Origin of the sequence: Bradyrhizobium sp. Cp5.3 (assembly GCF_000426265.1) — a bacterium.
GTDB lineage: Bacteria > Pseudomonadota > Alphaproteobacteria > Rhizobiales > Xanthobacteraceae > Bradyrhizobium > Bradyrhizobium neotropicale.
The window spans coordinates 1-45140 of record NZ_AUFA01000049.1 but is presented as its reverse complement, the minus strand read 5'-3'; the positions used below and the strand labels follow the sequence as shown (position 1 = coordinate 45140).

The 45140-nt window shown below is 63.2% G+C and carries 33 protein-coding genes and 1 pseudogene; 11 read left to right on the top strand and 23 right to left on the bottom strand.

Features of this window, described 5'->3' with window-relative positions; all coding sequences use genetic code 11:
* A partial coding sequence (locus tag K289_RS0135845; protein WP_198024833.1) for a transposase occupies nucleotides 1–275 on the bottom strand: 275 nt, incomplete at its 3' end.
* 61 nt (nucleotides 276–336) lie between these two features.
* A complete protein-coding gene (locus K289_RS48315) occupies nucleotides 337–1098 on the bottom strand; it encodes an IS5 family transposase (RefSeq protein WP_027555847.1) in 762 nt (253 codons plus the stop codon).
* 340 nt (nucleotides 1099–1438) lie between these two features.
* Here K289_RS48315 and K289_RS0135835 point away from each other — a divergent pair, with 340 nt between their 5' ends.
* Together K289_RS0135835 and K289_RS0135830 are read left to right on the top strand one after the other, a co-directional pair.
* Nucleotides 1439–2923, top strand: coding sequence for a DUF1254 domain-containing protein (locus K289_RS0135835; protein ID WP_027555846.1), 1485 nt, complete (start codon nucleotides 1439–1441; stop codon nucleotides 2921–2923).
* 16 nt (nucleotides 2924–2939) lie between these two features.
* A complete protein-coding gene (locus K289_RS0135830) occupies nucleotides 2940–4424 on the top strand; it encodes a DUF1254 domain-containing protein (protein ID WP_051311146.1) in 1485 nt (494 codons plus the stop codon).
* Nucleotides 4425–4546: 122 nt separating this feature from the next.
* Here K289_RS0135830 and K289_RS0135825 read toward each other — a convergent pair whose 3' ends face one another.
* The 3 genes from K289_RS0135825 to K289_RS0135810 all read right to left on the bottom strand — a co-directional run bounded on the left by K289_RS0135825 (nucleotide 4547) and on the right by K289_RS0135810 (nucleotide 9027).
* Nucleotides 4547–4924, bottom strand: coding sequence for a hypothetical protein (locus K289_RS0135825; protein ID WP_027555844.1), 378 nt, complete (start codon nucleotides 4922–4924; stop codon nucleotides 4547–4549).
* Nucleotides 4925–5026: 102 nt separating this feature from the next.
* Nucleotides 5027–8392, bottom strand: coding sequence for an adenylate/guanylate cyclase domain-containing protein (locus K289_RS46310; RefSeq protein WP_084788849.1), 3366 nt, complete (start codon nucleotides 8390–8392; stop codon nucleotides 5027–5029).
* Between the two features lie 431 nt (nucleotides 8393–8823).
* Complete coding sequence (locus K289_RS0135810; protein ID WP_027555843.1) at nucleotides 8824–9027, bottom strand: hypothetical protein; 204 nt, start codon at nucleotides 9025–9027, stop codon at nucleotides 8824–8826.
* 205 nt (nucleotides 9028–9232) lie between these two features.
* On the opposite strand from K289_RS0135810, the gene K289_RS0135805 reads away from it, so the two are divergent.
* Both K289_RS0135805 and K289_RS0135800 read left to right on the top strand, forming a co-directional pair.
* Nucleotides 9233–10609 carry a M17 family metallopeptidase gene (locus K289_RS0135805; RefSeq protein ID WP_027555842.1) on the top strand — a complete coding sequence of 459 codons (1377 nt, stop codon included), beginning with the start codon at nucleotides 9233–9235 and terminating at the stop codon, nucleotides 10607–10609.
* Nucleotides 10602–11444, top strand: coding sequence for a C40 family peptidase (locus K289_RS0135800; RefSeq protein ID WP_027555841.1), 843 nt, complete (start codon nucleotides 10602–10604; stop codon nucleotides 11442–11444). The genes K289_RS0135805 and K289_RS0135800 overlap by 8 nt, the downstream gene beginning before the upstream one ends.
* A 127-nt stretch (nucleotides 11445–11571) precedes the next feature.
* On the opposite strand, the gene K289_RS46305 is transcribed toward K289_RS0135800, so the two are convergent.
* From K289_RS46305 to K289_RS0135760, 8 genes are all read right to left on the bottom strand, one after another.
* On the bottom strand, nucleotides 11572–13743 hold the full coding sequence (locus K289_RS46305; protein ID WP_051311142.1) for a peroxidase family protein: 2172 nt from the start codon (nucleotides 13741–13743) through the stop codon (nucleotides 11572–11574).
* A gap of 318 nt (nucleotides 13744–14061) precedes the next feature.
* Nucleotides 14062–14883 carry a hypothetical protein gene (locus tag K289_RS0135790; protein WP_027555840.1) on the bottom strand — a complete coding sequence of 274 codons (822 nt, stop codon included), beginning with the start codon at nucleotides 14881–14883 and terminating at the stop codon, nucleotides 14062–14064.
* 283 nt (nucleotides 14884–15166) lie between these two features.
* Nucleotides 15167–16804 (bottom strand): ABC transporter ATP-binding protein, encoded by a 1638-nt coding sequence (locus K289_RS0135785; protein WP_027555839.1) that lies wholly within the window; start codon nucleotides 16802–16804, stop codon nucleotides 15167–15169.
* Nucleotides 16805–16826: 22 nt separating this feature from the next.
* On the bottom strand, nucleotides 16827–18005 hold the full coding sequence (locus K289_RS0135780; RefSeq protein ID WP_027555838.1) for an ABC transporter permease: 1179 nt from the start codon (nucleotides 18003–18005) through the stop codon (nucleotides 16827–16829).
* Nucleotides 18005–19114, bottom strand: coding sequence for a microcin C ABC transporter permease YejB (locus tag K289_RS0135775; RefSeq protein WP_027555837.1), 1110 nt, complete (start codon nucleotides 19112–19114; stop codon nucleotides 18005–18007). Before K289_RS0135775 ends, K289_RS0135780 begins: the two co-directional genes overlap by 1 nt.
* Complete coding sequence (locus tag K289_RS0135770) at nucleotides 19111–21003, bottom strand: extracellular solute-binding protein (protein ID WP_027555836.1); 1893 nt, start codon at nucleotides 21001–21003, stop codon at nucleotides 19111–19113. Before K289_RS0135770 ends, K289_RS0135775 begins: the two co-directional genes overlap by 4 nt.
* A gap of 14 nt (nucleotides 21004–21017) precedes the next feature.
* The gene (locus tag K289_RS0135765; RefSeq protein ID WP_027555835.1) at nucleotides 21018–22928 is read right to left on the bottom strand and encodes an extracellular solute-binding protein; all 1911 of its coding nucleotides are present in this window, start codon (nucleotides 22926–22928) and stop codon (nucleotides 21018–21020) included.
* Nucleotides 22929–23140: 212 nt separating this feature from the next.
* On the bottom strand, nucleotides 23141–23692 hold the full coding sequence (locus K289_RS0135760) for a cytochrome c family protein (protein WP_027555834.1): 552 nt from the start codon (nucleotides 23690–23692) through the stop codon (nucleotides 23141–23143).
* Nucleotides 23693–23912: 220 nt separating this feature from the next.
* Between K289_RS0135760 and K289_RS0135755 the strand changes: the two genes are divergently transcribed.
* Both K289_RS0135755 and K289_RS0135750 read left to right on the top strand, forming a co-directional pair.
* Entirely contained in the window at nucleotides 23913–24653 is a 741-nt protein-coding gene (locus K289_RS0135755) for a 3-deoxy-manno-octulosonate cytidylyltransferase (protein ID WP_027555833.1), read from the top strand.
* 21 nt (nucleotides 24654–24674) lie between these two features.
* Nucleotides 24675–25532 carry a prephenate dehydratase gene (locus K289_RS0135750; RefSeq protein ID WP_027555832.1) on the top strand — a complete coding sequence of 286 codons (858 nt, stop codon included), beginning with the start codon at nucleotides 24675–24677 and terminating at the stop codon, nucleotides 25530–25532.
* A 167-nt stretch (nucleotides 25533–25699) separates the two neighbouring features.
* Here the strand turns inward: K289_RS0135750 and K289_RS0135745 are convergent, their stop codons facing one another.
* The gene (locus K289_RS0135745) at nucleotides 25700–26716 is read right to left on the bottom strand and encodes an LLM class flavin-dependent oxidoreductase (RefSeq protein WP_027555831.1); all 1017 of its coding nucleotides are present in this window, start codon (nucleotides 26714–26716) and stop codon (nucleotides 25700–25702) included.
* A gap of 387 nt (nucleotides 26717–27103) precedes the next feature.
* Between K289_RS0135745 and metF the strand changes: the two genes are divergently transcribed.
* The 3 genes from metF (at nucleotide 27104) to K289_RS0135725 (ending at nucleotide 32652) form a co-directional block, all read left to right on the top strand.
* Nucleotides 27104–28027: a methylenetetrahydrofolate reductase [NAD(P)H] gene (gene metF / locus K289_RS0135740; protein ID WP_027555830.1), complete on the top strand. Its 924-nt coding sequence runs from the start codon at nucleotides 27104–27106 to the stop codon at nucleotides 28025–28027.
* Nucleotides 28028–28033: 6 nt separating this feature from the next.
* Nucleotides 28034–31891, top strand: coding sequence for a methionine synthase (metH, locus tag K289_RS0135735; protein WP_027555829.1), 3858 nt, complete (start codon nucleotides 28034–28036; stop codon nucleotides 31889–31891).
* A 344-nt stretch (nucleotides 31892–32235) separates the two neighbouring features.
* Nucleotides 32236–32652, top strand: coding sequence for a PaaI family thioesterase (locus K289_RS0135725; protein ID WP_027555828.1), 417 nt, complete (start codon nucleotides 32236–32238; stop codon nucleotides 32650–32652).
* 117 nt (nucleotides 32653–32769) lie between these two features.
* Here the strand turns inward: K289_RS0135725 and K289_RS0135720 are convergent, their stop codons facing one another.
* Nucleotides 32770–33654 (bottom strand): LysR family transcriptional regulator, encoded by an 885-nt coding sequence (locus K289_RS0135720; RefSeq protein WP_027555827.1) that lies wholly within the window; start codon nucleotides 33652–33654, stop codon nucleotides 32770–32772.
* 120 nt (nucleotides 33655–33774) lie between these two features.
* Between K289_RS0135720 and K289_RS0135715 the strand changes: the two genes are divergently transcribed.
* The gene (locus K289_RS0135715; RefSeq protein WP_027555826.1) at nucleotides 33775–34410 is read left to right on the top strand and encodes a pyridoxamine 5'-phosphate oxidase family protein; all 636 of its coding nucleotides are present in this window, start codon (nucleotides 33775–33777) and stop codon (nucleotides 34408–34410) included.
* A gap of 200 nt (nucleotides 34411–34610) precedes the next feature.
* Here the strand turns inward: K289_RS0135715 and K289_RS0135710 are convergent, their stop codons facing one another.
* From K289_RS0135710 to K289_RS0135700, 3 genes are read right to left on the bottom strand one after another with little or no spacing between them, the layout of a single operon-like run.
* Entirely contained in the window at nucleotides 34611–35342 is a 732-nt protein-coding gene (locus tag K289_RS0135710; RefSeq protein ID WP_027555825.1) for an ABC transporter ATP-binding protein, read from the bottom strand.
* Nucleotides 35339–37108 (bottom strand): ATP-binding cassette domain-containing protein, encoded by a 1770-nt coding sequence (locus K289_RS46295; RefSeq protein WP_051311140.1) that lies wholly within the window; start codon nucleotides 37106–37108, stop codon nucleotides 35339–35341. Before K289_RS46295 ends, K289_RS0135710 begins: the two co-directional genes overlap by 4 nt.
* 6 nt (nucleotides 37109–37114) lie before the next feature.
* On the bottom strand, nucleotides 37115–38155 hold the full coding sequence (locus K289_RS0135700; protein WP_027555824.1) for a branched-chain amino acid ABC transporter permease: 1041 nt from the start codon (nucleotides 38153–38155) through the stop codon (nucleotides 37115–37117).
* 178 nt (nucleotides 38156–38333) lie between these two features.
* Between K289_RS0135700 and K289_RS0135695 the strand changes: the two genes are divergently transcribed.
* Nucleotides 38334–38855, top strand: a complete 522-nt coding sequence (locus tag K289_RS0135695) for a MarR family winged helix-turn-helix transcriptional regulator (protein WP_027555823.1) — start codon at nucleotides 38334–38336, stop codon at nucleotides 38853–38855.
* A 218-nt stretch (nucleotides 38856–39073) separates the two neighbouring features.
* Here the strand turns inward: K289_RS0135695 and K289_RS0135690 are convergent, their stop codons facing one another.
* The 5 genes and pseudogenes from K289_RS0135690 to K289_RS0135665 form a co-directional block, all read right to left on the bottom strand.
* Nucleotides 39074–40357 carry a glycerate kinase gene (locus tag K289_RS0135690; RefSeq protein WP_027555822.1) on the bottom strand — a complete coding sequence of 428 codons (1284 nt, stop codon included), beginning with the start codon at nucleotides 40355–40357 and terminating at the stop codon, nucleotides 39074–39076.
* A 202-nt stretch (nucleotides 40358–40559) separates the two neighbouring features.
* On the bottom strand, nucleotides 40560–41789 hold the full coding sequence (locus K289_RS0135685; protein WP_027555821.1) for an ABC transporter substrate-binding protein: 1230 nt from the start codon (nucleotides 41787–41789) through the stop codon (nucleotides 40560–40562).
* Between the two features lie 264 nt (nucleotides 41790–42053).
* Nucleotides 42054–43280: an ABC transporter substrate-binding protein gene (locus K289_RS0135675; RefSeq protein ID WP_027555820.1), complete on the bottom strand. Its 1227-nt coding sequence runs from the start codon at nucleotides 43278–43280 to the stop codon at nucleotides 42054–42056.
* A gap of 118 nt (nucleotides 43281–43398) precedes the next feature.
* Complete coding sequence (locus K289_RS0135670; RefSeq protein ID WP_035687051.1) at nucleotides 43399–44649, bottom strand: ABC transporter substrate-binding protein; 1251 nt, start codon at nucleotides 44647–44649, stop codon at nucleotides 43399–43401.
* 9 nt (nucleotides 44650–44658) lie between these two features.
* Nucleotides 44659–45140, bottom strand: a pseudogene (locus K289_RS0135665) (branched-chain amino acid ABC transporter permease); the annotation flags it as partial.

The window sequence follows — 45140 nt, the reverse complement described above, 5'->3', positions numbered from 1 at the left end:
TGGTTGAGCAGCTCAGATTCCAGCGGTGATGCGTCCCAGACACCATCGGCGATGAAATGGTGCAGCTGATCGTAGTTGCCCGTGACAAGGCGTTCTGCCATCGGCTGAACGCTCTTGCGATCGCCAGGACCGATCAATCCCGCAACGTACAGTGGACACATCCGCTGCCGGGTCTTGTGACCCAACCGGTCCAAGAACGGCTTCAGCCAGCGTTCGAGTTCGTCTTCCCATTGCGCCATGGTCAGCCCTCCAAGAGCCGACCACCCATGAATCATTGAAGAATCGATTCGGGAATCCTAAAAACTCACGGAAATCAAATAATCTGCCAAAGTAGTGCTAGGGCGTGGACTCATTAGCACGCAGCCAAATTCGGATTGATGCGAGCTTGAAGAACGCCAGATAATTGGCTGCGAGTTTGTCATATCGTGTCGCGACACGCCGACATTGCTTGATCTTGAAGAACCGTTCGATCAAGTTGCGCGCGCGATACAGATACGGGCTGAAGCAGATCGGGTCTTTGCGATTTCGTTTCGGCGGAATGTTCGCCCATGCTCCTTGCTGGCGGGCAAGGTCCCTGACCCAGCCCGCGTCGTATCCACGGTCCGCGAGCAACATCGTTTGTGGAAGCAAGGCGCTGAGGAGAACCGAACACAGCCGATTGTCATGCGCCTCACCGGGCGTGAGAGCGAGATGGACCGGCATGCCATTGGTGTCCACCACCGCGTGAATCTTGCTGGTCAGGCCCCCTCGCGAGCGACCCATATCTTGGTGATTGTTGTCCGCGATGCAGGCTCCGTGCTGGTGCACGCGCACGATGGTGGTATCGATCATCTGCACCGCCGCGTCATGACCGGTGGCCAGCGCTTCCATGATCTGGTCCCAGACGCCAGCCCGCCGCCAACGAACGAAGCGGTTGTAACAGGTGGTGCGGGGACCATAGGTCTCAGGCAGGTCGCGCCATGGCGCACCTGAACGCAGGACCCAAAAGATGCCATTGAGCACGCGCCGATCATTTACACGCGGAACGCCGCGCGGCTTATTCGGCAGCATCGGTTTGATGGCGGTCCATTCATAATCGCTGAGTTCGTAGCGCACGATTCGAGGCTCCAGTTTCGGAACTTGAATCACGCGCCCGACCGTATCAGCAACCCGGCACGGCCCGTAGAGAGGCCACCAATGCTCTGAATCTACTTCGCTTTCGGCGGAATAGCGGACACGGTCGGACCTGCTGCTGGCTCGGCCCGGTCGCGAATGACTCATTAGACGAACATGGGTCAGCACATGACCTATTCAACTCGTCCCATCGCTCACGATCGCGAACATGGTTCGAAATTTGCCGAAAGCGCATAGCGCATTTTGTGCGCCTCGATCAGCCTCCTCTCCACGAAACGCTTTCTGACTTGCCGCAAGTCGCCTGTTCAGTTTCCAGGGGGGAGTGATGCAGACAACGCTCGCATCGTTGACACTTACGCTTATCATCACGACAACAGCGGTCGCCGAAACTGCGCGCTACGACGAGCTCGCCAATCAACCGTTCACCAACGGCTTCCTCTCGAAGGACGCCATTGCGGCGTTGAAGGACGAGCAGGTATTCGAGCGCGCCGTGCAAACCTATACCTGGATGTTGCCGGCGCTCAACATGTACGGCATGAAGGAGGGTTCGGAGAAGGTTTTCGGCAAGGGCTACAACGTCCTTCCGATCTGGAAGGATCGGCTTAGCGCGAAGACGCTGGTTACGACACCCAACTCCGATGTCATCTACGCCATGGGCTATGTCGATCTCAAGGACGACGGGCCGCTGGTCATCGAAGTCCCGCCGGGCTTGCAAGGCATCCTCGACGACTTCTTTCAGCGCCCGATCTGCTCGGTCGGCGAGATCGAGGGCCGCGTCTGGTGCGGCGACGTGGGTCTCCCCGGACCCGACAAGGGTAAGGGCGGCAAATATCTTCTGCTGCCGCCGGATTACACGGGAACGGTGCCATCAGGGTACTTCACCTATCGCTCGCTCACCTATGGGGTGTTCGTGTTCTGGCGCGGCTTCTTCAGAGACCCCAAGCAGCTTGCGGAACCCGTTCGCGTAATGGAACAGACCCGCATCTATCCGCTCGGCAAAGAAGCCGAAGCCAAGCCGATGCAGTTTCCGAACGCATCGGGCGTACCCGTCAACATGCTCTACCCGGCCGACCGCACGGCATTCGACATGATCAACCGGTACATCCAGCATGAATATGTGGACCCCGCCGACATGGAACTGCGCGGGATGCTCGCGGCGCTCGGCATCGTCAAGGGACAGCCGTTTGAGCCCGATGCACACTTGAGCGCGCTGCTCGACAAGGGCGCAAAGACCGCATACCGCATCAATCACACGATCGTTTATTCGCCGTTCAAAATGTCCGGCTCACTGTTTTATCCGGACCGCCGCTGGATGAACGTCTTTCCGGGCAACGCATCGTTCACCGCCCCCACGTTCGCCTACATTGATCCGCGTGCCGGATACTTCACGGTGGCCTACGCGACGAGCCCGGGAATGGCGGTCAGCATGGTCGATGTCGGCGCGAAATATCCAGCGACGTTTGTCGACAAGAATGGAGACTTTTTGGAGGGTGCAAACAGCTACAAGCTGAACTTGCCAAGAGATATTCCAGCACATTTGTTTTGGTCAGTGACGGTCTACGATTCGGTTACCGGATCCGGGCTCGACAACGGCCAACCGTTCCCATCGATCAACCGGATGGACAAACCGGCGGTCAACGCGGACGGCTCGACCGACATTTATTTCGGTCCCAATTCTCCCGGCAACAACAAGAATTGGCTGCGAACGGTGCCCGGCCAAGGCTTTTTCGTAATCCTGCGGATTTACGGCCCGACACAGGCGTTCTTCGACAAAACCTGGGTGCCGAGCGACGTGGAAAAGATGAACTGAAGTACGGGAGGACGCGATGTCTGCAGCTTTTCGGAACACCATCTTGAGCACCAAAACAGTAGCCCTGGCCGTTGGCATAGCGGCACTGTGCGCCGGCTCGATTACAAGCGCGCAAACAGAACCCCTCGGCGGGCAGCCCCCTGCCGATGCCAAACAGTCGGTGAGCGATCTCGATGCGCAGGTAGCCTATCAGCGTGCATTTGAGGCTGTCCTATGGGCGATGCCTGCCTCTGCGATCTATCGGCTCCGGGTCGGGATGCTGGAGGCGCCTGGGATGGCCGACAATGTCATCGCGGCCTCGTTCGCACCATTGGCGACCAAGCAGGAATTTATTACGCCAAACCAGACGACGCCGTATACAGCTGCCTTCTCCGACCTGCGAAATGGCCCCGTCGTGTTGGAGGTTCCAGCCAAAACCGACAAGGCAGTTCTGTATGGCCAGATCGTCGATGCGTGGCAGGCAACGATTGCCGGTGTCGGCCCCGTGGGCGAGGACAAAGGCGCAGGCGGCAAGTATCTGTTGCTCCCGCCCGGCTATAAAGAGGCGATCCCCGCCGGGTACTTCGTGATCCGATCGAGCAGTTTTCGCATCACTTTCGCGTTTCGTGCAATTCAGCTCGGAGGCGCGACGGTCGCTGACGCCAATGCCTATACCAAATTGCTGAAGATGTATCCCTTGTCCGAGGCGGCCGATCCAAAGCCTACTCGCTTTGTCGATATCCGACCCCACACCCTACATACGTTGCCGTTCTACGACATCCGAGCCTTGCAGGACATCCACGACGTCATCAGCGTCGAGCCGGTGCAACCGCGCGACAAGGTGATGATGGGCATGCTGGCAACGATCGGGATTGAGCCCGGCAAGCCGTTCAACCCGCCTGAGAAGCTCAAGGCCGCCATGGAGAAGGGGGTCGCCGATGCGTATTACTACATGCAGAACCTCGACACGAAACTCTTCGCGTCTCATCTCTACTGGCCGGATCGTCACTGGAGCTTTGTGATGGTCACCGACGCGAATCACGGGTTCGAGTTCGTGACGGACGATGCTGTGCAGATCGACAAGCGCGCAGCAGCGTGGTTTTTCTTTACGTTCTATCCGAAAGTGCTGACCGAGCAGCAAGCTGGAACTGTCTATCTCGCTCCGGTCGCGGATACCGCAGGGCAGCCCTTGCAAGCTGGCAAGACATACAAGCTGAGGGTTCCGAAAGACGTGCCAGCCAAGGAGTTCTGGTCGCTGACAGTCTACGACCGCGCGACCTGGGCCTTCATCAATAACCCCCTGGACCGGGCGGGGTTGGATTCATTCAAGAAGGACACGATGAAGGTGAATGCCGATGGCAGTGTTGACCTATATTTCGGGCCCAACGCGCCGGCCGGTCTTGAATCCAACTGGATTCCCACAATGGACAAGGAGCCCTACGTCTGGCTCCGGCTCTACGGACCAGAGGAGGCCTTCTGGAGCAAGGCGTTCAAGATGCCTGATGTAGAGATGGTGAACTGACAGCGAACCGCGTGGACGGACGGGTGTCAGCTTCTGGCCATCGCGTCATTTCGCTGTGATGAGGGATTTGTGTATAGCGGACTTTGGCAAGCCCTCGCCCGTTAGATTTATGGGTTCACGGCCTAGTTGATCGTCGCGTTCACATTAATTACCGATGCGCCGGAAGCCTTCGGGCCCTGCCCCGTAGCCTTGATAATGAATGTATCGCTCCCCTTATACTTACCCTTGGACTTGTATTCGTAAGTGGTCGCATTGAGCTTTTTCAGTTTGCCGTGTGCCGGCTTCTGCATAATGTCGGAGCTACTCACAGTGCCACGCATGGGGATCGAAAACTGACAACTTCCCCCCGATGCGACGCTAATATCGGCAGTGGAGTTCTCCCCCCAATCGGCCAGCCCTACCAGCTTTGAGCATTCAGGAGCGGCAAGCGCTAATGGCACCGTCGTTGAGTTTGTTGCACCAACGATGAGCGCGAGGGTCACGATCTTGAACAGCCGCATGGTGCTTCCTCATTTCGGCCAAGAGTACCTAATCGCCGCCGGTGCGCCCTGGGAGGACCTGATCCTGGCAATGTCGACCTCGCCATCCCGCACGCGCACGCCCTAGCTGCCACAGGCGGCATGCTCCTCCAGCGAAAACTGCATCCCGAGCTGCGAGAACAGGGCTGCGGCGATGTTGAGGTGCTGTTCGGCACTCGTCTGCTGGCCGATCGATCGGAAACGTTTTCCGAGCCCGAGGTGACATTGAGCCACGAGAGGTCGCAGACCGAGCTCCTCGGCCCTGCGCAGCGCCTCGAGAAAATTTGTCTGACATTCATCAAGGTGCGCAGGGCCTGTCGCGCCAAGCTCAGCAAGCAATCGCAGTGCGTAAGCTTCGTGGCCGCGCTCGCCATGTTTGCGCGAAAGCATCAGCGCCCGTTGGCCACACCGCTCAGCGTCGACCGCCCGGAGCTTTCGAAGGTAAGCCTCACCCAACCGGACCAAGGTCATGGCGAGCCCGCCCATGCGATGCATTGCGGTCGATTCCCGTTCGGTTTCCTCCAACAGCACGATGGCCTCGTCGAGGCGATCGGAGAGGCAATAGGCATATCCGAGGGACGTGCCGATGAGTGGTATCATCAGTGGCAGAATCCATGAGCGGCAGAGCTCGAGGCCCTGCTCAAGGACGCTGATGCCGCGCGGCGCCTCGCCCCGAAGGGCGAGAACGTTGCCGGCTCCGTAACAGGAGAACGCAAGGCTGTAGACGTGGTTGGCGAGTCGGGCAATTTCCATGGCCTCTTCCGCCAGGCGCAAGGCCTGGTCGAACTCGCCGAGCTCGGCAAGCGAACACATCAGATAGACCCGCCTGAACACGCCCTGAACCCCGGTCGTTCCCATCGTGTCGGAGGCGAGATCACCTCGAAGGCGCTCAACGGCCGCAGACAATATTTGCACCGCGCGATGATGATCTCCCCGTGCCGCCAGAGCCGCTCCCAAATGTCCACTGACGATCGTCCGAAGCGACTGGTCATCCAATTCGTCCGCTATGGCCATCGCCCGTTCGCCTGCCTCGATCGCCGGGCCCAACTCGCCCAGCAAACGGTAGTATTGGCATATGAACGATGATGCCTGACCAAGCCTTCGCTTGTCCGCGAGTTGTATCGCCTGCGCCTCCACGCTCTGCAGTTGGCCCAGGCATTTCTCGAGGTGGCCCAAGGGGTGAAGTGCGTTTCGAAGGTCGAAGCGAATATCGATGGCAAGTTCGATATTGTCCTTGGTTTCGGGCAACTTCTCGATGATCGCGAGCGCCTGCTCGAACCAGACGCGCCCGTTCTCGAGCGCCGACCGCGAGAGCGCCTTCAGTCCGGCCTGCCGCAAATATCGAACAGCCTTGTCCGGCAACTCTCCTCGAACCGCATGTTGCGCAAGGCGCTCGATGTGCTCGCCGATCCGGTCCCGGTACAGATTCTCAATCGTGCCGACCAGTCGCGCATGCAGCGCGCGCCGTCGCGTCCGCAGCAGGCCGTCATATGTGACCTCGTGGGTGAGCGCGTGTACAAACGAATACTCTACGTCCGGAAAGAATCCGGACTCGTAGAGAAAGCCGGCCGCCAGCAGCCGGCCCAGCGCGTCTTCCAGCGCGCCTTCCGTGAGGTCCGCCATCGGTCGAAGGACCGCCAACGGAGTCTCGCGGCCTGCAACTGAAGCGATTTGCAGAAGATTCTTGTCACCGGGAAGCAGCCGATCTATTCGCGCCGCCAGAATGGCCTGGACGGTAGGAGGAACCTGAACATTTCCGGTCGGACGCAACAATCGATAGTGACCGCGTTCTCCGGCGAGGTATTGGGTCTCCACCAGGGAGCGGACTGTTTCCTCAATGAAGAAGGGATTGCCGCCCCGCGCGATCAGAAGCTGCTTGAGTGAAGCGAGTTCAGGATCTTCACCCAGGAGTGCCTCCAGCAGATAGCGCGTGTCACGGGTCGGCAACGCGCTCAGCCGGATCTGATGGTAGTTTTCCTTGCTCCCCCAGTTGTGCTGGTAGTCGGGGCGATAACTGACAAGCAGCATGAGGCGGGCCGAGCCCAGGACGGTGACCAGGGCATCGAGCAATTCCTGCGTTTCGTTATCCACCCAATGGAGGTCCTCGAAGATCAAGAGGACCGGTTGCTTGCAAGCCTCCCGCAGCAACAAGCTCTTCACGGCATCGATATTGCGACGCCTGCGCTGAATTGGATCGAGCGTATGCCAGCTTTGGTCATCGACCGGGATATCGAGCAGCGCCAGGAGCGCGGGAAGCGTCGGCTCCAGCCTTTCGTCGAGAGCGAAGATTCTCTCGACCACCTTTCGGCGCATCTCATGAAGCTCATCCCGGTCCTGGATGCCAAAGTAGCTCTTGAGCAGTGCGATGACCGGCAGGTAGCTGGTCGCTCTTCCATGCGAGATCGACGTGCTATCGAGTACCAGCCAGCCGAGCAGACCGAGCAGCCGGTTGGCGTGGGTAAACTCATAGACGAGACGTGACTTGCCCACGCCCGCCTCACCAATGATCGCCACCGATTGGCCCGATCCCGTGTCGGCCAGCTCCTGTGCGCGACGCAGCTCATCGAGCTCGGCCTCGCGGCCGATAAACTGGGTCAGGCCGCGAATCGTTGCGGCCTGCAAACGCGTGCGTGCGGGCCCCGCGCCGATCAGCTCGTAGACCTCCTCGGGCTCGGCAAGTCCCTTGATCGGCAGCGGCCCCAGCGACCGCGCCATGACATATCCCTCAGCCAGTCGCATGGTCTTCTTCGTCGTCAGGATCGAGCCGGGCTGCGCCATCTGCTCCATGCGAGAAGCCACGTGCACGGCCTCACCGACAACGGTGTATTCCATGTCAAGCTCGTTGCTGATGGCGCAGATGACGACTTCGCCCGAGTTGAGTCCAACGCGAATCCTGAGGGGTTTATGATCAGACTGATCGGTACCGTCCGCCAGTTTGGCCTGGGAGTCCTGCATCATCAGCGCGGCGTAACAGGCCCGCACGGCATGATCCTCATGGGCGAGCGGCGCGCCAAAAATCGCCATGATACCGTCGCCAAGGATCCTATTGACCGTACCCTCATAACGGCGGACGGCCTCGCACATCCGCTCGAGCACCGGGTTGAGGATCGCCTGCGCACTCTCCGGATCCTGGCCGGAGATCAGCGCCAGTGAGCCCGTGATGTCCGCGAACAGCACGCTCACCTGCTTTCGTTCACCGGCGAGTTCGGCGGTCGAGGTGAGACTGTCGTCAGGGATGAGTTGGGCGGTCTGTGGTTTCACCGCCTGAGAGCGCGCAGACAGATAGTTTGCGGCGCCCTGCCCCGTCGAATGGCCGCAATGAGAACAGAACTTGGCCGTCGGCGAAACTTGAGTGCCGCAGTTCGCGCAAACGCGTACCAGAGCCAAAGCACATTCTTCGCAGAACTTCGCCGCTGCGCCGTTTACGTGCTGGCACCTCGGACAAATCATCTAGGTCCCTGAGCAAAGTCATGCCCACGGTACCGTCGAACTCCTTGGTCAACAAGCTGGTTTTCTGCCCAGGGGCCAAGCCGACGGCCCGAAAACACCTGCATTTGATGCAATTGAAGCTTCGCTGGCTTTGTAACGGTGCCGCGTCCGCAAGGCATTTGGCATTCAGACTGGCAGAGAGCCCACCCCCTCCCTGACCGCTACCTTACAACCTCGCACGAACGAAGTCATTGGGCCGTTGGAGAGCCGACAGGCTTTGGAGGCGATCCAGTCGAGTTTCGGTATCGGAGAATTTCGAGACTGGGAGACTTGCTCATCCCGACCGCCTTTGGCCCTTCGCGACATATTGCGCAGCCCCGCGAGCTCGTTCGCCAACGGGACAAGGCGGACGTAGCCGCCAACGGGTTCATGCGTATACGGCCGCGGTCCGATCAATATTCGATGGCGAGACGCTTGCGGATTTCATCGAGCCGCTTGTCGAGCGCGTCGAACCGCGCATGGACGGATCGATCGTGAAGATAGAAGACGTAGCCGCCGGCCAGGAACGCGAAGATCCAGTGGTGGTGCTCGACATAGCCAAAAATTGCCTCGATGGCCTGGCCGATGAAGGTGACCATACTCCACACGACGTCCATTGCATTTCCTCCCGGCACGTCTTTCCTTCGGTCGCCGACGTTCTCCGCCGCCCGCGACCGCTGGTGCGGAACCTAGCATGGCGCCCCCGATGCGAGTAGCGTCTCGCCAAGCGGTAATCGCAAAGCCGATTGCAGGCGCCGCAAAACTCTGCGAAGTCTGTCGGCCGCTACATCACCCGTTTGATCCGACGATCCGGACCTGCCAATGCCCTCCGTCTTCGAGACGTCCCCGACCGCCATCCCGATCACCTTCGTCACCAAAGCGAGCTGGGATGCGGTCCGCGAGACACTGCCGCCGGCGCAGCGGCAGTTCGCCTCAGCCAATGCCTTTACCGCCAAGCCGGGCGCCTATCTTGCCCTGCCCGCGCCGGACGGCGCGATCGCGCACATCCTGTTCGGGCTCGAGGACAACGGCGCAAAATCGCGCGACCTGTTCCGACCGGGTGCGTTGCCGGGCCTTTTGCCGCCGGGCACCTATCGCTTTGCCAATGCGCCGCACGATGCGCGGCTGGCGGCGCTGGCCTTTGCCCTCGGCAGCTACCGCTTCGCCCGCTATCGCAAGGCGGACCGTCCCGACGTCCGGCTGACACCGCCGGACGGCGTCGATGCGGTCGAGATCGGCCGGATCGCCGATGCGGCGATGCTGGCGCGCGACCTCATCAACACGCCGGCCAACGACATGGGCCCGGAGGAATTGGCCAAGGCGGCCGAGAGGCTCGCTGCCGAGTTCGGTGCCAGCTTTGCCTGCACCATCGGCGAGGATCTGAAGGCCGGCAATTTTCCGCTGATCCATGCGGTCGGCATGGCCTCGGATCGAGCGCCGCGGCTGATCGACATCGGCTGGGGCGATCCCGCCCATCCCAAGGTGACACTGGTCGGCAAGGGCGTCTGCTTCGATACCGGCGGGCTCGACCTGAAGCCGTCGAGCGGCATGCTGATCATGAAGAAGGACATGGGCGGTGCCGCCAACGTGCTGGCGCTGGCGCGCATGGTGATGGATGCGAAGCTGAAGGTCCGCCTCCGCGTGCTGATCCCGGCCGTGGAGAATGCGGTCGCCGGCAACGCCTTCCGTCCGCTCGACATCTTCCCCTCGCGCAAGGGCATCACGGTCGAGATCGGCAACACCGACGCGGAAGGCCGCCTGGTGCTTGCCGACGCGCTGGCGCTCGCCGACGAGGAGAAGCCGGATCTGCTGATCGATCTCGGCACGCTCACGGGGGCGGCGCGCGTGGCGCTGGGGCCGGACCTTCCGCCCTTCTACACCAACGACGAGGCGCTTGCCGCCGACGTCGCGCGCTGCGCCGTGAAGGAGAACGATCCGTTGTGGCGCATGCCGCTGTGGCCGGCTTACGATGCGTGGCTGGACTCCAAGACGGCCACCATCACCAACGCGCCATCGGGCACCTTTGCCGGCTCGATCACCTGCGCTCTGTTCCTGCAGCGCTTCGTCGAGCATGCCAGGAGCTGGCTGCATGTCGACATCTACGGCTGGACGCCGTCGGCGAAGCCCGCGCGTCCCGAAGGCGGCGAATGCCAGGCCGCACGTGCCCTCTACACATTGCTGAGCGAGCGCTATGCATGATCCGCGGCTGACACCGGCGCGAGGCGACCTCGCCGCGAAATATCTCGAAGGCAGGGTTCAGGCGGATCGCTTCGTCACCGGCGAGGAATTCGAGGTGGTTGAGGCGATCGCACCGATGCGTGAGCGGCCGTCTTCGGACGCCATGCTGATGACGGAGGCGCTGCGCGGCGAGCGCGTCACGATCTACGATCGCAACGGAGAAGGCTGGGCCTGGGGCCAGCTCACTGGCGACGGCTATGTCGGCTGGCTGCCGGACGCCGCGCTGGCGCGGCCCGCAGGCGCGCCGACGCACAAGGTTAGCGCGCTCCGGACCTTCGCCTTTCCCGGTCCCTCGATCAAGCTGCCACCGACGGGCACGCTCGTGCTGGGATCGAGGATCGCTGTGGCGCGCGAGGACGGCAGCTTCGCCGTGACGCGCGAGGGAACGTATCTGCCGAAGGCACATCTTGCGGCGCTGGATCATCGCGAGCCGGATTTCGTCACCGTCGCCGAGCGCTTCGTCGGCACGCCGTATCTCTGGGGTGGCAAGAGCAGCCTCGGCATCGATTGCTCTGGTCTCGTGCAAGTCTCGCTGACATCAGCGGGCATCGGCTGCCCGCGCGACAGCGACATGCAGCAGGCGGGCCTCGGCCGCGCGCTCGCGCCAAGCGAGGCTGGCAAGCTGCAACGCGGCGATTTGATCTTCTGGAAGGGGCATGTCGCGATCGTGCGCGACGGCAGCACCATGGTTCACGCCAACGCGCATCACATGGCGACCGTGATCGAGCCGATCGAGCCCGCGATCGCGCGGATCAAGCAGGCCGGCAGCGAGGTCGCCGCGATCAAGCGGCTGTAGGCAGAGCGAGTGCTTTTCACTCAGACGGCTGGATAGGTCATCGCGCAAATTGCGAAAATGCTGCGCCGCTCATCCTGGAGCGGCGCAGCACTTTAGTTGATGCCCAATCGTGATGGTCGAAAGCGGATCAATGTCGTCGCGGTCCGGTCAGGAAGGACTCCTGGCTCAAGTTGGCGCCGTTCGACACCGCCGCAACGATCTGACCGGGATCGACCCGGCCGATGTTGCCGGCCTGATACTGGTTCAGCAGCGCAAAGCTCTGGCTTGCCAGGGCCGATGCGGTCGAGCCGGTTGCATGCGAAGGATCCGACGCGGTGATCGGGGGCGACGCGGAGGTCGCCCCGATGCCGGTGACCGAGTCCTGATATTGCCCCCACGATCCAGAGCCATGATGCCGACTCCACGATACAAGGCCAGGATACGGTAATTCACTCGGCTTCACGCCGACCAGGTCGATGGTCTCGTTGCCGACCTGCAGCAATGTTCCGCCGTGATGGTCGGATGATTTCCTGACGTAGTGGTCCGTCCCGAGTTGCAGCTTGTCCTCCTTCGGGTCGTAGTCAGTGATTGTTACGGTGTTGTGTAGACCCCCGATGTCGTCGGGGTTGATCACGAAGGTGTCGGCCCCACCACCGCCGGTCATTGTCATGTGGCCGCGCGCCGCCACCAGCGTGTCATCGAGATCCCCGCCGGTCAGGGTATCGTTGCCGGCCGATCCGACCACGAGTTGCGCCATGCCGACGGCGGCCTCTGCTCCAGTCGGGTCTATGCCTCCCACGGTGCCGCTGTGCCGCTCGGTGGCGACGAAGGCATCACTCTGCATCGCCGTCGTATCGGTGTCGCGCAGGATCAGATCCGACAGGGTGGTGCTCTCGATCTCCTTCAGGGTTGCCTTGTCGAAATTCTGGTTCTCGAAATAGTACCGATCGCCGTCGCGCAGGGCCGCGAACTGATCGCCGATGATCTTGGCGAAGGTCGGTCCGACGATGGCTCCTTCAGCGTGATCCTCTGCCAATCCACCAGCCCACAAATCGACGGCATCGATAGAACCATAGGCTTTCTCGAACGCCGCTGCAGTCGCCGGATCGGAGCTGAGCTGATCGAAGCTGGTGTAGGGCGCAAGCCCCAGCGCCTCCCGCGTCTGGTTCAGTGTGCCCAATCCAAGATCATGGCCGCGCTGGATGTTGATCGCCGCCAGATCCATGCCGTCAGGAGGATCGGCCAGGAAATTCCGCAAGCCGTCGACGATGTGGGCGTCCAGCGGGTTGGCCAGGTCTCCCGACAGATGCCGAAGTAAACCATCGGCACCTGTCGCCGCGAAGGTTGCCGGATCTTCAAAGAACGATTGCGCCAGCGTCTGCTCCGACGTGACGGCACCCAGATTGCTGGTGGCGCTGATCTCGTCGGAGACGATCGAGTGACCAAAGCGAAACGCGGCGCCCGCAAATTCTTCGGTAATCCGCGGGTCCACCGTGGGATCATAGCCCTGGTAGGGCTTGATCGCGTCCTTGCCCAGCAGATGCGGCAGGAATTCGCTATAGGTGATGTTGACCATCTCGGCCGTGGTGATGGCCTTGGCCGTCTCATACAGCTTGTCGCCACTCCAGTCCGGATGCTCCGCGTGCAGACGATCGACCTGATAATTGTGCTCGCGCACGAACAACACCTGCAAGGCCGTCAGGTCGGGGTTCTCCTGTGCTCGCACATCACCCGCCAGAAAGGCCTTGCCCTGGGGGGTGTCGACAATGGGAAGATTATCGCCCGCCGAAACTTTCATATGCCCGTCGGCTGTACGCAGGCTTGCTGCGGTAGCGGCGTCGGATCCGTATATCTGCGATCCGTCCAGCCAACCCGTGATCGTGTTGATCGCGGTTGCCGGATGGCCGGGGACACCGGTTGCAGGATCGATCGCCACCCGCGTCAGCGGGATGGTGCTGCCGGGTGGCAGAAACGCGTCATCCGCCGGGACCGTGATCGAGATGTCCGTGGTTGTGGCTGACTTTTCCAGATCGAGATCGTGATCGATGAACTGGCCCCACGCATACATCATGCCCGATAGCGCGACGCCGTTGTCATCGGTCAAATGCGGGGCGTCCTCTCCGGTGTCCTCCTGCGCCGCGACAATGTTGCTGATCTCGCGCGGGTTTGGCCCCGGCGTCATTTCATCGAACCCATCGGCGAAATTCGCCGGACCCACCCGGCCAAAGTCGGTGTTGGCCTGGTTCAAGGTGGAATCGGCGAGATTGTTGTTGGAGCCGTCGATGGTACGGAAATCGAGGGTACTGAAACGCAGTGCCATGGCTCACCCTCCCTGTAGAGTCTATGGCCCCAGCTCCTACGCCATCGACCTCCCCTCAAATGGCATTTTCATTGGCACTTTGTGACGATCGCGTGTTTATTGAGAGACGACATGCGAGCTTTCGGCGCCATCGTGCTCCGCAATTTGGCGGATTGCGTTGAAAAATCGAGCCGAGCGCGAACGCTGATTGAATCGATGATGGATCAGCGGAGATTGAGCAGGCGGCGCTGTTCTACGAGCTCGAACGCCCGGCGAAAGCTTGTTGCGTACCTGATCGCAGAAGCTGCCCGAAATACAAATCCCGCCAGGCTGTGCGGATCAACGCGCTGACCATGGCCATGCCAATAACGGTTGCGGTTTCTTGGCTTGCGCCCGCTCCGCGGTTCGAGCCGGCTTTTGCGTCTGGGCGACAGTGGCCGGCTGCCGCGGACGCGGCAGTGGTACTTCCGGCATCACCTTCGGCGCCTCGAGGCTCACCGTTGGTGGCGCTTCGGGCATCGCCTTTGGCTCCGAAGCGCTGGCGACGACTTGGGCGAGTTGTTCCTGGCTCGCGTTGAGCCGGTCGGTAAGCACCTGGCTTTCGCGCGCCATCTCGATCTGGTCCGTCTTGATCCGGTCGATCATACTGCTGTTGCGTGCGCTTTCATCCCGGCTCGCCTTGAGTTGGCTCGCGAGATTTTCATTGTCGCTGGCCAATTGTTCTTGCCTCACCTTGAGCTGTTCGACCGTTCGGCTCAACGCGGCGATGTCGCGCGCGATCGGTTGAAGCTGCTGCGCCAGCTCGGAATGCTGGGTAACGACCGTCGGCGGGGCGTCCTTCGGCGCGGCGACGTCCGGCGCGGCCTGCGCCAGACTTGCTGGGGCTGCGGGGGCCGTTATCGCCGTATCAACGGAGGATGACCTCCACGAGGCGGCGACACCAATCGATGCGACCAACAGAGAACCGAAAGCCACATAGCGCCAATCCGCCAATCGATGAATCGCCGCGAAGGGGACGCGAGACGTCTTCATGCTTGTCCAACGGATGCTGCTCGGCGGGGCCGAAGGTCTGACTCCCGCTTCGCGCGCCAGGTTCGAAAGCTGCTCCTCCAAGCTCGCGATCTGTCCTTCGGCGAGGTGGTCGTCCAGCGTGGAATTCATTTGGTGCCCCGTATCAAATGCATTGGCATCCGCCTGAGAGCGATCCGCGCATCTGCGCTACAGCGAGCTGCAATCAACGAAGAGCAGATGGTTCTTGAGCCTGCGACGCTTCTCAGGGATGAGCATGCAACTGCACGTCAACCGACTTTCTACCAGCCAGGTACTGGCGTTTTTAACGCAGCCGAGAAGGCGGAACTATGTTCACCGGCCGGAGAATTATGGAAGGAACCCTGACCCGTCGGGAGAAGGTTGCTTTGTTCCTTACCCTCTGGTCTGGCGGTAGCTACGTTGCCACCGAGCCGTTCCCCGCCGTTTCCAGCCGGAACGCGGCAGCAAACAGCGCGCGCGTGTAATCCGTCTTCGGATTCTTGAAGAGATCCGCCGCCTGGCCTTCCTCGACCACCTTGCCGCCGCGCATCACGATGAGATGGCTGGCGAGCGAGGCAACCACGCGCAAATCGTGCGAGATGAACATGTAGGTGAGGTCGCGCTTGCGCTGCAGCTCGCGCAGGAGATCGACCATCTGCGCCTGGAACAGCATGTCGAGCGCGCTGGTCGGCTCGTCCAGCACGACGAAATCGGGCTCGAGCACGATCGCGCGCGCAATGCTGATGCGCTGGCGCTGGCCGCCGGAGAACTCGTGCGGATAGCGAAAGCGTGTCTCCGGATTGAGCCCGACATCCTCCAGCGCCTTGACGACCTTCGCCTCGCGTTCCGCGCGCGAGAGTTTTGGCTGATGCACGGAGAGACCTTCGGCGATGATGTCCGCGATCGACATGCGCGGGCTGAGCGAGCCGAATGGATCCTGGAACACGATCTGCATGTCGCGCCGGAACGGGCGCATCTCCTTGAAACGCAGGCCCTGGATGTCCTTGCCCAGGAAAACGATCCGCCCGTTCGATGAGATCAGCCGCAGCAGCGCCAGCCCGAGCGTGGTCTTGCCCGAGCCGGATTCGCCGACGACGCCGAGCGTCTCGCCCTTGCGCACAGCGACGCTGACGCCGTCGACCGCCTTGATGTGGCCGACCGTCTTGCGCATCAGCCCGCGCTTGATCGGAAACCAGACCTTGAGCTCGTTGGCCGACATCACCACCGGCGCACCCGGCTGCGGCGGCGCCGGGTCAGGCTTCGGCTCGGCCGCGAGCAGGTCGCGCGTGTAGGGATGTTTGGGGCTCTTGAAGACCTGCTCGACCGGCCCCTGCTCGACGATCTTGCCGCCGTTCATGACGCAGACGTGGTCGGCGATGCGGCGCACGATGCCGAGGTCGTGGGTGATGAAGAGCAGGCTCATGCCGAGCCGCGCGCGGATCTCGGCAAGCAGTGCCAGGATCTGCGCCTGCACGGTGACGTCGAGCGCTGTGGTCGGCTCGTCCGCAATCAACAGATCCGGCTCGTTGGCGAGCGCCATCGCGATCATCACGCGCTGGCGTTGACCGCCGGAGAGCTGGTGCGGATAGCTCTTGAGCCGCGTCTCGGGCTCGGGGATGCCGACCTGCGTCAGCAATTCCAGGGTACGCCGGCGCGCCTCTGCGTTGCTGGTCGGATTGTGCAGCTGGATGATCTCGCCGATCTGCGCCTCGATCGTGTGCAGCGGGTTGAGCGAGGTCATCGGCTCCTGGAAGATGATGGAGATGTCGCTGCCTCTGATCTCCCGCATCTGCTGCTCGGACTGGTCGATCAGCTCCTGTCCCTTGAAGCGGATGCTGCCCGAGGGATGCGAGGCGTTCGGGTAGGGCAAGAGCTTCAGGATCGAGAGCGCGCTGACCGATTTGCCGGAACCGGATTCGCCGACCAGCGCGACGCATTCGCCGCGCTTGATCTGGAACGAGACCCTGTCGACCGCAAGCGTGGTGGCGCCGCCCTGATGGAAGGCCACCGAGAGGTTCCGCACGGCAAGCAGGGGCTGGTTGATCGCGTCCATTGTCTACCTGCAAGTCTTCCTTTTACTTAAACGTCTTGCGCGGATCGAAGGCGTCGCGCACGGCTTCGCCGATGAAGATCAGCAGCGACAGCATGATCGCGACCGAGAAGAAGCCGGTGAAGCCGAGCCATGGCGCCTGCACGTTCGACTTGCCCTGCGACAGGAGCTCACCGAGCGAGGGGGAGCCGGGCGGCAGGCCGAAGCCGAGGAAGTCCAGCGCGGTCAGCGTCATCACCGAGGACGACACGATGAACGGGAGGAACGTCATGGTCGCCACCATCGCGTTCGGCAGGAGATGCCGGAACATGATCACCTTGTTCGATACGCCGAGGGCCCGCGCGGCCTGGATGTATTCGAAGTTGCGCCCGCGCAAAAATTCCGCACGCACGAGACCGACCAGAGACACCCAGGAGAACAGCAAGAGGATTCCGAGCAGCACGAAGAAGCCGGGCACCAACACCGATGACAGGATCAGGAGGAGATACAGCGATGGGATCGCGGTCCAGATCTCGATGAAGCGCTGGAAAGTGAGATCGATCCAGCCGCCGAAATAGCCCTGGATACCGCCGGCCGCGACGCCGACGATCGAGGATACGATGGTGAGACACAGGCCGAACAGGACCGAGATGCGGAAGCCATAGATCAGGCGCGCGACGACGTCGCGGCCCTGATCGTCGGTGCCGAGCCAGTTGTATTCGAGGTCGCGGCAGCTCTTCAGGCCCTTCTTCTCGACGACCGGCTTGCACTGCGCTTCCGTCAGCATCCAGGTCGGCGGCGACGGCGCGGGAGTCGGCAGATCGAGATTATGGGTGTCGTAGGAGTAGCGGATCAACGGCCAGACGATGGTGCCGCCCTTCTCCTTGATCAACTTCTGCAAATAGGGATCGCGGTAGTCGGCCGCGGTCTCGAAGTCACCGCCGAACGTCGTCTCCGAATAGGTGACGAAGGCCGGCCAGTAGAGATGGCCGTCATACTTGATCAGGAACGGCCGGTCGTTGGCGATCAGCTCGGCGAACAGCGACACCACGAACAGGACCATGAAGATCCAGAACGACCAGTAGCCGCGCCGGTTCGCCTTGAAGTTCTCCCAGCGCCGCTTGTTGAGCGGCGACGGCACGAACGACTTGCGGGTGACCGGTACGGCTTCGCCAAACGGCGATTTCGACGTGGTCTCGATCGGGGTTGGTGCGGTCAGCGTCATCAGACCTCCCGCGCCTCGAAGTCGATCCGCGGGTCGATCCACATATAGGTCAGATCGGAGATCAGATTGACCACGAGGCCGACGAGCGAAAAGATGTAGAGCGTGCCGAACACCACGGGATAGTCGCGGTTGAGCACGCTCTCGAAACTGAGCAGGCCGAGCCCGTCCAGCGAGAAGATGGTCTCGATCAGGAGCGAGCCGGAGAAGAAGGCGTGGATGAACGCGCCCGGGAAGCCCGCGATCACGATCAGCATCGCGTTGCGGAAGATGTGGCCGTAGAGCACCTGGCGCTCGCTGCAGCCCTTGGCGCGCGCGGTCATGACGTATTGCTTGCGGATCTCGTCCAGGAACGAGTTCTTGGTGAGCAGCGTCATGGTCGCAAACGCGCTCAGCCCCATCGAGATCAGCGGCAGGACCAGGTGCCAGAAATAGTCGATGATCTTCCAGTACCAGGGAAACAGCGACCAGCCGTCCGAGGTCAGCCCGCGCAACGGGAACAGGTTGAAGAACGAGCCGCCCGCGAACAGGATGATCAGGAGGATCGCGAACAGGAAGCCTGGGATGGCAAAGCCGATGATGATCACGGCTGACGTCCAGGTGTCGAAGCGCGTGCCGTCCTTCACCGCCTTGCGGATGCCGAGCGGAATCGAGATCAGATAGGTGATCAGCGTCAGCCAGATTCCGAGCGAGATCGAGACCGGCAGCTTCTCCTTGATGAGCTGAATGACGCTGACGTCGCGGAAATAGCTCTTGCCGAAATCGAAGCGGGCGAAATTCCACACCATCAGCGCGAAGCGTTCGGGCGCCGGCTTGTCGAAGCCGAACTGCGCCTCGAGCTTCTTGATGAAATCGGGATCGAGCCCCTGCGCGCCGCGATATTTCGAGTTGATGGCATCGCCGCCGGCCCCTAACTGTCCCGGCGCGCGCTGCGCGAAGTCGCCGCCGCCCGAGATGCGCGAGCTGCCGCCGGTGTCGGCGCCGGAGAGCTGCGCGATCACGCGCTCGACCGGACCGCCCGGCGCGAATTGCACGACGATGAAGGACACGAAGAGGATCCCGAGCAATGTCGGGATCATCAGGAGGATGCGGCGGGCGATATAGGCGCTCATTGTGATTTCGCCTGCTCGAGCTTGGCCGCCTTGGCGCGGTCGTACCACCACAGGGTCCGTTCACCCACGCCGCTCGCATAGTCGGAGATCGCGTAGCGCGGCAGGTTGGCGGGATGATCGAACTGGTCCCAATAGGCCAGTCGGTGCGTCTTGTTATACCATTGCGGCACCCAATAGCGACCGGCACGGAACACCCGGTCGAGCGCGCGGCAGGCAATGGTCAGCTCATTGCGCGTCTCGGCCGCCATGGCCTTCTCGACCAGTGCGTCCAGCGCGGGACTGGAGGCGCCGGCCAGATTGTACGAGCCCTTCGTCGCCGCAGCCTGCGAGGTGAAGTAAGTTCGCAAGCTGTCGCCAGGCGTTGCCGACATGGTCAGGCGGTTTATGGCCACGTCGAAATCGAAGGCTTCGACCCGGGTGCGATACTGGACGGCATCGATGAGACGCAGATTCGCATCGATACCCAGCATGTTCAGGTTCTTGAGGAACGAAGCGTGGTGCGGCTGGAATGAGGCCTCGTCGGTCAGGAATTCGATCTTGAAGACTTCGCCGTTCGGCAGGAACCGCTTGCCGTCCTTGATCGGGAGCTGCGCCTCCTGGAGCAATTGCTGCGCCTTGCGCAGCAGCGCGCGATCCTGGCCCGAGCCGTCCGACACCGGCGGCACGAATGGCTCGCCGAACACCTCATCCGGCACTTGACCGCGGAACGGCTCGAGCAATTTCAGCTCTTCAGGCGACGGCAGCCCCTCGGCAACGAGGTTCGAATTCTGGAACGGCGAGCGCGTGCGCGCATAGGCGCCGTACATGATGGTCTTGTTGGTCCATTCGAAGTCGAACGCATAGTTGATGGCTTCGCGAACCTTGGCGTCCTTGAACTTGTCGCGCCGCGTGTTGAGGAACCAGCCTTGGCCGCCCGACGGCGTCTGGTCCGGCACTTCCTCGCGCTTGACGCGGCCGTCCTTGATAGCCGGGAAGTCGTAGCGCGTCGCCCAGATGCGCGAGGTGAATTCCTCGCGGTAGAGGTAGTTCTTGCCGGTGAAGCCTTCGAAGGCAACGTCGCGATCGCGGTAGAATTCGTAGCGGATCACATCGAAATTGTTGCTGCCGCGGCAGACCGGCAGGTCGGCGCCCCACCAATCCTTGACCCGCTCGAACTCGATGAAGCGATTGATCTCGAACTTGCCGACCTTGTAGGGACCCGATCCCAGCGGCGTGTCGGTCGTCGTCTCCTCGAAGGAGCGGGTCGCGTAATAGGCCTTCGAGAAGATCGGCAGGCCCGCCACGTAGAGCGGCACGTCGCGCGCACGCTTCTCGGCAAAGGTCACGACCACGGTGGCATCGTCGAGCGCCTCGGCGCCCTTGACGTCGCGCATCTGGAGCTGGATCAGCGGATGACCCTTCTCCTTCAGCGCGTTGATCGAGAACGCGACGTCATGCGCGGTCAGCTTCGTGCCGTCGTGGAATTTGGCCTCGGGCCGCACGGTGTAGCGGTAGCTGAGCTTGTCGGGCGAGATCTGCACCGACTTCGCGGCGAAGCCGTACATGGCATCAGGCTCGTCGCCGGCACGCGCCATCAGCGAGACGAAGGTCAGGTCCATGCCCTGCGCCCCCTCGCCCTTCAGGACGAAGGCGTTGAGCGAGTTGAACGTGAAATAGGACTGGTTGTAGGCACGCACCGACGGAATGAGCGAGAACGCGCCGCCCTTCGGGGCGTCGAGATTGACGTAGTCGAAATGATGGAAGTCGGCGGGGTATTTGAGATCGCCGAACGCCGAGATGCCATGGACTTCGGCCGGCCCCTCCGACGCCGCCGCGCCGCGCCGGGAGGCGACGCTGAGCGCGCCGCCAACACCCAGAGCCAGCACGTGCCGGCGTGAAAGCTGCGCCATGCGCAAATGCTTCCTCAAGAGCGTTTTCCGTTGCGGGCGGCCTTCTCGGCATCCCACCACCACAGCGTCGGCAAGCCGGACCGGCCAAATTTCGGCAGCGGCTCGGCATGGCTGAAGCGATCCCAGCGGGCGTAGCGCGAGAAGCCGTAGGTGAATTGCGGCACGAGGTAGAAATTCCACAGCAGCACGCGATCGAGCGCGCGGGTCGCGGCGACCAGCTCGCCGCGATTCCTGGCGTAGATCACCTTCTCGATCAGCGCGTCGACCGCGGGATTCTTGATGCCGATGGTGTTGCGCGCGCCCGGCATGTCGGCGGCCTGCGAGCCCCAGAACTCGCGCTGCTCGTTTCCGGGCGACAGCGACTCGCCCCACTGGTCGATGATCATGTCGAAGTCGAAGCTGCGCAACCGGTTCTGGTATTGCGCGTCGTCGACGACGCGGATCGAGGCGCCGACGCCGATGCGCTCCAGCGACGGCTTGTAGAACAGCGCAATGCGCTCCGACGAAGGGTCCTGCACCAGGATCTCGACCGTGAGCGGCTTGCCGGAGGCATCGACCAGCTTGTGGTCCCGCACCTCGAACCCGGCCTCCTTCAAAAGCTTTGCCGCCTCGCGCAGGTTGGCGCGCACGGCTTCCGGATTGCCACCGACGGGATTCTGATAGGCCGTGGTGAAGACCTCCGGAGGCACCTTGTCCTTCACCGTCTCGAGGATCTGCAGCTCCTGCCCTTCCGGCAGGCCGGAGGAAGCGAGCTCCGAGCCTTCGAAATAGCTGTTGATGCGCTTGTACTGACCGTAGAAGAGCTGCTTGTTCATCTCCTCGAAGTCGAAGGCGTAGTTGAAGGCCCGGCGCAGCCGCGCATCCCTGAACTGAGGCCGCCGGATGTTGAAGACGAAGGCCTGCATGCGGCCGGAATCGTTGATCGGAAACTCTTCCTTGATCACCCGCTTCTCGGCCACCGCCGGGAAGTCGTAGGCGGTTGCCCACTGCTTGGCGGAATTTTCCGCGATCCAGTCGGCCTGGTCGGCCTTGAACGCTTCCAGCGCGACGAGGTTGTCACGGAAGAACTCGAAACGCAGCTCGTCGAAATTGTTGGTGCCGATCTGACTCGGGACGTTGGCGCCCCAATAATCCTTGACGCGTTCGAGCTTGATCGAGCGCCCGGCGACGAATTCCTTGATCTTGTAGGGGCCGGAGCCGAGCGGCGGCTCGAGCGTGGTCACGCTGATGTCGCGCTTGCGCCCCTGCGAATCGGTGCCTTCCCACCAGTGCTTCGGCAGCACGGTCAGCTCGCCGACGATGGTCGGCAATTCGCGATTGCCCGGCGCGTCGAAGGTGAACTTGACGTCGCGCTCGCCGACCTTCTCCGCCTTCGCGACGTGACGATAATAGGACGCGTACATCGGTGACTGCTTCTTCAGCGTCTCCAGCGAGAAGATCACATCCTCCGGCGTCACCGGCTTGCCGTCATGCCAGCGGGCTTCCTTGCGCAGGCGATAGGTCACCCAGGAATAATCGTCCGGATGCTGGGCGACCTCGGCGAGTTCGCCATATTCGGTGGCGACCTCGTCCTGCGCGCGGGTCATCAGGGTTTCGTAGATCAGCGCCGCGGCCGGCGCGAGCGAGCCTTTGATGCCGGCGACCGCAATGTTGAAATTGTCGAAGGTGCCGAGCGAGATCAGGCGCGCGACGCCGCCCTTCGGCGCATCGGGATTGACGTAGTCGAAGCGCTTGAAATCGGCGGGGTACTTGATGTCGCCGAACAGCGACAGCGCATGGCGCCAGGGCAGAGCACTTGAAGGCAGCTCACCAGCCGATTGCGCCCCGGCCGCACCGATGACGGGAACACCCGCAAGGGAACCGAGGGCGGGAATCGCCGCGGCCGCGGCGCTGATGAGCAAAAGATCGCGTCGGGTAATGGCCAAATCAACATCCCTGTCTGGAAGGAGGGTCCCTCTTTAAGGTCCCAATATACGGCAAGGTTTCGACCGAATATGTTGCTTTTTCCTCATCTTGGAAGCCCTCCCGGGCGGTATCCTGCGGCGAAACGCCCCGATAAACATGCCGCGAGCCCCCCGATATGGAAACGGCCAGGCTTTGGGCCTGGCCGCATATCCAAGATCGATGCCGAGAAGCCTTACTTCGACGCGGTCGGCAGCGGCTTCGGGTTGTCGGAGAGGCTGTTCAGATAGGCGATGACGTCGGCGCGCTCGCTATCCTTTGGAATGCCGGCGAAGCCCATCGCGGTGCCGGGGATGTCGGCCTTCGGATTGGCGATGAACTTGTTCAGCTCGTCGATGGTCCAGGTGCCGCCCTTGGCCTTCATCGCCGCCGAGAAGTTGAAGCCGTTGCGGCCTTCGCCGCGGTGGTCGTCAACGATGCCGAACAGGTTCGGGCCGACGCGGTTCGGGCCACCCTTCTCGAAGGTGTGGCAGGCCGCGCACTTCTTGGCGGCGGCCGCGCCCTTCTCGACGGAGGCGGTCTGGAGCAGCTTTTCGATCGGCTCGGACGGCGCAGCGGCCGCGCCGCCACCCTTGTCGCCGGCCTCTTCCTTCACGGCGATTTCGAAACCCGGCTTTGCCGGCATCTTGGGCGTGAACACCGCCTGGGCGGCGAAGCTCGTCACCAGCAGAAGGAGACAGGTGCCGAGCACGGCACCGAGGATCTTATTGAGTTCGAAGGAGTCCATTTCCGGCCAGGCCCCACACCGCAAGAATGACACGGCGGCCCCAAACGGCCGCCAGGACGAGCCTCGGGAGAATCAATCGTTCCTTTTTATCCCCCCGAGTTTCCGATTGAGATATCGGTTTGCCCGGGGTCTGGCAACCCGTATAAACGGCTCCGCTTTCACCCCATCCCCACCCCATTTCTCGGCGCGGAAAACGCCCCGTTTCCAGGCCCTTGAACCGATGACCGATCCCCGCATCCTGGTGTTGATCCCGGCCCGCATGGCGGCCACCCGCCTGCCCGGCAAGCCGCTGGCCGATATCGCCGGAATGCCGATGATCGTGCACGTGCTGCGGCGGGCCGAAGCCGCCGGGATCGGCCGGGTGGCGGTTGCAACCGACACGGAGGAAATCGCCTCCATCGTGACCGCCCATGGCGGCGAGGCCGTGATGACCCGCCCCACACACCCCTCCGGCTCCGACCGCATCCACGAGGCGATGCAGAAGCTCGATCCAGAGGGGGAAGCCGAGATCGTGATCAATCTGCAGGGCGATTTCCCGACGATTGCGCCCGAGAGCATCCGCGAGGTGCTGCCGCCTTTCACTGACCCCGCGGTCGACATCGTGACGCTGGCCTCAGAGATCCACACCGAAGAGGAACACCTCGCCCCAAGCGTCGTGAAGGCCGTCGGCTCCCACATCGGTCCGCGACGCATGCGAGCGCTCTATTTTACCCGCGCCACCGCCCCCTACGGCGACGGACCGCGCTACCACCATATCGGCCTCTACGCCTATCGCCGCGCCGCGCTGGAACGGTTCGTATCGCTGCCGCGCTCCCCCCTGGAAGTTCAGGAAAGTCTGGAGCAGCTCCGGGCTCTCGAGGCCGGCATGCGGATCGACATCGTGATCGTCGACAGCGTGCCTCGCGGCGTGGACACGCCGCCGGACCTCGAAACCGCCCGCAGCATCCTTTCCAAATCCTGAGCCGCTGTTAGAAGACCAGTTATGAGCAAGCTGAAAATCGCGTTCCAGGGCGAGCCTGGGGCCAATTCCCACATCGCCATCGTCGAGGCCTATCCCGACGCCGAGCCGATGCCCTGCGCGACCTTCGAGGACGCGCTGTCGGCGATTTCGTCGGGCGAAGCCGATCTCGGCATGATCCCGATCGAGAATTCGGTGGCGGGGCGCGTCGCCGACATCCATCACCTCCTGCCGGCCTCCGGCCTGTTCATCATCGGCGAATGGTTCCTGCCGGTCCGCCACCAGCTGATGGCGGTGAAGGGGACCAAGCTCGAAGACATCAAGAGCGTCGAGAGCCATGTCCATGCGCTCGGCCAGTGCCGGCGCGTCATCCGCAAGCTCGGCATCAGGCCGATCGTGGCCGCCGACACCGCCGGCAGCGCCCGCGACATCTCCGAGCGCAAGGACAAGAGCGTTGCCGCGATCGCCTCGCGCCTGGCCGCTGAGATCTACGGCCTCGACATCCTCGCCGAGGACATCGAGGACGAGGCGCACAACACCACGCGCTTCGTCGTGCTGGCGCGCGAGCCGAAATGGGCCGCGCAAGGGTCCGGCCCGCTGGTCACCACTTTTGTATTCCGGGTGCGCAACCTGCCGGCCGCGCTCTACAAGGCGCTCGGCGGCTTTGCCACCAACGGCGTCAACATGACCAAGCTCGAAAGCTACATGGTCGACGGCAATTTCTTCGCCACGCAGTTCTATGCCGACGTCGACGGCCATCCCGACGATAGGGGCCTCGCCTTCGCGCTGGAGGAGCTGAAATTCTTCTCGCGCGAATTCCGCATCGTCGGCGTGTATCCGGGAAATCCGTTCCGGGCGACGTTCAGCGAGAAGATGGAGTGATGTGCCACCCTCCCCTGGAGGGGGAGGGTCGGCTCACATTGAGCGCAGCGAAATGTGAGACGGGGCGGGGTGACGGTCGCTCCGCAACGAACACTGCCCGAGTGGAGAGATCACCCCACCCCGCTCGCGCTGCGCGCGATCGACCCTCCCCTCCAGGGGAGGGTAAGCTAAACCGCCTGCTTCCCCAGCCCGAACGCATCCGCCAGCAGCGAATACGACTTCTTCCGTGCGTCGTGGTCATAGACCGCGGTGATCACCATCAGCTCGTCCGGCTTGCTGGCGTCGATCAGCGGCTTCAGCTTGTGCTGGACGGTTGCGGGATTGCCGACGAACAGGCGCGAGCGGTTACGGGCGATCGAGGCGCGATCGGCGTCCGTATAGGGATAGGCCAGCGCTTCCTCGACGCTCGGTAGCGGCAGATATTGACCGCGATCACGCCGCAAACGGTTGAGGTCGAAGGAGGTGGCGAGTTTCTCGGCCTCTTCATCGGTGTCCGCCGTGATGACGGCGACCGCAAGGATCGCATGCGGCGTCGGGCGCCAGGCCGAGGGCTGGAAACGGTTACGGTAATGCACCATCGCGTCGATCGCATCATGCGACGCGAAGTGGTGGGCGAAGGCGAAGCCCATGCCGACCTGCGCGGCCAATTCCGAGGAATAGTCGCTGGAGCCGAGCAGCCAGATCGGCGGCAGGTGGGTGTCGTCGGGCATCGCGACGACGTTGTTGTAGGGATGACCTGAGGGGAATTCGCGGGTCTCCCACAGGATCAATTCGTGCAGCCGTTCCAGGAAATCGTCGCCCTCGCGCCGGTCGAGCCGGCTGCGCAGGGCGTAGGCCGTGGCACCGTCGGTGCCGGGGGCGCGGCCGAGGCCGAGATCGATGCGCCCGGGGAACAGCGCCTCCAGCATCTTGAAGCGTTCGGCGACCACCAGCGGCGCGTGGTTGGGCAGCATCACACCGCCGGAGCCGACGCGGATGTGTTTTGTCACCGCAGCGATCTGCCCGATCATGACGTCGGGCGCCGGGCTGGCGACGGACGCGAGGTTATGGTGCTCGGCAAGCCAGCAGCGGACGTAGCCGAGCCCATCGACATGGCGCGCCAGATCAATGCTGTTGCGCAGCGCTACAGCAGGTTTTGTGCCCGTGGTGACGACGGACAGGTCGAGAACGGAAAGCGGCATCATGGCCGGGTGAAAGTAGTGCGCTGCGCAGAGGCGGCAATGGCCCGTTGCAGCAGAGCTGAATTGTGCGGGTCGCGAGACGGGGATGTCCGGTCGAAGGGCTGGTGGGATTTAGGTAAGCAACATCACCCAACTTTCAAACTGCCCACCCTTTTCGCTCGAGCTGATTCGCCCTGTAAATACAATCATCATATTGATTTACAATGCATTTATTTTATACAACCACTGTCCCACTGAAAATCAAATCAGGCACTAAAGTACGCTATATTATGCATACAGTGGGCCATTTCCCATCCACGATGGGCTGTCGAGTGACACTCGTTTGGCTTATCTTGCAGCCTTCCAACCAAACCTGCCGCAGTTGCGAAGAGATCTGGAGTGAGTGGGGCCATGACCGAGCCGACGACGACTGTCCAGGATAATGGGCAAAATGGGCACCTCGCCAAGCGGCCGGCGATCTCCTTCGAGTTCTTTCCGCCCAAGACCGAGGAGATGGAGCGCAATCTCTGGGAGACCATCAACCGCCTGGCCCCGCTCGAGCCGAAATTCGTCTCGGTGACCTATGGCGCCGGCGGCTCCACCCGTGAGCGCACCCACGCCACCATTTCGCGCATCCTCAAGGAGACCTCGCTGCTGCCGGCCGCGCACCTGACTTGCGTCGGCGCTTCCCGCGGCGAGATCGACGAGATCGTCGACCGCTACCACGAGGTCGGCGTCCGCCACATCGTGGCCTTGCGCGGCGATCCGCCCGGCGGCATCGGCACGCCCTACTCCACCCATCCCGATGGTTACCAGAGCTCGCCCGAGCTCATCGCCGGCATCAAGAAGCGGCATGCCGACATCGAGGTATCGGTCTCGGCATACCCTGAGAAGCACCCCGAGGCGCGCGATTTCGACGCCGATATCGACACGCTGAAGGCCAAGGTCGATGCGGGTGCGACCCGCGCCATCACGCAGGTCTTCTTCGATAACGATCTCTACTTCCGCTATCTCGATCGCGTGCGCGCCCGTGGCATCGATATCCCGATCGTGCCCGGCATCATGCCCATGCACAATTTCAAGCAGGCCCGCAATTTCGTCACCCGCGCCGGCACCAGCGTGCCGGACTGGCTCGCGGAGAAGTTCGACGGCCTCGACGATGATCCCGATACAAGGAAGCTCGTTGCCGCGACGGTTGCCGCCGGACAAGTCCACAAACTGGCAAAACACGGCGTCGACACCTTCCATTTCTACACCATGAACCGCGCCGATCTCGTGTTCGCGATCAGCCATTTGCTCGGCATTCGCGCCAAGAGCGCCCAGAAGGCTGCGTAGGATCAGATGACCGTACCCACTTCGCCCAAACGTAACGCCCTGCTCGCCGCCGCCCGCGAGCGCATCCTCGTCCTCGACGGCGCCATGGGCACGATGATCCAGGGCCTGCAGTTCGACGAAGCCGCCTTCCGCGGCGAGCGCTTCAAGGATTTTCACCGCGACCTCCGCGGCAACAACGACCTGTTGATCCTGACCCAGCCGCAGGCGATCGAGGATATCCACGCCGCTTACCTGCGCGCCGGCGCCGACATCGTCGCCACCAACACGTTCTCGACCACCTCGATCGCGCAGGCCGATTACGACCTCACCGACATCGTCTATGAGATGGCGCGTGAAGGCGCCCGCCTCGCGGGTAACGCCGCAAGGCGCGTGGCCGCCGAAGACGGCAAGCCGCGTTTCGTTGCCGGCGCCATCGGCCCGACCAACCGCACCGCCTCGATCTCGCCCGACGTTGCCAATCCCGGCTACCGTGCCGTCACCTTCGACGATTTGCGCGAATCCTATGGCGAGCAGATCAGGGGCCTGATCGACGGCGGCGTCGACCTCTTGCTGGTCGAGACCATCTTCGACACGCTGAACGCCAAGGCGGCGCTCTATGCGATCGCCGAGATCACGGAAGAACGCGGTATCGACGTGCCCGTGATGGTGTCCGGCACCATCACCGACAAGTCCGGCCGCCTGCTCTCCGGGCAAATGCCGGAAGCATTCTGGAATTCGGTGCGGCACGCCAAGCCCGTCACCATCGGCTTCAACTGCGCGCTCGGCGCGGAAGACCTGCGTGCGCATATCGCCGATATCGGCCGCGTCGCGGGCACGCTTGTTTGTGCTTATCCCAATGCCGGCCTGCCCAACGAGTTCGGCCAGTACGACGAGACCCCGGACTACATGGCCCGCCTGATCGGCGAGTTCGCGCGCGACGGCCTCGTCAACATCGTCGGCGGCTGCTGCGGCACCACGCCGGATCATATCGCGGCGATTGCCGCCGCGGTGGCCCCGCACAAGCCGCGCATCGTGCCCGAGATCGCACCGCGCTTGAGGCTCTCCGGCCTCGAGCCGTTCGCGCTCACGGACGCGATCCCGTTCGTCAATGTCGGCGAGCGCACCAACGTCACGGGCTCGGCCCGCTTCCGCAAGCTGATCACCGCCGGCGACTACACGGCCGCGCTGCAGGTCGCGCGCGACCAGGTCGAGAACGGCGCGCAGATCATCGACGTCAACATGGACGAGGGCCTGCTCGACTCCGAAGCCGCGATGGTGACCTTCCTCAATCTCGTCGCCGCCGAGCCCGACATCGCCCGCGTGCCCGTGATGGTCGATTCCTCGAAATTCTCGGTGATCGAGGCCGGCCTGAAATGCGTGCAGGGCAAGCCGGTCGTCAACTCGATCTCGATGAAGGAAGGTGAGGAGAAGTTCATTCACGAAGCGAAAGTTGCGCGGCGCCATGGCGCGGCTGTCGTCGTGATGGCTTTCGACGAGACCGGCCAGGCCGATACGTTCGCGCGCAAGACGGAGATCTGCAAACGCGCCTACGACATTCTGGTGCACCGCGTCGGCTTCCCGCCGGAAGACATCATCTTCGATCCGAATATTTTCGCGATCGCGACCGGCATCGAGGAACACAACAATTACGGCGTCGACTTCATCGAGGCGACGCGCTGGATCCGCCAGAACCTGCCCGGTGCGCATATCTCGGGAGGCGTCTCCAACCTGTCCTTCTCGTTCCGCGGCAACGAGCCGGTGCGCGAGGCCATGCACTCGGTGTTCCTGTATCATGCCATCAAGGCCGGCATGGACATGGGCATCGTCAATGCCGGGCAGATGATCGTCTATGACGACATCGATCCGGAGCTGCGCCAGACCTGCGAGGACGTCGTTCTCAACCGCGATCCCGGCGCGTCCGAGCGCCTCCTGGCACTGGCGGAAAAATTCCGCGGCAAGAAGACCGAGAGCAAGGAAGCGGATCTGACCTGGCGCGAATGGCCGGTGGAGAAACGGCTCTCCCACGCGCTGGTGCACGGCATCACCGAATTCATCGAGCAGGATACCGAGGAGGCGCGCGCCGCCTCGTCGCGGCCGCTCGACGTCATCGAGGGACCGCTGATGGCCGGCATGAACGTGGTCGGCGACCTCTTCGGCGACGGCAAGATGTTCCTGCCGCAGGTGGTCAAATCCGCGCGCGTGATGAAGCAGGCGGTCGCCTATCTCATGCCGTTCATGGAAGAGGAGAAGGCGCGCAACCTCGCCAGCGGCATCGGCGGCGCCGCCAATTCGTCGGCCGGCAAGATCGTGCTCGCCACCGTCAAGGGCGACGTCCACGACATCGGCAAGAACATCGTCGGCATCGTGCTCCAGTGCAACAATTATGAGGTCATCGACCTCGGGGTGATGGTGCCGGCCGCCAAGATCGTCGAGACCGTGAAGGCGGAGAAGGCCGACATCGTCGGCCTGTCCGGCCTGATCACGCCCTCGCTCGACGAGATGGCGTTCTTTGCCGGCGAATTGCAGCGCGAAGGCTTGAAGCTGCCGCTGCTGATCGGCGGCGCCACCACGAGCCGCGTGCATACGGCGGTGAAGATCGACCCGAGCTACCGGGCAGGTCCGGTGGTGCATGTCAACGACGCCAGCCGCGCCGTCGGCGTCGCCTCCTCCCTGCTCTCGCCCGAGAAGCGCGCGTCTTACGCCGCCGAGGTGCGCGCCGAATACGCCAAGATCTCCGAGGCGCATCTGCGCGCGCAGGCCGACAAGAAGCGCCTGAAGCTGGCCGATGCCCGCGCCAACCGCGTGCCGATCGATTTTGCCGCATCGAAGCCGGTGAAGCCGACCTTCCTCGGCACCAAGACGTTCGACGACTACGACCTCGCCGAGCTCGTCGACTGCATCGACTGGACGCCGTTCTTCCAGACCTGGGAGCTTGCGGGCCGTTTCCCCGCCATCCTCGACGACGCCAAGGTCGGCGAGGTCGCGCGTTCGCTCTATGACGATGCGCGCAAGATGCTCGACACCATCGTCAAGGAAAAATGGTTCCGGGCGCGCGCGACGATCGGCTTCTGGCCGGCGAATGCGCAGGGCGACGACATCGTGCTCTACGCCGACGAGGGCCGGACCAAGACGATTGCGACGCTGCACACGCTGCGCCAGCAGCTCGAGAAGCGCGAGGGCCGCTTCAATGCGGCGCTCTCCGACTTCATCGCACCTGTTGGCAGCGTCCCCGATTATGTCGGCGGCTTCGTCGTCACCGCCGGCATCGGCGAGGACGCGGTTGCCGACCGCTTCAAGAAGGCCAATGACGACTATTCCTCGATCCTCTGCAAGGCGCTCGCCGATCGCCTGGCCGAAGCCTTTGCCGAGCGCATGCATGCCCGCGTGCGGCGCGAGTTCTGGGCCTATGCTCCGGACGAGGCGCTGTCCAACGACGAGCTGATCCTGGAGAAGTACCAGGGCATCCGTCCCGCTCCCGGCTACCCCGCGCAGCCGGATCACACCGAGAAGGCGACGCTGTTCGCACTGCTCGACGCCGAGAACACGGCCGGCGTGAAGCTGACCGAGAGCTTTGCGATGTGGCCGGGACCTTCCGTGTCCGGGCTCTATTTCGCGAACCCCGAGAGCTATTATTTCGGCGTCGGCAAGATCGAGCGCGATCAGGTCGAGGATTACGCCGCGCGCAAGGGCATGGAGGTCGCCGAGGTCGAACGCTGGCTCGCGCCGGTGTTGAACTACATTCCGGCGCAGCAGAATGCGGCCAGGACCTCATTCGCGGCGACGCCCGCGAACGACGTGTCTTCGGACGATCTCGCCTCGCATCCTCCGGGCTGCACCTGCGCCGTCCACCTCGTGTGGCAGAAGAAGCGCGCGGGCGCGGGATAGGTCATCCTTCTCGCCATTGCCCTCACTTGCATGGCGACCGCATATGCGCTGGCTCTCGGGGCGCTGATGCTTCGCATCGTTATGGCCGGGCTTGTCCCGGCCATCCACGCCTTGCCATGCGGCACAAAGAACGTGGATGCCCGGGACAAGCCCGGGCATGACGACCTCCTGCATCGCAGTTGCGATTGCCCTGCCCTCGCTTCGGAGTGATGACCGCCTTGGCAACGCGCCGGTCATCGCATTTCAAACGACCGTGCAAATTCCGTTTCAAACTTTGTAGGCGGTGAAACCGTCATCGAGATCGCGTTCAATGGAGCCTGACGCCTCCAGCACGCGAGCCGAACATGACCACCGACATCCCCGAAGGTTTTGAACCGCATTTCCGCAAGAGCCCGCTCACCGAGCCCTGGGAGCCGCTCTACGCCAAGAAGACCGACAAGGCCGTGATCATCGGCCTCCGGCTGGCAAGGCCGCACACCAATGGGCGCGGCCTGATCCATGGCGGGCTGATCGCGGCTCTGGCCGACAACGCCATGGGCTATAGCTGCGCGCAGGCGACGAACTGGACCACCACGTTCGTCACGATCTCGCTGTCGGTCGATTTCGTCGGCGCGGCCGAGATCGGACAATGGCTTTCGATCGAGAGCGACGTGATCAAGACCGGCAGCACGATCTGCTTCGCGCAAAGCCTGATCAAGGCCGACGACACCGTGATCGCGCGCGCCAGCGGCACGTTCCGCGTGGTGCCGAAGAAGGGGTAGGCCGGCTCTCTCCGTCGTCATGCCCGGGCTTGACCCGGGCATCCACGTCTTTGGCACCGCATGCCACGAAACGCGTGGATGGCCGGGACAAGCCCGGCCATGACGGAGAGGGTCAAGCTACCCAAACCTCCACGCCGTCGTCTCCACGACGAGATCGATGAACGCGCGCACCTTGGCCGAGAGCAGCCGCGAGGTCGGATAGATGATGTGGATCGGCAGGGCCGGCTGCTCGTACTTCGCCAGCACGATTTTCAGCCGCCCGCGCTTCAGGCCTTCGGCGGCCTGGTAGGCCAGCACGCGTGTCACGCCGCCGCCTGCCTCGGCATATTGCAAGGCGGCGTCGGCGCTGTTGCTGATGAAGCGCGGGTGAGGTGCAACCTCGATGTCGCGGCCGTCGCGCAGGAAGCGCCATTCGGACGCGGGACCGAACTGGATGGTCTGGTGCGAGGCGAGCGCCTCCGGCGTCTTCGGCTCGCCATGGCGCTTGAAATACGCAGGCGCTCCGACCACGATCCGCCGCATCTCGCCGACCTGGCGCGCCACCAGCGAGGAATCGGCGAGATGGCCGATCCGCACCGCGGCGTCGACGGCGTCTTCCACGAGGTTGACCAGATTGTCCGACAGCCGCAGCTCGCAGGCGACGTCGGGATAGCGCTTGAGATAGTCCGCCATCACCGGCCCGACATGCAGCCGGCCGAAACCGACCGGCGCCGACACCACGAGCCGTCCGCTCGGCCGGTTGCGCTCTTCCCGCGCGGAGCCGTCGGCCTCCTCGACATCGGCGAGGATGCGCCGCGCACGCTCCAGGTAGCGAGTGCCGACGTCGGTCAGCGTCACCTGCCGCGTGGTCCTCTGCAACAGCCGCGCGCCGAGATGCTCCTCCAGCGCTGCGATCTGCCGGGTCACCGCCGAGGGCGACAGCCGCAGCTTGCGCGCAGCGGGCGCGAAGCCGCTGAGATCCGCGACGGCGACGAAGACCTGCATGGCGTCGAGACGGTCCATCCTATTATTGCATATATCGCAACGATGAAGTGTCAAGCGGGCTGATTGTTTTAGCCGACAGAAGGTCCACTTTAGTCCCTGGAAGACGCGAAATGGGTGGGAATTTCAGGAGATGTTCCGATGACTGCAGCAGCCCGCACCTATGCCAGCGACGTGGCCTTCACGCCGGCGGTGAAAACGATCCAGACTCGAAAGGGTTCGCGCGAGGCCTATGCCCGCGCCGAGCAGCGCGGCTGGCGCACCGAGGTCGACGAGAACTTGGCGGCGTTCCTGGCCGATGCCAACAGCTTCTATCTCGCCACCGCCTCGGCGGATGGCCAGCCCTACATCCAGCACCGCGGCGGGGCGAAGGGCTTTCTCAAGGTGCTGGACAAGCAGACGCTCGCCTTCGCCGACTACGCCGGCAACCAGCAGTTCCTCACTCAAGGCAACCTGTCGGAGAATCCCAAGGCCTACATCTTCGTGATGGATTACGCCCACCGCCGCCGGGTGAAGATCTGGGGCGAGGCCCGCGTGGTCGAGGACGACGACGCGCTGACGCAATCGCTGATGCCGAAGGGTTACCGCGCACGGCCCGAACAGGTGATCGTGTTCAAGATCGCAGCGTGGGACACGAACTGCCCACAGCATATTCCGCAGAAGTTCGATGCAGCGGATGTGGCGGCGGCGCTGGCGGCGAGGGATCAGCGGATCGCGGAGCTGGAAGCGGAGGTGGCGGCGCTGAAGGGGACCGCGGCGGCGACTGGAGTCTCTTGACGAACCGCTCCGTTACCTCCCCTGGAGGGGTCCGAGACGAGCGTAGCTCGCTCGTGGGTCGCGACGCATGTAGCGAAGCGGAATGCGTAGCGGGGTAGGGTGACGGTGCTTCCGCATCGAACTCTGCCCGAGCGGAGAGATCACCCCACCCCGCTCGCGCTTCGCGCGATCGACCCTCCCCCTCCAGGGAAGGGTGGCAGTCACAACACGCTCGTGCCTTCGTGCTGGAAGCCGAGATAGCTTGCGGCGACGCGTTCGTTGGCGGCGATGTCGGTGGCTTTGCCGCTGAGCACGAACTCGCCGAGCTCCATCACATAGGCATGGTCCGCGATCTTCAGCGCGGCCTGCGCATTCTGCTCGACCAGCAGCACCGACACGCCGCTGGCGCGCAGCTCGGTGACGATGCGGAAGATGTCGGCGACGATGATCGGGGCAAGGCCAAGGCTCGGCTCGTCCAGCATCAGGAGTTTCGGCTCACCCATCAGCGCGCGGCCCATGGCGAGCATCTGCTGCTCGCCGCCGGACAAGGTGCCGGCGAGCTGCTTGCGCCGCTCCTTCAGCCGTGGAAACAGCGTATAGACTCGCTCGATCGAAGCCTTCGCCCGGCTCTTCTCGATGCGGAAGGCACCTAATTCGAGGTTGTCCTCGACATTCATGGTCACGAACAGTTCGCGGTGCTCCGGCACGAGGCCAAGGCCGATCGCGACGCGGTCCTCGATGTCGAGCCGCGCCAGATCCTGGCCGGCAAAGGCAACACGTCCCTTCAGCGGCAGGACGCCCATGATGGCGGAGAGCAGCGTGGTCTTGCCGGCGCCGTTGGCGCCGACGATAGTGACGATCTCGTTCGCGCCGACCTCGAGCGAGACCGAGCGCACGGCCTCGACCTTGCCGTAGGCGACATGCGCGTCGGTGACGGACAACAGCGCGCTCATGCCGCCACTCCGAGATAGGCCTTGATCACTTCGGGATTGGTCTTGATCGTGGCGGGCGTGCCCTCCGCGATCTTGGTGCCGAAGTCGAGCACCACGATGCGGTCGGCGAGATTCATGACAAAGCCCATGTCGTGCTCGACCAGCAGCACGCTCATGCCGCCGTCGCGCAATTCGCGCAGGAGCGCGGCAAGCCGCTGCTTCTCCATGTGGCGGAGGCCCGCGGCCGGCTCGTCGAGCAGGAGCAGCATCGGATCGACGCACAAGGCGCGCGCGATCTCGACGATGCGCTGTTGTCCCAGCGACAGCGAGCCTGCGAGCTGATGCATCTGGTCGGCGAGCCCGACCCGCTCGATCTGGCGCGCGGCTTCGGCCAGCAGCTTCGCCTCGTCAGTGCGGTCGAGCCGCAGCATCGAGGAAACGGGGCCGGAATGGCCGCGCAGATGCGCGCCGATCGCGACGTTCTCGAGCACCGTCATGTCGGGCACCAGCTTGACGTGCTGGAAGGTGCGGGAGATGCCGAGCTTGACGATCTCCTGTGGCGGCGCCCTGTCGACCTTCCTGCCGAGCACGGAGATCGAGCCGGAAGTGGCCGACAGCACGCCGGTGATGAGGTTGAACGTCGTGCTCTTCCCCGCGCCGTTCGGCCCGATCAGGGCGACGATCTCGCGGGCCTGGACGTCGAACGAGACGTTGTTGACGGCGATCACGCCGCCAAATTGCTTACGCGCCTTCTCGACCTGGAGCAGCACGCCGGCCTCGCCGGAGGCACGCACGCGTGCCGGCAAGGTCAGCGACGTGTCCGGCTTTCTGCCATTGGCCTTCTGCGGCAGGAACGACATCAGCCACGGCCAGACGCCGCCGGGGGCGAGCTGGAGCAGCACGACCAGCATGATGCCGAACACGATGGTCTCGACCTGTCCGGCCCCAGGCAGGATCAGCGGCAGATAGCTCTGCAGCACCTCTTTCAGTATCACGACGATTGCCGCGCCGAGCACGCCACCCCAGACATAGCCGGCGCCGCCGACCACGGCGATGAAGAGATACTCGATGCCGGCCTGCGCGCCGAACGGCGTCGGATTCACCGCGCGCTGCATGTGCGCATAGAGCCAGCCCGAAAGACCGGCGAGCATCGCCGCGTGGATGAAGACCAGGAGCTTTGCGCGCGGCGTGTGCACGCCGAAGGCCTCCGCGGCGACATGGCCGCGCCGAAGCGCGCGGATGGCGCGGCCGGTGCGGGAGTCCAGGAGGTTCATGGTGAGCAGCGCGGAGAGGATGACCGCGACCCAGACCGCATAATAGATCGAGCCGGGATCGAGCATCTTGAACGAGCCGATCGACAGCGGCGGGATCGCCGATATGCCGTCGTTGCGCCCCAGGAATTCCAGCTTACTGAAGAGGTAGAACAGCCCGAGCCCCCAGGCGAGCGTGCCGAGCGGCAGGTAGTGGCCGGAGAGGCGGACCGTGATCAGGCCGAGCAGCACCGCGAGCAAGCCGCTGACCAGCAGCGACAATGGCAGGGTCAGCCACGGCGACAGGCCGTAGGCCGTCGACAGCACCGCCGTGGTGTAGGCGCCGAAGCCGACGAAAGCCGCCTGCCCGAACGAGGTGAGGCCGCCGACGCCGGTGAGCAGCACGAGGCCCATCGCGACCAGCGCCGCGAGGCCGATATTGTCGAGCAGCACGATCCAGAACGGCGGCACGCCGGGAATGAACGGGATCGCCGCCATGAGAAGCGCGAAGAAAAGGATAGGAAGCCGGGTCTGCATCGCGCGTCAGTCCTTCTCTTCCTCGACCGCGGGAGCTGCGAGCGAGCGCAGCAGCAGCACCGGGATCAAGAGCATGAAGACGATGACCTCCTTGTAATTGCTCGCATAGAAGGACGAGAACGCCTCGACGATGCCGACCACGAGGGCCGCGCCAGCCGTGAGCGGATAGCTGACGAGGCCGCCGATGATCGCAGCGACGAAGCCTTTGAGGCCGATCAGGAAGCCGCTGTCGTAATAGAGCGTCGTGATCGGGACGATGAGTATGCCGGAGAGCGCGCCGATGACGGAGGCCAGCAGGAAGGCGATCTGTCCCGACAGCGTGGTGCGGATGCCGACGAGCCGCGCACCGAGCCGGTTGACGGCGGTCGCGCGCAGCGCCTTGCCGTAGAGCGTCAGGCCGAAGAACAGCCACAGGCCGACGATGAAGGCGATGGTAATGCCGTAGACCGTGATGCTCTGGCCGGTGAAGCGCAGCGAGCCCGCGGTGAACGCGGCGGACAGCACGGCAGGTCCGCGCTGGCCTTCGGCGCCGAAGAACAGAAGCCCCAGGCCCTGGAGTGCGAGGTGGACGCCGACGGAGGCGATCAGCAGCACCAGCACGGAGGTATGGGCGAGCGGCTGGAACACGATGCGATAGAGCGACAGGCCGATCAGCGCGACGATCACCAGCGAGAGCGCCATTGCGACCGCGACCGGCGGCTTCTGGCCGGCGAAGTAGAGCGTGACCGCCAGCACGATGCCCGGCAGCACGATGTTGGTGAGGAAGGTCCGTGCGATCAGCCGCCCATGCAGCGACTTGCGCGCGACAACGAGGTCGAGGACGAAGGCGACGAACCCCATGGCAAGCGCGAGCCTGGCCGTGCCCGGCATCTGGCCCGAGGCGAGCGAGGCATAGGTCAGCGCGCCATACGTGACGAACTCGCCCTGCGGGATCAGAATGACGCGGGTGACGGCGAACACCAGCACCAGCGCCAATCCGAGCAGCGCATAGATCGCGCCATTGGTGATGCCGTCCTGCAGCAGGAACAGCATTATGGTGGTGTTCAAGACCGGACGCTCCCCCTAAAGATCCGGACCCGGCCCCCCGATTCCGGTGGACGGTCCGCTCACAGCCATTGAAAAACGCTGACGATATTTGATATGGTTCATAACAATTATCAAATATAATCTCAAGGGCGACACACGACCCACCCCCGAATTTTAGCGGGATTGCGAGCACGAGGCGATGACCGTTTCAAAAACCGCTGAAAAATCGGCTGAAAAGGCTGCGGAGGCGACCAAGGGCCGCAAGGACCCGCCCGAGGCCCTCGCCGAGGCCCTTCAGCTCGGCGAGCTCTCCGAGCAGCTCGGCTACGTGTTGAAGCGCGCCCAGCTCAAGGTGTTCGAGAACTTCCTGCGCTGCGTCGCCTCGCTGCAGCTGACCCCGGCCCAGTTCTCCGTGCTGCTGCTGGTCGAGAGGAATCCGGGGCGCAATCAGACCGAGATCGCCTCCACCCTCGGCATCCTCCGCCCGAACTTCGTGGCCATGCTCGACAATCTCGAGAGCCGCGACCTCTGCGCGCGGATCCGCTCGACCAACGACCGCCGCTCGCACATCCTTGTGCTGACCGACAAGGGCAAGGCTGTGCTGGCCCGCGCCAAGAAGCTGGTCGCGAGCAAGCATGAGGCCCGGCTGAACGACCTGCTCGGGACCGCCAATCGCGAGGCCCTGATCGCGATGCTCTCGAAGATCGCCAACGAGTTTTGAAGCGGCGGTCCTGTCCGGCCGGCGGACAAGCAGGCTTGTGGCAAGCGCGATCCCCATTCTCAGCTGTCATCGCCCGACATGATCGGGGCGATCCAGTATTCCAGAGGCCGCAGTGGATACGGAGAGGCCGCGGCGTACTGGATTCCCCGCCTTCGCGGGGCATGACAGCTCCATCGGGGTTAGACTGGCCCGGCCATGACGGTGGAGAGGCCGGAACTTCAATCCACCAAAATCACGCGGATGTCGTTGACGTTGGTCAGCGTGGGGCCCGGCAGCAAGAGGTCGCCGGTGGCCTCAAAGAATGCTGAGGCATCGTTGTTGGCGAGATAGGCCTGCGGCTCAAGGCCCAGCGCTTTCATTTTCGCGAACGTCGCCGCATCGATCAGAGCGCCGGCCGGATCAGTGGGGTTACCGGCGCCGCCATCGGCGCCGTCGGTGTCGCCGGCCAGCGCCGCGATGCCGGTCGTGTCCTTCAGGAGATCGGCAAGCGCCAGCGCGTATTCCTGGTTCGGCCCGCCGCGCCCGTTGCCGCGCACGGTCACCGTGAGCTCGCCGCCGGAGAGGATCGCGACGCGCTTGCCGGCCGCGCGGGCCTGCAGCGCGAGCTTGGCGTGATCGGCCGCGACCTCGCGCGCCTCGCCCTCGAGATCGGCGCCGAGATCGATCGTCTCATAGCCCGCCTCTTTCGCGAGCTTCACCGCGGCGTCGAGCGATTGCTTCGGACGCGCGATCAGCCCGAAATGCGCGCGCGCGAAGGCGGCATCGCCCGGCTTGCAGCTTTCATTGCCGGCATCGTCGAGCGCGCGGCGCACGGCGTCGTCGATCACAAGTCCATACTTCGCCACGATGGCGCGCGCATCCGCGAGCGTGGTCGGGTCCGGCACCGTGGGACCGGATGCAATCGCGGAGGGATCGTCATGCGGCACGTCGGAGATCGCGAGCGTGACGATCTCGGCGGCATTCCTGCCGGCGCGCGCAAGCCGGCCGCCCTTGATGCGAGAGAGATGCTTGCGCACCGTGTTCATCTCGCCGATCGGCGCGCCCGAGCGCAGCAGCGCCTTGTTGACCGCCTGCTTCTGCGCGAAGCTGATCCCCTCCACCGGCGCGATCCAGTTCGCCGAGCCGCCGCCAGTGAGCAGCACCAGCAGGAGATCGTCGGGCCCGGCTTGCGCTGCGAGTGCGAGCGTATCGGCGGCGCCCTTCAGGCCGGCCTCGTCGGGCACGGGATGGCCTGCCTCGACCACACGAATGCGACGCGTCGGCACGCCATAGCCGTGGCGGGTGGTGGCGATGCCGACCAGCCGCTCCGATGCAAGATTGAGCTCGTCGAGATAATGCCGCTCCGCGGCCGCGGCCATCGCGCCTGCGCCCTTGCCGGCGGCAAGGCAGATCACACGTCCCTTGGGGACGGGCCGCAGATGCGGCGCCAGCACCACGTCGGGATGGGCCGCGGCAACAGCAGCATCGTAGAGCGCGCGGAGAAGAGGACGTCGGTCGGTCATTGGCGAGGCCTTCGCGGAGTGGAGTGACCGGCGAGCGCGCGTGCCGCTCGCCATAGTACCTGCCTAGCGCATCGGGCGGGAAAGGGTAAGCAGGCTTTGCAATCATTCGATTGTGCAATCGCGTGATGATAATCCGCGCAGAAATCGAAAGCCCCCTGCGATAGTCCCGCAGGGGGCTTCTGCCGTCGCGCCGTTCGGAGGGTCAGCCGCCGACGTCGGCGCTGATCACGTCGCCGAACAGCTCCCACCGCTCACCCTTGAACTTCTCGAGCCGGAGCTGGCTGATCGGCGCGAAGTCGGTCGCAGACGTGTTGATCTGAACGCCGGGTAGCAGCGCTTCGGTGCGGAAGTCCTTCAGGCTGGCGGCCTGCTTCATGACGTTCTCGCGCGTGAGATTGTCGCCGCACTGCTTCAAGACCTGCACCAGCGTCTGCGCCACGGCGTAGCCGACGATCGTGCCCTTATCGAGCTTGTCGCCCTCGGGGAAATATTTGGTCATGAAGGCCAGAAAATCCTTCATGCCGGGATCGTTGGCCCATTCCGGATCCGAGACGTCCTTCAGATAGTCGGCGGAGATGATGTCCTGGCCGTTCTCGAAGCCGGCGGGCTTCATCACGCTGCCGACCGAGGCCGAGACGTTGTTGAGGAAGTGTAGCGGCTTCCAGCCGATCTCGGCGTTCTTCTTGATCGCCTGCGCCGCGAACTTCGGCGTCGTGATGTTCATGAAGACGTCGGCGCCGGTCGACTTCAGCTTGACGATATGGTTGTCGATGGTCGGCTCGGAGGTCTCATAGCTCTCCTCCGCGACGATCATCGACGAGGCCTTGGAGCCGAGGCCGTCCTTCAGACCCTTCAGATAGTCCTTGCCGTAATCGTCGTTCTGGTAGAGCACGGCGATCTTGGCATCCGGCTTGTTCTTGAGCAGCCACTTCGCATAGATCTGCGTCTCGCTCTGATAGTTGGGCTGCCAGCCCATGGTCCAGGGGAAGTTCTGCGGGTCGTTCCACTTGGTGGCGCCCGTCGCAACGAAGAGCTGCGGCACCTTCTTCGAGTTCATGTATTTGTGGATCGCCGAGTTCGGCGGCGTGCCGAGCGAGTTGAAGATGAACAGCACTTCGTCGCTCTCGACCAGCTTGCGCGCCTGCTCCACCGTCTTCGGCGGCGAATAGGCATCGTCGTAGCTGATGTAGTTGATCTTGCGGCCGTTGATGCCGCCTTCGTCGTTGATCTTCTTGAAATAGGCGGCCTCGGTGCGGCCGATGATGCCGTACGCGGAAGCCGGTCCGCTGTAGGGCATGATGTTGCCGATCTTGATCTCGGTATCGGTCGCGCCGGTATCGTATTTCTTCTGCGCCGATGCGGTGGAGGCCGAGGCCGCAATGAGCGCAAGCGCCAGTGACGCGGCCGCAAGTTTGCCGGTGACAGCGGGCATTCCTATCTCCCTATTTTCTTGGTGTGTGTGCGTTCCTTTTCTTGTCTCGAGCCTTTTTGGCAACGCTGCCGCAATTCAATACGATTTGGTTGACGCCTTCAAGAAAAAGCCCCTGCGACGACGCCGCAGGGGCTGCTCCTTTAGTAGTCACCGGCGATGGTCAACCCGCCGCGGAAGCCCGGTTGCAACTGCGAGAAGACGCCGCGGTCAAAGCGGCTGTCCTGAGTTGCCAGATACCGCGAGATCGATTTTGAGTTGCGCGCCCTAGTGGCTCAATTCGCTGGAGATGACGTCGCCGAACAGCTCCCACGCCTTGCCCTTGAACCGCATCATCTGGAGCTGCTCGATCGGGGCAAAATTGTCCGGCGCAGTGTTGATCTTGATGCCGGGCAGGAGCGTGTCGGGCTCGAAATCCTTCAGGCTCGCCGCCTGCTTCATGATGTTCTCGCGCGTCAGGTCGTCGCCGCACATCTGCAGCACTTTCACCATGGTCTGTGCCGCGCCATAGCCGAACACGACGCCCGCATCGAGCTTGTTCGCCTTCGGGGCAAACTTTGCGAGGAAGTTGTAGAACCTCTTCATGCCCTCATCGCCGTTCCACTGCGGGTCGGAGCCGTCCTTGGCGTAGGCTGCCGACAGAATGCCCTGCGAGATCTCGAGACCCGCCGGCTCGAGCACGCCGCCAACCGACGCCGAGACGTTGGAAATGATGTGCATCGGATGCCAGTTGGTCTCGGCCGCCTTCTTGATCGCCTGCGCCGCGAATTTCGGCGTGGTGATACTGATGAGGACGTCGGCGCCCGCAGCCTTCAGCTTGACGACGTGCTCGTCGACCGCCGGCTCCGACGTGTCGTAGGCCTCCTCCAGCACGATCATCGATGCCTTGGCGCCGAGGCCGTCGTGCAGCCCCTTCAGATAGTCCTTGCCGAAATCATCGTTCTGGTAGAGCACGCCGATCTTCGCGTCCGGCTTCTCCTTCATGATGTACTTGGCGTAGATGCGCGCTTCGCTCACGTAGCTCGGCTGCCATCCCATGGTCCAGGGATATTGCTTGGGATCGTTCCATTTGGAGGCGCCGCTCGCCACGAACAATTGCGGCACCTGCTTCTCGTTCATGTATTTGCGGATGGCGCCGTTGGTGGAGGTGCCGAGCGAGCCGAAGATCAGCAGCACACCGTCGCTCTCGACCAGCTTGCGCGCCTGCTCCACCGTCTTCGGCGGCGAGTAGGCATCGTCGTAGGAGATGAACTTGATCTTGCGGCCGTTGATGCCGCCCTCGGCGTTGATCTTGTCGAAATAGGCCTGCTCGGTCCTGCCGATCACGGCATAGGCCGAGGCCGGGCCGCTATAGGGCATGATATTGCCGATCTTGATCTCGGTATCGGAAGCGCCGCTATCGTATTTCTTTTGCGCCAGAGCCGGGCTGCTCATCGCAGTGCACAACGCGACCACGGCCGAAACGGCCGCAACCTGAAAACGTACGGCAGTCATTGTTCTCCCACCCCGGTTGGATCGGCGTCGCATTGAACAAGATTGGGGCCTGACGTCAACAAAAAGCCCCCGCGATCGCTCGCGGGGGCTCGTGAAGGCCGAACGTTGCGTCAGCGCCTTAATCGGATGCGACGTCGCCGCTGATGATCTCGCCGAAGAGTTCCCACTTCTCGCCCTTGAAGCGCTGCATCTGGAGCTGGGAAATCGGCGCGAAATCGGTCGCGCTGGTGTTGATCTTGACGCCGGGCAGGAGGGTGTCCGGCGCGAAATCCTTCAAGGAAGCTGCCTGCTTCATGAGGTTGGCGCGGGTCAGATCGTCACCGCACATTTCCAGGACCTTGGCCAGCGTCTGCGCCGCGCCATAGCCGTAGACCATGCCGGTGTCGGTCTTGTCGGCGCCCGGCATGTACTTGTCGACGAACTCGTTCCACTTCTTCATGCCGGGGTCGTTGTTCCACTGCGGGTCGGTGGAATCCTTGGCATAGGCCGCCGACAGCACGCCCTGCCCATTCTCGAAGCCGGCCGGCTTCATGACGCTGCCGACCGAGATCGACACGTTGGTGAGGATCTGGAGCGGCTTCCAGCCAAGCTCGGCGGTCTTCTTGATGGTCTGGGCAGCGAACTTCGGCGTCGCATAGATCAGCAGCACGTCGGGATTGGCGGCCTTGATCTTGACGATGTGACCGTCGACCGACGGCTCGGAGACCTCATAGCTCTCTTCCATCATGATCATGGACGAGGCCTTGGCACCGAGTCCGTCCTTGGTGCCCTTGAGGTAGTCTTTGCCGAAATCGTCGTTCTGATAGAGGATCGCGATCTTGGCGTCAGGCTTCTCCTTCATCAGCCATTTCGCGTAGATCTGCGCCTCGCTCTGGTACGAGGGCTGCCAGCCCATGGTCCAGGGGAAGTTCTTCGGATCGTTCCACTTGGTGGCGCCGGTCGCGACGAAGAGCTGCGGGATCTTCTTGGCGTTCAGGTATTTCTGGATCGCGGTGTTCGACGGCGTGCCGAGCGGATTGTAGACGGCCAGCACCTCGTCGCTCTCGACGAGCTTGCGCACCTGCTCGACGGCCTTCGGCGGCGAATAGGCGTCGTCATAGGTGATGAAATTGATCTTGCGGCCGTTGATGCCGCCCTTGTCGTTGATCATCTTGAAATAGGCTTCTTCGGTCTTGCCGATGATGCCATAGGCCGACGCCGGACCGCTGTACGGCATGATGTTGCCGATCTTGATCTCAGTGTCGGTCGCGCCGGTATCGTATTTCTTTTGGGCGAGTGCTGCGCCGGAGGTGAGAGTCATGACCGCCGTTGCCGTGACCAGCGCGGCGGTTCGTAGTGTTCGTCCAGGAAGCAATTTGGTCTCCTTCATTGAGTATCTTCAGTTCTTTCTGAGCTTGCCGGCGAGCTGCTGGCCTATGATCGCGACCTGCCTTGCGCCGTGCGGCACGAGGTAGATGACGAGGAACAGGAGCACGCCGAACACGGCGCCGGAGAGGCCCTTGGAGATGCCCTCGGCGAGGTTCGGCACGAAGATGATGAAGGCGGCGCCGACGATCGAGCCTGGCAGCCAGCCGACGCCGCCGACGACCATGCCGAGGAACAGCTGGATGGCGAGCGTGATGGTGAAGCTGTCCGGTGCCACGAACTGCACCGCGATCGCGCTGAGGCCGCCGGCGACGCCGGTGATGCCGGCGGAGACGCCGAAGGCGAGGGTCTTGTAGAGCGCGACGTTGACGCCCATCGCGGAGGCGGCGATCTCGTTGTCGCGGATCGCCATGAAGGCGCGGCCCGAGCGGGAGCGCAACAGGTTCACCGAGAACAGGTAGATCGCCAGCGTGACGACCAGCGTGAAGTAGTAGA

What these genes read in the sequence shown, in the direction of transcription:
- K289_RS0135750 (WP_027555832.1), top strand. Translation starts at nt 24,675, where the DNA reads ATGAGCAAGCTGAAAATCGCGTTCCAGGGCGAGCCTGGGGCCAATTCC.
- K289_RS0135835 (WP_027555846.1), top strand. Translation starts at nt 1,439, where the DNA reads ATGCAGACAACGCTCGCATCGTTGACACTTACGCTTATCATCACGACA.
- K289_RS0135785 (WP_027555839.1), bottom strand. Translation starts at nt 16,804, where the DNA reads ATGGACGCGATCAACCAGCCCCTGCTTGCCGTGCGGAACCTCTCGGTG.
- K289_RS0135805 (WP_027555842.1), top strand. Translation starts at nt 9,233, where the DNA reads ATGCCCTCCGTCTTCGAGACGTCCCCGACCGCCATCCCGATCACCTTC.
- K289_RS0135775 (WP_027555837.1), bottom strand. Translation starts at nt 19,114, where the DNA reads ATGAGCGCCTATATCGCCCGCCGCATCCTCCTGATGATCCCGACATTG.
- K289_RS0135780 (WP_027555838.1), bottom strand. Translation starts at nt 18,005, where the DNA reads ATGACGCTGACCGCACCAACCCCGATCGAGACCACGTCGAAATCGCCG.
- K289_RS0135790 (WP_027555840.1), bottom strand. Translation starts at nt 14,883, where the DNA reads ATGAATTCCACGCTGGACGACCACCTCGCCGAAGGACAGATCGCGAGC.
- K289_RS0135755 (WP_027555833.1), top strand. Translation starts at nt 23,913, where the DNA reads ATGACCGATCCCCGCATCCTGGTGTTGATCCCGGCCCGCATGGCGGCC.
- K289_RS0135760 (WP_027555834.1), bottom strand. Translation starts at nt 23,692, where the DNA reads ATGGACTCCTTCGAACTCAATAAGATCCTCGGTGCCGTGCTCGGCACC.
- K289_RS0135685 (WP_027555821.1), bottom strand. Translation starts at nt 41,789, where the DNA reads ATGCCCGCTGTCACCGGCAAACTTGCGGCCGCGTCACTGGCGCTTGCG.
- K289_RS0135715 (WP_027555826.1), top strand. Translation starts at nt 33,775, where the DNA reads ATGACTGCAGCAGCCCGCACCTATGCCAGCGACGTGGCCTTCACGCCG.
- K289_RS0135675 (WP_027555820.1), bottom strand. Translation starts at nt 43,280, where the DNA reads ATGACTGCCGTACGTTTTCAGGTTGCGGCCGTTTCGGCCGTGGTCGCG.
- K289_RS0135710 (WP_027555825.1), bottom strand. Translation starts at nt 35,342, where the DNA reads ATGAGCGCGCTGTTGTCCGTCACCGACGCGCATGTCGCCTACGGCAAG.
- K289_RS0135810 (WP_027555843.1), bottom strand. Translation starts at nt 9,027, where the DNA reads ATGGACGTCGTGTGGAGTATGGTCACCTTCATCGGCCAGGCCATCGAG.
- K289_RS0135800 (WP_027555841.1), top strand. Translation starts at nt 10,602, where the DNA reads ATGCATGATCCGCGGCTGACACCGGCGCGAGGCGACCTCGCCGCGAAA.
- K289_RS0135695 (WP_027555823.1), top strand. Translation starts at nt 38,334, where the DNA reads ATGACCGTTTCAAAAACCGCTGAAAAATCGGCTGAAAAGGCTGCGGAG.
- K289_RS0135670 (WP_035687051.1), bottom strand. Translation starts at nt 44,649, where the DNA reads ATGAAGGAGACCAAATTGCTTCCTGGACGAACACTACGAACCGCCGCG.
- K289_RS0135745 (WP_027555831.1), bottom strand. Translation starts at nt 26,716, where the DNA reads ATGATGCCGCTTTCCGTTCTCGACCTGTCCGTCGTCACCACGGGCACA.
- K289_RS46295 (WP_051311140.1), bottom strand. Translation starts at nt 37,108, where the DNA reads ATGCAGACCCGGCTTCCTATCCTTTTCTTCGCGCTTCTCATGGCGGCG.
- K289_RS0135720 (WP_027555827.1), bottom strand. Translation starts at nt 33,654, where the DNA reads ATGGACCGTCTCGACGCCATGCAGGTCTTCGTCGCCGTCGCGGATCTC.
- metH (WP_027555829.1), top strand. Translation starts at nt 28,034, where the DNA reads ATGACCGTACCCACTTCGCCCAAACGTAACGCCCTGCTCGCCGCCGCC.
- K289_RS0135830 (WP_051311146.1), top strand. Translation starts at nt 2,940, where the DNA reads ATGTCTGCAGCTTTTCGGAACACCATCTTGAGCACCAAAACAGTAGCC.
- K289_RS0135825 (WP_027555844.1), bottom strand. Translation starts at nt 4,924, where the DNA reads ATGCGGCTGTTCAAGATCGTGACCCTCGCGCTCATCGTTGGTGCAACA.
- K289_RS46310 (WP_084788849.1), bottom strand. Translation starts at nt 8,392, where the DNA reads ATGATTTGTCCGAGGTGCCAGCACGTAAACGGCGCAGCGGCGAAGTTC.
- K289_RS0135725 (WP_027555828.1), top strand. Translation starts at nt 32,236, where the DNA reads ATGACCACCGACATCCCCGAAGGTTTTGAACCGCATTTCCGCAAGAGC.
- K289_RS0135690 (WP_027555822.1), bottom strand. Translation starts at nt 40,357, where the DNA reads ATGACCGACCGACGTCCTCTTCTCCGCGCGCTCTACGATGCTGCTGTT.
- K289_RS46305 (WP_051311142.1), bottom strand. Translation starts at nt 13,743, where the DNA reads ATGGCACTGCGTTTCAGTACCCTCGATTTCCGTACCATCGACGGCTCC.
- K289_RS0135770 (WP_027555836.1), bottom strand. Translation starts at nt 21,003, where the DNA reads ATGGCGCAGCTTTCACGCCGGCACGTGCTGGCTCTGGGTGTTGGCGGC.
- metF (WP_027555830.1), top strand. Translation starts at nt 27,104, where the DNA reads ATGACCGAGCCGACGACGACTGTCCAGGATAATGGGCAAAATGGGCAC.